Source organism: Streptomyces sp. (assembly GCF_019510245.1).
In the GTDB taxonomy this organism is placed as follows: domain Bacteria; phylum Actinomycetota; class Actinomycetes; order Streptomycetales; family Streptomycetaceae; genus Streptomyces.
Window position 1 is genome coordinate 1 of sequence record NZ_JAEKKT010000169.1, and the last position, 44,372, is coordinate 44,372.

General features: G+C 70.3%; 50 protein-coding genes and 2 pseudogenes. 28 read left to right on the forward strand and 24 right to left on the reverse strand.

Annotated features, from left to right (window positions below):
- Positions 1 to 140 (reverse strand): annotated as a pseudogene (locus JF597_RS32905) (DNA-directed RNA polymerase subunit alpha); the annotation flags it as partial.
- Between the two features lie 205 nt (positions 141 to 345).
- On the opposite strand from JF597_RS32905, the gene JF597_RS32910 reads away from it, so the two are divergent.
- A complete protein-coding gene (locus tag JF597_RS32910) occupies positions 346 to 567 on the forward strand; it encodes a hypothetical protein (protein ID WP_294003673.1) in 222 nt (73 codons plus the stop codon).
- A 591-nt stretch (positions 568 to 1,158) separates the two neighbouring features.
- Here the strand turns inward: JF597_RS32910 and JF597_RS32915 are convergent.
- The 5 genes from JF597_RS32915 to JF597_RS32935 form a co-directional block, all read right to left on the reverse strand.
- On the reverse strand, positions 1,159 to 1,767 hold the full coding sequence (locus JF597_RS32915) for an alkaline shock response membrane anchor protein AmaP (RefSeq protein WP_294003674.1): 609 nt from the start codon (positions 1,765 to 1,767) through the stop codon (positions 1,159 to 1,161).
- Between the two features lie 25 nt (positions 1,768 to 1,792).
- Entirely contained in the window at positions 1,793 to 2,491 is a 699-nt protein-coding gene (locus tag JF597_RS32920; RefSeq protein WP_294003676.1) for a DUF6286 domain-containing protein, read from the reverse strand.
- A gap of 48 nt (positions 2,492 to 2,539) precedes the next feature.
- A complete protein-coding gene (locus tag JF597_RS32925) occupies positions 2,540 to 2,956 on the reverse strand; it encodes an Asp23/Gls24 family envelope stress response protein (protein WP_294003678.1) in 417 nt (138 codons plus the stop codon).
- Positions 2,953 to 3,120 (reverse strand): hypothetical protein, encoded by a 168-nt coding sequence (locus tag JF597_RS32930; protein WP_294003680.1) that lies wholly within the window; start codon positions 3,118 to 3,120, stop codon positions 2,953 to 2,955. The genes JF597_RS32925 and JF597_RS32930 overlap by 4 nt, the downstream gene beginning before the upstream one ends.
- A 76-nt stretch (positions 3,121 to 3,196) precedes the next feature.
- Entirely contained in the window at positions 3,197 to 3,673 is a 477-nt protein-coding gene (locus JF597_RS32935; RefSeq protein ID WP_294003682.1) for an Asp23/Gls24 family envelope stress response protein, read from the reverse strand.
- Positions 3,674 to 3,836: 163 nt separating this feature from the next.
- Between JF597_RS32935 and JF597_RS32940 the strand changes: the two genes are divergently transcribed.
- The 3 genes from JF597_RS32940 to JF597_RS32950 are packed head-to-tail and all read left to right on the forward strand — an operon-like array spanning position 3,837 to position 5,451.
- Positions 3,837 to 4,412 carry an RNA polymerase sigma factor gene (locus JF597_RS32940; protein WP_294003684.1) on the forward strand — a complete coding sequence of 192 codons (576 nt, stop codon included), beginning with the start codon at positions 3,837 to 3,839 and terminating at the stop codon, positions 4,410 to 4,412.
- Positions 4,403 to 5,074: a hypothetical protein gene (locus tag JF597_RS32945; protein WP_294003686.1), complete on the forward strand. Its 672-nt coding sequence runs from the start codon at positions 4,403 to 4,405 to the stop codon at positions 5,072 to 5,074. The genes JF597_RS32940 and JF597_RS32945 overlap by 10 nt, the downstream gene beginning before the upstream one ends.
- Complete coding sequence (locus JF597_RS32950) at positions 5,074 to 5,451, forward strand: hypothetical protein (RefSeq protein ID WP_294003688.1); 378 nt, start codon at positions 5,074 to 5,076, stop codon at positions 5,449 to 5,451. The genes JF597_RS32945 and JF597_RS32950 overlap by 1 nt, the downstream gene beginning before the upstream one ends.
- A gap of 479 nt (positions 5,452 to 5,930) precedes the next feature.
- On the opposite strand, the gene JF597_RS32955 is transcribed toward JF597_RS32950, so the two are convergent.
- Entirely contained in the window at positions 5,931 to 6,275 is a 345-nt protein-coding gene (locus tag JF597_RS32955; RefSeq protein WP_294003691.1) for a helix-turn-helix domain-containing protein, read from the reverse strand.
- Between the two features lie 517 nt (positions 6,276 to 6,792).
- Between JF597_RS32955 and JF597_RS32960 the strand changes: the two genes are divergently transcribed.
- Both JF597_RS32960 and JF597_RS32965 read left to right on the forward strand, forming a co-directional pair.
- Positions 6,793 to 7,167 carry a hypothetical protein gene (locus JF597_RS32960; RefSeq protein WP_294003693.1) on the forward strand — a complete coding sequence of 125 codons (375 nt, stop codon included), beginning with the start codon at positions 6,793 to 6,795 and terminating at the stop codon, positions 7,165 to 7,167.
- 521 nt (positions 7,168 to 7,688) lie between these two features.
- Positions 7,689 to 8,408, forward strand: coding sequence for a hypothetical protein (locus tag JF597_RS32965; RefSeq protein WP_294003695.1), 720 nt, complete (start codon positions 7,689 to 7,691; stop codon positions 8,406 to 8,408).
- Here JF597_RS32965 and arsM read toward each other — a convergent pair.
- Positions 8,401 to 9,273, reverse strand: coding sequence for an arsenite methyltransferase (arsM, locus tag JF597_RS32970; RefSeq protein ID WP_294003697.1), 873 nt, complete (start codon positions 9,271 to 9,273; stop codon positions 8,401 to 8,403). The two genes, JF597_RS32965 and arsM, sit on opposite strands and share 8 nt — an antisense overlap.
- A gap of 108 nt (positions 9,274 to 9,381) precedes the next feature.
- On the opposite strand from arsM, the gene JF597_RS32975 reads away from it, so the two are divergent.
- From JF597_RS32975 to JF597_RS33000, 6 genes are all read left to right on the forward strand, one after another.
- Positions 9,382 to 9,783 (forward strand): metalloregulator ArsR/SmtB family transcription factor, encoded by a 402-nt coding sequence (locus JF597_RS32975; RefSeq protein WP_294003699.1) that lies wholly within the window; start codon positions 9,382 to 9,384, stop codon positions 9,781 to 9,783.
- Positions 9,780 to 10,526: an aquaporin gene (locus tag JF597_RS32980; protein ID WP_294003701.1), complete on the forward strand. Its 747-nt coding sequence runs from the start codon at positions 9,780 to 9,782 to the stop codon at positions 10,524 to 10,526. Before JF597_RS32975 ends, JF597_RS32980 begins: the two co-directional genes overlap by 4 nt.
- 25 nt (positions 10,527 to 10,551) lie before the next feature.
- Positions 10,552 to 10,980: an arsenate reductase ArsC gene (locus JF597_RS32985; protein ID WP_294003703.1), complete on the forward strand. Its 429-nt coding sequence runs from the start codon at positions 10,552 to 10,554 to the stop codon at positions 10,978 to 10,980.
- Between the two features lie 122 nt (positions 10,981 to 11,102).
- Positions 11,103 to 11,336, forward strand: a complete 234-nt coding sequence (locus JF597_RS32990) for a hypothetical protein (protein ID WP_294003705.1) — start codon at positions 11,103 to 11,105, stop codon at positions 11,334 to 11,336.
- A gap of 79 nt (positions 11,337 to 11,415) precedes the next feature.
- Entirely contained in the window at positions 11,416 to 12,117 is a 702-nt protein-coding gene (locus tag JF597_RS32995) for an SDR family oxidoreductase (protein WP_294003707.1), read from the forward strand.
- Positions 12,118 to 12,142: 25 nt separating this feature from the next.
- Positions 12,143 to 12,514, forward strand: coding sequence for a DUF1330 domain-containing protein (locus tag JF597_RS33000; RefSeq protein WP_294003709.1), 372 nt, complete (start codon positions 12,143 to 12,145; stop codon positions 12,512 to 12,514).
- 281 nt (positions 12,515 to 12,795) lie between these two features.
- On the opposite strand, the gene JF597_RS33005 is transcribed toward JF597_RS33000, so the two are convergent.
- Positions 12,796 to 13,365, reverse strand: a complete 570-nt coding sequence (locus JF597_RS33005) for a TetR/AcrR family transcriptional regulator (protein ID WP_294003711.1) — start codon at positions 13,363 to 13,365, stop codon at positions 12,796 to 12,798.
- A gap of 137 nt (positions 13,366 to 13,502) precedes the next feature.
- Between JF597_RS33005 and JF597_RS33010 the strand changes: the two genes are divergently transcribed.
- Positions 13,503 to 13,793 (forward strand): hypothetical protein, encoded by a 291-nt coding sequence (locus JF597_RS33010; RefSeq protein ID WP_294003713.1) that lies wholly within the window; start codon positions 13,503 to 13,505, stop codon positions 13,791 to 13,793.
- Between the two features lie 249 nt (positions 13,794 to 14,042).
- Here JF597_RS33010 and JF597_RS33015 read toward each other — a convergent pair whose 3' ends face one another.
- The gene (locus JF597_RS33015) at positions 14,043 to 14,411 is read right to left on the reverse strand and encodes a hypothetical protein (RefSeq protein WP_294003715.1); all 369 of its coding nucleotides are present in this window, start codon (positions 14,409 to 14,411) and stop codon (positions 14,043 to 14,045) included.
- A gap of 437 nt (positions 14,412 to 14,848) precedes the next feature.
- Entirely contained in the window at positions 14,849 to 15,502 is a 654-nt protein-coding gene (locus JF597_RS33025) for a TetR/AcrR family transcriptional regulator (protein ID WP_294003717.1), read from the reverse strand.
- Between the two features lie 160 nt (positions 15,503 to 15,662).
- Between JF597_RS33025 and JF597_RS33030 the strand changes: the two genes are divergently transcribed.
- Together JF597_RS33030 and JF597_RS33035 are read left to right on the forward strand one after the other, a co-directional pair.
- On the forward strand, positions 15,663 to 16,694 hold the full coding sequence (locus tag JF597_RS33030; RefSeq protein ID WP_294003719.1) for a medium chain dehydrogenase/reductase family protein: 1,032 nt from the start codon (positions 15,663 to 15,665) through the stop codon (positions 16,692 to 16,694).
- A 379-nt stretch (positions 16,695 to 17,073) separates the two neighbouring features.
- The gene (locus tag JF597_RS33035; protein ID WP_366916477.1) at positions 17,074 to 17,481 is read left to right on the forward strand and encodes an SRPBCC family protein; all 408 of its coding nucleotides are present in this window, start codon (positions 17,074 to 17,076) and stop codon (positions 17,479 to 17,481) included.
- A 90-nt stretch (positions 17,482 to 17,571) separates the two neighbouring features.
- Here the strand turns inward: JF597_RS33035 and JF597_RS33040 are convergent, their stop codons facing one another.
- From JF597_RS33040 to JF597_RS33050, 3 genes are all read right to left on the reverse strand, one after another.
- Positions 17,572 to 17,868, reverse strand: coding sequence for a DUF6417 family protein (locus tag JF597_RS33040; protein ID WP_366916474.1), 297 nt, complete (start codon positions 17,866 to 17,868; stop codon positions 17,572 to 17,574).
- Positions 17,869 to 18,054: 186 nt separating this feature from the next.
- Positions 18,055 to 18,810 (reverse strand): helix-turn-helix domain-containing protein, encoded by a 756-nt coding sequence (locus tag JF597_RS33045; RefSeq protein ID WP_294003723.1) that lies wholly within the window; start codon positions 18,808 to 18,810, stop codon positions 18,055 to 18,057.
- Positions 18,811 to 19,479: 669 nt separating this feature from the next.
- Positions 19,480 to 19,833: an HIT domain-containing protein gene (locus tag JF597_RS33050; protein WP_366916475.1), complete on the reverse strand. Its 354-nt coding sequence runs from the start codon at positions 19,831 to 19,833 to the stop codon at positions 19,480 to 19,482.
- Positions 19,834 to 21,032: 1,199 nt separating this feature from the next.
- Between JF597_RS33050 and JF597_RS33055 the strand changes: the two genes are divergently transcribed.
- Both JF597_RS33055 and JF597_RS33060 read left to right on the forward strand, forming a co-directional pair.
- Positions 21,033 to 23,687 (forward strand): RICIN domain-containing protein, encoded by a 2,655-nt coding sequence (locus JF597_RS33055; RefSeq protein WP_294003727.1) that lies wholly within the window; start codon positions 21,033 to 21,035, stop codon positions 23,685 to 23,687.
- Positions 23,688 to 23,850: 163 nt separating this feature from the next.
- A complete protein-coding gene (locus tag JF597_RS33060) occupies positions 23,851 to 23,976 on the forward strand; it encodes a hypothetical protein (protein WP_294003729.1) in 126 nt (41 codons plus the stop codon).
- 304 nt (positions 23,977 to 24,280) lie between these two features.
- Here the strand turns inward: JF597_RS33060 and JF597_RS33065 are convergent, their stop codons facing one another.
- The 4 genes from JF597_RS33065 to JF597_RS33080 all read right to left on the reverse strand — a co-directional run bounded on the left by JF597_RS33065 (position 24,281) and on the right by JF597_RS33080 (position 27,189).
- Positions 24,281 to 25,432, reverse strand: coding sequence for an ABC transporter substrate-binding protein (locus JF597_RS33065; protein ID WP_294003731.1), 1,152 nt, complete (start codon positions 25,430 to 25,432; stop codon positions 24,281 to 24,283).
- A 121-nt stretch (positions 25,433 to 25,553) separates the two neighbouring features.
- Positions 25,554 to 25,934 (reverse strand): nuclear transport factor 2 family protein, encoded by a 381-nt coding sequence (locus tag JF597_RS33070; protein WP_294003733.1) that lies wholly within the window; start codon positions 25,932 to 25,934, stop codon positions 25,554 to 25,556.
- 35 nt (positions 25,935 to 25,969) lie between these two features.
- Positions 25,970 to 26,380: a nuclear transport factor 2 family protein gene (locus tag JF597_RS33075; protein WP_294003735.1), complete on the reverse strand. Its 411-nt coding sequence runs from the start codon at positions 26,378 to 26,380 to the stop codon at positions 25,970 to 25,972.
- A 2-nt stretch (positions 26,381 to 26,382) separates the two neighbouring features.
- Positions 26,383 to 27,189 carry an MBL fold metallo-hydrolase gene (locus JF597_RS33080; protein ID WP_294003737.1) on the reverse strand — a complete coding sequence of 269 codons (807 nt, stop codon included), beginning with the start codon at positions 27,187 to 27,189 and terminating at the stop codon, positions 26,383 to 26,385.
- A 610-nt stretch (positions 27,190 to 27,799) separates the two neighbouring features.
- Between JF597_RS33080 and JF597_RS33085 the strand changes: the two genes are divergently transcribed.
- Together JF597_RS33085 and JF597_RS33090 are read left to right on the forward strand one after the other, a co-directional pair.
- Entirely contained in the window at positions 27,800 to 28,237 is a 438-nt protein-coding gene (locus JF597_RS33085) for a MarR family transcriptional regulator (protein WP_030319631.1), read from the forward strand.
- 138 nt (positions 28,238 to 28,375) lie between these two features.
- Entirely contained in the window at positions 28,376 to 28,855 is a 480-nt protein-coding gene (locus tag JF597_RS33090) for a hypothetical protein (RefSeq protein ID WP_294003741.1), read from the forward strand.
- Here JF597_RS33090 and JF597_RS33095 read toward each other — a convergent pair.
- Positions 28,852 to 29,805 carry a nuclear transport factor 2 family protein gene (locus JF597_RS33095; protein WP_294003743.1) on the reverse strand — a complete coding sequence of 318 codons (954 nt, stop codon included), beginning with the start codon at positions 29,803 to 29,805 and terminating at the stop codon, positions 28,852 to 28,854. The genes JF597_RS33090 and JF597_RS33095 overlap by 4 nt on opposite strands.
- Before the next feature lie 51 nt (positions 29,806 to 29,856).
- Positions 29,857 to 30,336 carry a hypothetical protein gene (locus JF597_RS55720; RefSeq protein ID WP_366916476.1) on the reverse strand — a complete coding sequence of 160 codons (480 nt, stop codon included), beginning with the start codon at positions 30,334 to 30,336 and terminating at the stop codon, positions 29,857 to 29,859.
- A gap of 63 nt (positions 30,337 to 30,399) precedes the next feature.
- Between JF597_RS55720 and JF597_RS33105 the strand changes: the two genes are divergently transcribed.
- The 4 genes from JF597_RS33105 to JF597_RS33120 all read left to right on the forward strand — a co-directional run bounded on the left by JF597_RS33105 (position 30,400) and on the right by JF597_RS33120 (position 34,779).
- Positions 30,400 to 30,624: a hypothetical protein gene (locus JF597_RS33105; RefSeq protein WP_294003745.1), complete on the forward strand. Its 225-nt coding sequence runs from the start codon at positions 30,400 to 30,402 to the stop codon at positions 30,622 to 30,624.
- A gap of 156 nt (positions 30,625 to 30,780) precedes the next feature.
- Positions 30,781 to 31,311 carry a SigE family RNA polymerase sigma factor gene (locus JF597_RS33110; protein WP_294003747.1) on the forward strand — a complete coding sequence of 177 codons (531 nt, stop codon included), beginning with the start codon at positions 30,781 to 30,783 and terminating at the stop codon, positions 31,309 to 31,311.
- Positions 31,308 to 32,093 carry a hypothetical protein gene (locus tag JF597_RS33115; RefSeq protein WP_294003749.1) on the forward strand — a complete coding sequence of 262 codons (786 nt, stop codon included), beginning with the start codon at positions 31,308 to 31,310 and terminating at the stop codon, positions 32,091 to 32,093. The genes JF597_RS33110 and JF597_RS33115 overlap by 4 nt, the downstream gene beginning before the upstream one ends.
- 301 nt (positions 32,094 to 32,394) lie before the next feature.
- A complete protein-coding gene (locus JF597_RS33120) occupies positions 32,395 to 34,779 on the forward strand; it encodes a non-reducing end alpha-L-arabinofuranosidase family hydrolase (protein WP_294003777.1) in 2,385 nt (794 codons plus the stop codon).
- A gap of 394 nt (positions 34,780 to 35,173) precedes the next feature.
- Here the strand turns inward: JF597_RS33120 and JF597_RS33125 are convergent, their stop codons facing one another.
- The 3 genes and pseudogenes from JF597_RS33125 to JF597_RS33135 form a co-directional block, all read right to left on the reverse strand.
- On the reverse strand, positions 35,174 to 36,871 hold the full coding sequence (locus JF597_RS33125; protein ID WP_294003751.1) for an RICIN domain-containing protein: 1,698 nt from the start codon (positions 36,869 to 36,871) through the stop codon (positions 35,174 to 35,176).
- 378 nt (positions 36,872 to 37,249) lie between these two features.
- A pseudogene (locus JF597_RS33130) lies at positions 37,250 to 37,456 on the reverse strand (SpoIIE family protein phosphatase); the annotation flags it as partial.
- A gap of 90 nt (positions 37,457 to 37,546) precedes the next feature.
- On the reverse strand, positions 37,547 to 38,452 hold the full coding sequence (locus tag JF597_RS33135) for a LysR family transcriptional regulator (protein WP_294003753.1): 906 nt from the start codon (positions 38,450 to 38,452) through the stop codon (positions 37,547 to 37,549).
- Between the two features lie 146 nt (positions 38,453 to 38,598).
- Between JF597_RS33135 and JF597_RS33140 the strand changes: the two genes are divergently transcribed.
- Together JF597_RS33140 and dctA are read left to right on the forward strand one after the other, a co-directional pair.
- Positions 38,599 to 39,717: a PrpF domain-containing protein gene (locus JF597_RS33140; protein ID WP_294003756.1), complete on the forward strand. Its 1,119-nt coding sequence runs from the start codon at positions 38,599 to 38,601 to the stop codon at positions 39,715 to 39,717.
- Positions 39,714 to 41,111 (forward strand): C4-dicarboxylate transporter DctA, encoded by a 1,398-nt coding sequence (gene dctA / locus JF597_RS33145; protein WP_294003759.1) that lies wholly within the window; start codon positions 39,714 to 39,716, stop codon positions 41,109 to 41,111. The genes JF597_RS33140 and dctA overlap by 4 nt, the downstream gene beginning before the upstream one ends.
- 616 nt (positions 41,112 to 41,727) lie before the next feature.
- Here dctA and JF597_RS33150 read toward each other — a convergent pair.
- A complete protein-coding gene (locus JF597_RS33150) occupies positions 41,728 to 42,024 on the reverse strand; it encodes a PAS domain-containing protein (RefSeq protein ID WP_294003762.1) in 297 nt (98 codons plus the stop codon).
- A gap of 297 nt (positions 42,025 to 42,321) precedes the next feature.
- On the opposite strand from JF597_RS33150, the gene JF597_RS33155 reads away from it, so the two are divergent.
- From JF597_RS33155 to JF597_RS33165, 3 genes are all read left to right on the forward strand, one after another.
- The gene (locus JF597_RS33155; protein WP_294003765.1) at positions 42,322 to 42,954 is read left to right on the forward strand and encodes an RNA polymerase sigma factor; all 633 of its coding nucleotides are present in this window, start codon (positions 42,322 to 42,324) and stop codon (positions 42,952 to 42,954) included.
- The gene (locus JF597_RS33160; RefSeq protein ID WP_294003768.1) at positions 42,951 to 44,018 is read left to right on the forward strand and encodes a CU044_5270 family protein; all 1,068 of its coding nucleotides are present in this window, start codon (positions 42,951 to 42,953) and stop codon (positions 44,016 to 44,018) included. The genes JF597_RS33155 and JF597_RS33160 overlap by 4 nt, the downstream gene beginning before the upstream one ends.
- Before the next feature lie 99 nt (positions 44,019 to 44,117).
- The coding region (locus tag JF597_RS33165) for a hypothetical protein (protein ID WP_294003771.1) at positions 44,118 to 44,372 on the forward strand (255 nt) is incomplete at its 3' end.

Genomic DNA, 44,372 nt, shown 5'->3' on the forward strand with positions numbered 1-44,372 from the left:
GGGATCGAGGAGAGGAGGGTACGGCGGAGGGAGTTGCCGAGGGTGTAGCCGAAGCCCGGCTCCAGCGGCTCGATCACGAACCGGGAGCGGAACTCGTCGACGACCTCTTCGGTCAACGAGGGACGCTGAGCGATCAGCACGAGGTATTGCCTCCAATGTCTGGCGCCCGCAATCTGACGCCGTGGTCCCCGAAGGGTACGGGGGGTGCGGCCGTCTACGAAGCCGAACCGCCCGACAGCGCCCGTCTGCCCGCCGACCGGTCGGCGGGCTCAGCTCCTGCCGAGATGGGATCCGATGATGAACGGGGCGGCCACCGGCGCAGTTCGTGGGCACATACTGGAGGCAATGACTAAGCCCGCTGCACCGAAGCGTCATCTGCCCACCAGCCCCTTCAAAGCCCCGGTCGCACCAGCTCCCCGGCATTTCGCCGTGGGCGACCAGGTCACACACGACGTCTACGGCCTCGGCCGAGTGATCGGCATCGAGGACGGAATCGCGGCACTCGTGGATTTCGGCTCGGAGCAGATGCGGATCCTGAGCCCGTACACGAAGATGACCAAGCTGTAGAACCGCTGTGCCCTGCCATGGCACGCCAGGCCCCAGCAGGGACCCGCAACGAAAGCGAGACCTCTCATCGATCCGACGTCGTTGTTCTCCGCCATGGAAGGGCAGCCCGGCTACACCACGCCGGCATCGCCACCTCCGACGACCAACCCCTTCCAGACCCCGGACTTCGGGGAAGACGAAGCATTCCTGCCTGAGGAGGCACAGGAGCCGGCCTGGCGCGTGCGTGCGGCGTAGCCGAAGGCAGCAGGGAGTCACAGCCGGCCCCGACGATCAGCCCTCTGGCCCGCACCTGGCCCGCGACAGCTGATCACCATGGACAGCAAACAGGCCCGGGTCTCTGACCTGGGCCTTCTCCATGGAGCGAGTGACGAGAATCGAACTCGCGCTCGCAGTGTGGAAAGCGACGGTGCGCATGACTTCCGCTGCGTGGATGTCGCGGCTCAGCTCGGACGGCAGGCACTGGGTGCTTCCTTGGTGCAGTAGGTGATCGTCGGGTAGTACGCGCCCGTCGCCTCCACAGGGTCGGCGCCCTTCTCGACGTCTGCAACAGGCGCCTCGGTCCCCCGGCCCGGCTGCGTCCGGGGCTCGGGTCTACAGCGCGCGGTGGGGTGGGTGACGGACGACGCGCAAGCGGGCCTCGGCGGGCATGGCCGGGGAGCCTGTGCACTGGCGCGCGGTGCGCAGCGGGCCTTGGCAGAGGGCGTCGAGGGCGGCGTCGGGTGCTCCCCGAGGGGCGAGGGTGAGGGCGATGCGGGTACGAGGGCGGGCACGTCGACCCGTGATGCGGACGTCGGCCTCCTGGACGCCGGGCAGGGCGCCGGCGTCGGTGGCGATCGCGTCGCTGAGTGCGCGGTCGCGGAGTTCGACGCCTTCCTGCGGGGGCGTACCGCCGACGGATACCCCGCCGGGGTGACGTCGGCGCAGTTGGGCCAGCAGCCACCACAGGGCCAGGACGGTGATCAGGGTGAGGCCGGCGATGACCGCGGGCCACCACCACCAGCCCTGGCTGCTCCAGCGGGCCCGGTCCGCGGAGCTGAGCAGGACGTCGTCCGGGGTGGTCAGAGGCCAGCCGGCGGGCGGCGCCAGGTCTTGGCGCCGGTAGAAGTCCAGGCCGGCGGCGCCTGTCAGCAGGCCGCCGCCGAGCAGTACCAGTCCGGTGAGGGCCAGCAGAATGCGGTTGAGTACGGATCGCGGCGTCATGGGAGGGGCTCCGGCTGGGTGTCGGTCAGACGGTGCGTTGCCGCACCCGTACGACGATTCGTGGGGGACGGGAGAGGGCGAGCCTGCCGCGTTCTTCGCTGAGGACGGTGGCGAGGTCGTCCTTCACCTGCTCCGGATCTCGGAAGCGGACGTCCACGCGGGCTTTGATGCGGTGGCGGCGCACCCGAATACGTGCTCTGCTCACGCCCGAGACCTGCATGGCGGCGTCGCGGAGCAGGACGGCGGCGCCGTCGCGGTCCAGTGAGGCCCGCAGCTGGGGCGGGGGACAGTCGCCCGGCGAGCGCAACGGCAGTCGGCGGCGTAGGCCGGGTGTGAGCGCCAGGGCGATCAGCCAGACGCCGACGGCAGCCGCCACGGCGGCTCCGGTGAGCATCCACACATCGCCCACCGGACGGGTGGCGAGTTCGTCGGCCAGCTGCTTTCGCCAAGCTGCTGCCTGGCGTCCCGCTCGTACGGCGACGACATCGATCAGCGCCGCGCCTGCCGCCGCGGCAATCACCGAGGCGACGAGCGCGGCCGGAAGGCGGCGCGCGGACCACGGGCGGTGGGTGGTGTGCCCGCGTTTGTGGCCGGCCGCCGCTGTGCCCGGCGGGAGCGTGTCGCGTCCGGGCGGTGGGGGCTCGGTCGGCTCCTCCGGCGGAACCGTGTCACGGTGCGGGGGCCGTTCGAGGCGTGGGGCGGGAGGGCCCGGGTCGGGTGTCATTCCGGTCCTCCTTCATGGGCGGCATGCCGGGCGGCCGGGCACGGCGGCTCACCGGACCCGTCCCCGGTTCGCGCCGGCGGCGGTCACCAGCCGACGGATGGTGAGGGCGACTTCTCCCACGTGCAGGCCGGTCAGCTGAGCCACCCGCTCGGCGACGTCGTGCTGAATCCGCTCGCAGGCGTGGGGGATGTCGGTGGGATAGGGCAGGTCCAGGGTCAGGTGCAGGCGCACCGAGCCGGTGTGGACGGCGGCAGAGGCGGTGGGCGCTGCCGATCCGCTCCGGTCAGGCGGCAGGGCGGCCCGCCGGGACTGAGCCGCACGTGCGGCCTGAGCTGCTATCCGGGCCACCACCTTGTCGGGAATGACGGTGGCGCCTCGCTCGGCCGGGGGCGGCAGCCCTACAACCCGCGCCGGTGGGCCGGGCCCGGCGTCGGGAGGGCCGACGGAGCCGGGTCGGGCATTCACCGCTGCCTCCGTGCCGGGAGGTCGAGGTCGCCCTGAAGGACGAGGCCGACGACCAGACCCGCCGCCCCCAGGACGAGAACCAGCAGGAATGCCCAGAAACCGCCGAAGTAACCGGCGAAGCCCAGGGCCATCCCGGCCCCGAGGCCCATAGTCGCTGCGTTCATCACTCACTCACCCATCTCGCGAGCGCCATCCGAATGACACCGTTCGCGCCAGTGCGCGGCGGCGGATCATGGTGGGTCACCTCACGCGGCCGTCCTCCGGTTCCTCCTCCTCGTCGGGGAGGTGGACGTCGTCGACGGCGATGTTCACCTCGACGACCTCCAGTCCGGTCATCCGCTCCACGGCGCTGATCACGTCGGTGCGCACGTCGCCGGCGACATCGACGATCGAGACGCCGTACTCGACGACGACGTCCAGGTCCACGGCGGCCTGGCTCTCCCCCACCTCCACCTTCACCCCTCGGGTGACGCCGCCGCCCGCGCCGGGGACACGTTCCCGCATGGCACCGATGGCGCGGGCCATCCCCGCCCCGAGGTTGTGGATGCCCGGTACCTCACGGGCGGCCATGCCCGCGATCTTGGCCACCACACTGTCCGCGATGGTGGTCTTCCCCCTTGTCCCCGCCAAAGCCCCGGCGCCGGTACGGCCCTTCAGCGCGGTCTCGCCTCCACCGGGCCGAGTGTCTCCGGCGGCGCTGGTGCTGATGTCCGTCATGACGGTCGCCTCGATCGGTCGGTCGGTCGCTCGGGCACCGGCGTGATGCCCTCGAAGAATTGGACATATCCGGCATTCGACTTCTCACGCGAAGGTAATGTGATGTGCATCACATTCATGCGGTGCGGGTACGCGCTCGTAGTGACCCGTGAGCAGGAGTGGCATGAGCGAACGGAACGGTTCTTCACTACTGGGACGCGACCTGCCGGACGGGCTGCTGGCCGTGCGGGCCGCCGAGGGGGACGAGGACTCCTTCGCTGTTCTGGTCCAGCGGCACAGCCGTCCCCTCCTCGCCCTGGCCTGCCACCTGCTCGGCAACGCACAGGATGCCGAGGAGGCCGTTCAGGACGCCTTCGTCAGTGCCTGGCGGCGACTGCCGGAATACCGTCACGGCGCGGAGTTCCGCACGTGGATCTACCGGATCACGGTCAACCGTTGTCTGAACACACGCCGCCGCCGACTGCCGCCCCTCCCACTGGACTCCGTCTCCGAACCCGCGACGGGCGACGGGCGGAGTTCACCCGCCCGAGCCGCCGAGCAGGACGCAGCCGCGGCCGCCCTGGCGTGCGCCCTCGGCGAGCTGGACGCCGAACAGCGTGTCTGCTGGATCCTGCGGGAGCTGCAGGGCCTGTCCTACAAGGAGATCGCGCACGTGACCCGTGCCAGTGAGCAGACGGTGCGCGGCAGGCTGTTCAGGGCACGCCGGTCGCTGAAGGAGGCGATGGCCCCATGGCGCTAGACGACCCGCACGCGCGGCCTGCCGAACCGCTCGGAGACGTTGAGCCTCCCGACGCGGCGGCCCCGCTCGCGCTCGCAGGTGACGAGGTACTGACCTGCGGCCGCCTGCTCAGCCAGGTCTGGGAGCAGGCACAGGACGCCGCTCCGGCTGCGGATCCGCACACCACGTCATGTCCGCAGTGCCGCGAGGCCGTCGAGGGACTGGCCACGTTGAACGCGGCGACGTGGGCGCTGCGCGCCAAGGACCCTCCCGGCCTGCAGGCGCTCGCCGACCGCGTCATGAGCATCGTCAGGGCCGAAGTCAGGCTCGGACGGTCGCTGCCGCTGGCTGACACGGAGCGGGATCTGCAGATCGCCGAGAGCGCCGCGGCGAAGGCGCTGCGGCAGGCCGCGGATACGGTCCCCGGTGCGAGAGCCGCAGCCTGCCGGATCGTATGCACAGCTGGGGGCAGCGGCGTGGAGGTGACCATGACCCTCGCCGTCGACCTGGACCGTCCGCTGCCCGAGAGGGTCGATCAGGTACGCCGATCAGTCGTCCGCGCCGCCGGACAGGCCCTGGGGTTGGCCGTGACGGCCGTCGACATCATCGTGGTCGACGTACTGGAACCGTTCTTGCCTCTCGACCCTGTGGGCTCCGGGCACAGCACAGGCAGTGGAACGTGATGGCGACCACCGGCACGCTCCCTCCCCTCGGCGTCGCGGCCGAGGCCGCCCTCGCGGTTCCCGGCGTGGCCGGCCTGCAGCCCCGCCTCGCCCACCGCCTCGCGGCAGCCGCCTTGCCCACACGGCCAGGGACAACAGCCGCACACACCCCGCCCGAGGCGGGGGTTCGCGCCGACCGGGCGCCGGACGGCTCGGGATGGCACGTCGAGGTGCGCTGCATCCTGGCTGAAGGACACAGAGCGTTGGACACCGCCCGCAGCGTCCACGACCGGGTACAGGCCGCTGTCGTCTCCCACCTCGCCGCACACGGCGCCCCGGAAGCGGTCACCGTCACGGTCACGGTGACCCGCATCGTCGCTCGGCACCCCCCGGCGTGAGCCCCACACTCAGGTCCTGGAGCCGTCGGCGCCGGGGCGCTCACGCGAGTGGTGTGCGTAGCGCTCTTCGCCCTCCGGCCCACGCCGTCCGGGCAGTCGCGCCGTCGCGCTCCGAGTGCAGCCCGTCCGAGCCGCCGGATCGCGCGGATTCTTGGCGACACGGGGCAAGGGCGCTGTCGCCCTCCTGGCCCTGCGCACGCCTCCGCGGGCAAGTACCAGCCGCCGCACAGCTGAGCCGGGCGGGACCCGGCCCGACGGCGAGAGGTGTGGGCGGCGGCCCGGCAGCGGGCTCCGCGCTCGGCGCCGCTGCCTCCGTCGGCCAGCCCAGGGGCCTTGGCGAGCGCACGGCTCCGGTGTCCGACGTCGTCGACGCGCAGAGAACAGGCATCGTCGGTGCGGCGGATCTGATGGGGGCCTCTCGCAGCGATGCGGTCGGTGCCGACTCCGAGGGCGCTCCCGATACGGCTCGCGTCGCGTGTTCAGCCGGATCCGGGACTCGTCGCCGATTCGCTGGCAGCACGGCGGTACTCGGCGTTGATGCGCTGCGCTTCCTCAAGCTGGTCCTCGAGGATGACGATGCGGCACGCGGCCTCGATCGGGGTCCCCTTGTCGACGAGTTCGCGGGCACGAGCAGCGATCCGCAGTTGGTAGCGGGAGTACCGGCGGTGGCCCCCCTCCGAGCGGAGCGGGGTGATCAGACGGGCCTCACCGAGGGCCCGGAGGAAGCCCGGGGTGGTGCCGAGCATCTCGGCGGCCCGTCCCATCGTGTACGCGGGGTAGTCGTCGTCGTCCAGACGACCATTCAGAGGATTGTCCGATGTCATGTCACCTCGCTGTGCAACGCGTCGAGGGGCCCTGGTGCCGTACGGCACCAGGGCCCCGAAGGGAATTCAACACCATCTGTCGGCCCTACTGCTGTGCCGACCTTCTGTTTCCGCTACCCGGCCCGGCAGGGCGGAGCGGGGGATCGCAGCTGCGTGACCGGGGACCACCATCCAATCCGGGGTCTTGCGGTACCCGGGCCGAGTGCCTCTCGGGCCGGGCGATCCTGATGGCGTCTGCTCCTCCGTTCCTTTCCGAACCAACCACTACCTGGTACTCAGCCACCCGCCAGTTCGTGTCTGGCAGGTCTCGTCGGACCGTGTCTACGACAGGAAGCATACCCATACCAGGAACCAAAATCTACTCTCACAGAAGCAGGTTTCCTCCTTCTGGCGGAGGGACAGTCTTGCCGCGGTCGGCCCTCACCGGTTCGCCGGGACCGATCTCCTGTCACCCGCGCAGCCACTTCACGCCCCGCGGGCGGTTCGAAGTCCGGAGCGCCGAATAAACTCTGATGTCATGTCGAACCCTGATGAGCTGCTCGTCGGCATCTCCGCCGCAGTGGAGTCCGAGCCAAGCAATCAGATGTCGCTGACCGTGGTCGTCGGCGGTGCCGTCATCACCGGCCGGCTGGCTCCCGAGGCCGTATGGCGGGAGCGGGTGGCGGAGGTCCTGAAGGACTCGGACCGTCTCGGCCCGTTCTCGGACGTCTTCGCCCGCGGCCCGCGCCGGGACGAGCCTGGTCGCGGCGAGGCGCCCACACATCTGCACTTTCATCTCGCCCGGATCCTGCAGGGAAGCGTGGGCATCCCGGAGACGGGCGGCATGTACCGAGTCGCGATCAAGGACGTCAGCGCTTGGACCGTGGGCGATCTCAGCTACTTCGACCAGTGAGCCGCCGCCCCCGCAACGGGGGCGCCGAGCCGTGCCGGGGCGACCTGGAGCAGGACGCCCACGGCGGCGGCCGGCGGTCACGGACCGAACCCGTGACGCGCTCGGACCCCACGCCCTTCATCGAGGCCGGCAGACGGGGAGAGCGGGCCGCCCCGGGGCGAGGCGGATCACCGCGAGAGGGTGAGGACGCCCGGGACCCGGCCGCGGCTCCGCACGCAGGGCGGTACAAGGAAACCCCTACGCCCTCCCCCGGCGGAGCGCAACGAACCCGCGCACCAGCAACCGCGCACGCGACGTGGACCGCCGGATACGCGCTGTCCACACCGGTCCCGACGGTGTCGGCGGCGTCCTCGCGTTCAGCGCCCAGGTGCGGGACGCCGGTGAACCTGTGAACGATGAGAGAGCCGCCCGGCTGACGAGGACCGCGGACCGCCTGACCGCGGCTGGGTCGCCGAAGCCGGACCGCACGAACGATGACACTCCCGCCACAGCCGCCTGGCACGTTCGAGCAGGAGACGGACATGAACACGTTGCTCGCACAGGTCCTCGATGCCCATGGTGGCCTCGACCGCTGGAACGCACTCACCACGGTCCGCGCCACCATCGTCAGCGGTGGCGACATGTTCCTCATCAAGGGGATGCCGCAGGACCCCACCCCTCGGGAGATGACCGTCTGGCTGCACGAGCAGCACGCCTCCGTGATGCCGTTCGGCGCTCCCGACCAGAAGACCGACTTCAGGGCCGACCGCGTCAGCATCGAAAAACTCGACGGCCGCGTCGTAGCCGAACGCGCCCAACCACGGAAGTCCTTCACCGGCCACGAGCTCGACACCCCCTGGGACCCGCTGGACCGCGCCTACTTCAACGGATACGCGCTGTGGACGTATCTCACGACGCCCTTCCTGCTGGCGATGCCCGGCTTCACCGTCACCGAAATCGAACCATGGCGAGAAGGAGACGAACTCTGGCACGGACTCCGGGCCGCCTTCCCGGCCGACATCGCCGGCCACAGCACCGAGCAGGAGTTCTACTTCGGCCCCGACCATCTGCTGCGCCGGCATGACTATCGCGTCGACATCGCAGGCGGGTTCACCGCGGCGCAGTACGTCTACGACACCGTGGAAGCGAACGGGATCCGCCTGCCCACCAGACGCCGGGCCTACCGCAGCGATGCGGGCAACCGCCCGATCCTGGACCGGACGATGGTCTCCATCGACATCAGCAACGCCCGGTTCACCTGATGTCCGGCCGGCCCTGATCTCGCGAAAGGTCGGCGGCCCGCTCGTCCGGGGTACAGCACGCGGATACACCGCAGCACGACTCGGCTGTTGCCGTGGCACCGCTCTCCCCGGCGGCGCCGGAGGGCTTGACCGCGCGGACGACGGCGGAGTGCATGCCGTCGGCGACCGGGTGCGTCGGGGTGATCTCGATGTCCGTGAAGCCTGCGGCCGCCAGGCCCTCGCGGTACTCGGCGAAGGACAGGGCGCCGGCGATGCAGCCGACGTGGTCCCCGCGCTCTGCCCGCTGTCCGGGGGTGAGGGTGTCGTCGGCGACGACGTCCGAGACGCCGATACGTCCGCCGGGCCTCAGGACACGAAAGGTCTCGGCGAAGACGGCGGGCTTGTCGACGGACAGATTGATCACGCAGTTGGAGATGACGACGTCGATGGTGTCCGCGGGCAACGGGATCGCCTCGATGGTGCCCTTGAGGAACTCGACGTTGGCCGCGCCCGCCGTGCGCGCGTTGCCGAGCGCCAGGGCGAGCATCTCCTCGGTCATGTCCAGCCCGTACGCCTTGCCTGTCGGGCCGACGCGGCGGGCGGAGAGCAGGACGTCGATGCCGCCGCCGGAGCCGAGGTCCAGGACGCGTTCGCCCACGCGGAGTTCGGCAACGGCGGTGGGGTTGCCGCAGCCGAGGGATGCGGCGACCGCTTCGGCGGGCAGGACGGCGCGCTCGTCGTCGGCGTAGAGAGCGGAGCCGAAGTTCTCGTCGACCTCGACCGGCTGCGGCCCGCAACAGCCGCGGCCGCCCTCGGTCACCTTCACGGCTGCCGCGGCATACCGCTGCCGGACTGTTTCGCGCAGTTCGGTGGACTGCTCGCTCATGGCGTCACCTCTGGGTGAGACGGGGCATGGCGATGCCCCGGAACGGCCTGTATTGACGTTCATTGATGCAACCTTGCGCCTTGGATCGAAAAACGTCAACATAGAGGCATGTCGAATCAAGAGCTTGAGGTGCTGGGCCAGGACACGGCCTGCTGCCCGGGGCTGGCCTCCTCGCCACTGGACGAGCGACAGGCGGCCAACCTGGCGAAGGTGTTCAAGGCCCTCGGTGATCCGGTCCGGCTCCGCCTGCTGTCGATGATCGCCTCGCGCGGCGACGGCGGCGAGGTCTGCGTCTGCGAGCTGACCCCGGCCTTCGACCTGTCCCAGCCGACCATCTCCCACCACCTCAAGCTCCTCCGGCAGGCCGGGCTCATCGACTGCGAGCGCCGCGGCACCTGGGTCTACTACTGGGCACTCCCGGAGGCTCTCGACCGGCTCTCCGCCTTCCTCACGACCCCGACGACAGCGAAGACCGCGACGACCGCGACGACCGCGAAGACCCCGGCGTGACGGGCGCCTCCCTGGGGCGCCGCGCCCTGGCCGAGGCCGTCGGTACCGCCGGTCTGGTCGCGGTCGTGGTCGGTTCGGGCATCCAGGCCACCGAGCTGTCGCGAGACGTCGGCGTCCAGCTGCTCGCCAACTCCCTGGCCACCGTCTTCGGGCTCGGTGTCCTCATCACGTTGCTCGGCCCCGTCTCGGGCGCCCACTTCAACCCTGTCGTCACGCTCGCGGCCTGGTTCACCGGTCGCCGGACAGGCGCCGGATTGGGCGGGCGGGACGTCGCCGTCTACGTTCCCGCCCAGATCGCGGGAGCGATTGCGGGTGCGGTCCTGGCCGACGCCATGTTCGGCAGGCCGCTGGTGCGCTGGTCGACACACGACCGCTCGGCCGGTCACCTGCTCCTGGGCGAGACCGTGGCCACCGCCGGCCTCGTCCTCCTGATCTTCGGCCTGACCCGAGCCGGCCGCGACCGCTTCGCCCCGGTGGCGGTGGCTTCGTACATCGGCTCCGCGTACTGGTTCACGTCGTCGACGTCGTTCGCGAACCCGGCCGTGACGATCGGCCGGGCCTTCACGGACACCTTCACCGGCATCGCACCCGGCTCGGTCGCTCCCTTCACGGCCGCGCAGATCGGCGGCGCGCTACTCGGCCTGGCGCTCGTGGCAGCGGTCTTCGGCCGCCCCGCTCCCGCACAGCCGGACACCCCAACGATCCACGGCGAGCCCGAACTCACCGCCCCCACCCTCCCCTGACCGGTCCCCCAGGAAGATCATCACCATGCCCAGTGCTCCCACCGCCGACCGCCCCTCCGTCCTCTTCGTCTGCGTCCACAACGCGGGCCGCTCCCAGATGGCCGCCGCCTTCCTCACCCACCTCGCCGGAGACGCGGTGGAGGTCCGCTCGGCCGGCTCCGCCCCCGCGGACACGGTCAACCCCGCCGTCGTAGCGGCGATGAGCGAGGTCGGCATCGACATCTCCGCCGAGACCCCCAAGATCCTCACCACGGAGGCCGTCCAGGCATCGGACGTGGTGATCACGATGGGCTGCGGCGACACCTGCCCCGTCTTCCCCGGAAAGACCTACCTGGACTGGCAGTTGGACGACCCGGCCGGGCAGGGCATCGACGCCGTACGCCCCATCCGCGACGAGATCGAGCACCGCATCCGCACCCTGCTCGCCGACCTCGGCGCGCAGGCCGGAGCCTGACACCCCCCCACGCGAATCGAACTCGCGCTCTCGGAAGTAGTCCACCTTTTGCGGAGCCTGCCGGTGAAGCCGCCACAGGAGCGTCCGAGAGCCTCGTCGAGGCGGTGCCGCAAGGAGGCGGCATGCGTGGACGCCATGGACCGGCCCATGCGGCCCTGCGCTTCGGCTCAGCCGGAACGGCCGCGAAATCGGCCTTCCACTTCGCGAAACGTGCAAGCAAGAACGTCCACGGCACCCCTGCCCCCTTCCGGTACTGGATCGCGGTGACGCCCCTGCGGCAGCCGGCGCACCGGCCGCCGCGCAGTCCGGCCTTCGGTGGCCCGAGCCGCCCCTCCGACGCGGCCGGGATCGGCTGACGCTTGAGCTTGCGCCTGGAAACCGATCGGTTTACCCTTCATGGGAAACCGATCGGTCTCCCATCTTCTGGAGGTAGTCATGACCGCTCTGAAGGGCGCCAACGTCTTCGTCACCGGCGGCAGCCGCGGTATCGGCAAGGCCCTGGTGGAGGAGCTGTACGCGCGCGGCGCCGGCAAGGTCTATGCCACCGCCCGCGACCCGCGCACCGTGACGCACCCCGACGCGGTGCCGGTGGCGCTGGAGGTCACCGACCCGGCCGCGGTGGCCGCGGCCGCCGCACAGGCGGGGGACGTCACCGTGCTGATCAACAACGCCGGTGCCTCGGTCAACGCGTCCTTCCTCGACTCCCCGGTCGACGACGTGCGCCGGGAGTTCGAGACCAACTTCTACGGCCCGCTCCTCGTCGCCCGGGCCTTCGTGCCGGTCATCGAGCGCAACGGCGGCGGCCATCTCCTCAACGTCCACTCGGTGCTCTCCTGGCTCGCGCTCGGCGGCTCCTACAGCGCCTCCAAGGCCGCTCTGTGGTCGCAGACCAACTCCCTGCGCCTGGAGCTGCAGCCGCGCGGCATCGCCGTCACCGGACTGCACGTCGGCTACGTCGACACCGACCTGACGACAGGCGTCGACGCCCCCAAGTCCGACCCCCGTGTCGTGGCCGCACTCGCCCTCGACGGCATCGAGGCCGACGCCCACGAGGTCCTCGCCGACGACATCTCGCGGCAGGTCAAGGCGGGCCTGGCCGGTGACCTGGCCGGACTGTACCCCCAGCTCGCCAAGTAGACCCGGCACCCGGCGGGATATATCGGTGAGCGCGAATTCACAGAAGAAGAAGTTCTACGCCCTGAACATGTTCGACGTGGTCGACTGGGAGAAATACCTCGCGTATTTCAGCCGCTTGCCCGAAGCGGCTCCGCAATACGGCGGCCGGATGGTGGCGTTCGGCCGTTTCCGGGACAACGTAGCCGGTGACCTCGCGCCACGACAGGTTCTGTTTCTCGCTGAATGGGAGTCCGAAGAGGCGTTCAACAGCTTCCGGGACGATCCGGACCTGGCCGACCTGCATCCGTTGCGGGAGAGCGGGACGGCGTCCTACATCTGGCAGACTTTCGATGGTTCCGACATGAGCGACCCCGCCGACGTTTCGCTCGACGACGTACTGGCGGTACTCAAGCCCTAGCCTCGATCGTTCGTGAGGGTCCGCCGACGGAGTCGGTGGGCCCTTTCGCTTTCCGGAGGGCGAGCCGTTCGAGGGCGGCGGTGATCTCGCGGTCCAGGGCCAGTGCTGCGGCCGGTGGCGGCGCGACCGTGCGGGACCCGCCGCTACCGGCGCGAGCGCGCTTCCCCTGCCAGTGCCGGACGACGTACCCGTGACGAGTGCCACCGGCCGACCTGCCGCCATCCGGACGCCTACGCGCAGCCGACCTCGACGTACCCCGGAACGCTCCGAACGGGGACGCGTCAGTGCACGCCTGCCGCGTCGAGCAGGGTGGCCACGGTGGGTGTGACGAGCCCGCTCAGGTTGTCGGCCTGAATTCCGGCGCGGGCGCTCGCGCCGTCGAAGACCAGGCTGAGCTGCCGGGCCAGCAGATCGGGATCGCCCGCCCCGCCCTGCTCGGCCTCGGCGCGGAAGAAGGCCGTCAGATTCGCCTTGACCTCGTGAGCCACACGGCTCGCCGGGTGACTCTGGTCCTTGAGCTCGACCTGCACCGCCAGATACCGACAGCCCCGGAACTCGGGCGCCCCTGCCTGCGATTCCACCTGCTCGAAAACGTGCAGGATCCGCTCGCGGGGCGACCGGCCGTCGTCCGCCTCGGGCAGGAGGGTTTCCGCGTAGGCGGAGGCGCGCTCCTTCAGGCTCACCGCCAGGAGCTCGTCCTTGCTCTCGAACAGCTGGTACATGGAGCGCTTCGACACCCCCGCCGCCTTGCACAGCGCCTCGACCCCGATGCTGACGCCGTCTCGGTAGGTGAGGGTGGCCGCCGCCTCCAGCAGGCGCTCCCTGGGGCTGAGTTTCACGTCGGTGCTCATACCGTGAGGTTAACCCGGAGCGGACGAAATGAAAACCGATCGGTTTCCGCGGGTTCCGGGCAGGGCCCGGCGAGTACGGGCCCGCCCTGGATGACCTGGCGTTATCGGTCGGTGGACGCGGAACGCCTCGCCGGGGGGTGCCAGCCGCCGGTGACTTCCGGCCCTCCTCCCTCGGCCCCGGCTCCGGCGGCCCGGAGAACGGCTTCACCAACCGCAACACCACCTTCATGACCTGGAACCTGCTGCACCCGGCCCGCACGTTGAAGGACCTCATGGTGCGCGCCGGCCAGTCCCCGGAGCGCGCCCAGCTGATCTACCAGCACTCGACAGCGAAGCCTCGGCGAAGGCTGGCGCAGGGGATCGACGCCGAGGTGCGGGCACAGCTACGCGAGGCCACCGCCGACCAGCGGAACGCCCACGACGCTTGATGGCGCCGCTTCCACGCGAGTACTCGCCCGGCCCATGCGCCCGCTGGGCTGTTGCAGTCTCCGCAGTGCGCCCTCAGTCCGCCTGCCGCGCCCGGTCGGTGAGAGCCGTCCGGATCGGCAGGTGAGTCTTTCCAGGGCTGCCGGGCGCTGCGGAGTTTCTCCCGTTGCCGCTCCCACGTTGCCCTTCGCTCCGGGCACCACCGGGGTCTGTCCGGCGGCTCATCGCAGGACAGACCCGGGTGGCTGCGGTCAGGGGCTGTCCTCGCCGCCCTCGGTGCCGCCGTTGGCCAGCCACTGCGCGTAGGCGATCGCTGCGAGGCGGGCCGAGACGGCGTTGTCACGTGCGGTGGCGGTCGTCGCTGCGACGGTGCCGGCAGCCGCGGCGAGGCCCGATGCCGGTGTGTACATCGCCTCGTTGAAGACCGAGCCGCTTGGGGCCGAGGCCACGGCGAACACGGGGTGTGCCGTGCTGCCGGAGAAGGACGTCGAGATGTAGTCGCCGACCATGGTGCCCTGCGTGGTGCTCGCCAGCCAGGAGTGGGTGATGGGACCGGCCAGCTGGGTCGGCGCCGTCCAGGTGCTGTCGCCGTTCGTCGACGAGACGTATCCGACGTCCAACTGGCATGTGGAGGCGGTGCAGTTGGCTACGGGGTGGTAGTAGTACGTCAGCGCCAGGTGCGCGGTGCTGCCGGAGGTTGACGGGTCGACCGCGAGACCGGGGATGAAGTGATCGCGCGGGCAGCTTTCCGCGCCCCGCGCCTACGGCGTTCCACTCGCACTGGAATTGGGCGATCCGGCCGGGCGGGAGGTCGATGCCGTGCGCCCCGTCCGCGTCGAGATCGAGAGCCGCATCCGCAGCCTGCTCACCGACCTCGGCGTGGCGCCTGACACCTGATCTCCGCCACACGAAACGTCGGTCACCGTGATGCGAGCCGACCATGCCGACTGTTTCACCCGTGTCCGCGGCTTGGATTGCCAATGCCGCTCCGGCAGTCCGCAGGATGACGGGCACACCGCACGCACAGGATCTTGTACACCGGAGGGCGGAGGCGCACCTATCGCGCCAGGTGGCGCAGTTCGTGCTCGTACAGCTCGGCCGGGTCGAGTCCCATGCCGGTGAAGTGGCCTGCCAGTTCCAGGGAGAGGATGCCGTGCAGGCGGGTCCAGAAGAGCAGGGCGCGGCGCAGGGCGGCCGGGGGTGCGGGGTGGTCGGCCGCCCACCCGCGGTGCTCTGCGAGGTGGGCCTCCAAGCGGGAGTCGTCCGGGGTGTCGGTGGGGGTGCCGCCGGGCTGGGCGGCGTCGAGGAGGGCGTCCATGATCTCGGAGGCGATCGTGGTGATGTCGTCGGGGGCGTGGTAGCCGGGGACGGGTGTGCCGTAGATGAGGAAGTAGCGCTGGGGATCGTCCAGGGCCCAGGCGCGCAGGGCGTGTCCCAGTCCTGCCAGGTCCGCGCCGGAGTCGGCGGTGGCGCGGATGGTGTCGGCGAGGCTGCGGTAGGCGTCGCGGATCAGCTCGGTGATCAGTTCGTCGCGGCTGGCGAAGTACCGGTAGAGCGCGGGGCCACTCATGCCCATCTGTTTGGCGATGGCGTTCAGAGACAGCCCCGGCGCCCCGGCGGCGGCGATCTGCTCCCAGGCATGCCGCTTGATCTCGGCACGTAGCTGGGCGCGGTAGCGCTCACGTGGGCTCTCCTTGCCCGCGATGGCCATGTGCTCATCCCTTCCTTGTCGTGTTCGCCGGCTCCCGTGGTCCGGGCATCCGAGTTAGACCCTATTACGAACGTGCTTGACTGTCACAGCGCGATCGAGTTATAACTTCTAACGAACGCGTCAGGCACTAACAATGCTGGTGGAGTCGATGGAGGTCGCCATGAACACCGAAGAAATGATCGAGGTCGTGCTGCCGGGCAAGGTCGAGCCGGAGGAACTGCAGGTGCGGCGGGGTGCCGTCCCGAGTGCCGGGCCGGGGCAGGTCGTCGTCCGCATGGAGGCGACCGGTGTCTCCTTCGCGGAGCAGCAGATGCGCCGCGGTCGCTACTACGACCAGCCGCCCTTCCCCTTCGTCCCCGGCTACGACATGGTCGGCACCGTGCTGGCGGCCGGGGACGGGGTCGGCGCCGGTCTCGTCGGTACCCGGGTGGCCGCGCTGCTGAAGGTGGGCGGCTGGGCCAGCCACGTCGTCCTCGACGCCGCCGACGTGGTGCCGGTCCCGGACGGGATCGGCGCGGCGGAGGCGGAGACCGTGGTGATCAACGGCATCACGGCCTGGCAGATGCTGCACCGCAAGGCCCGCGTCCGCGCCGGGCAGACCGTCCTGGTACATGGCGCCAACGGGGGAGTCGGCTCGGTCCTGGTCCAACTCGCCCAGGCCGCCGGGGCGAACGTGATCGGCACCGCCTCCGCGCGCCACCACGCCGCCCTGCGGGAGCGGGGGGTGAGCCCGATCGACTACCGCACCGAGGACATCCCCGCCCGCGTCCGCGAGCTCGCCCCGCGCGGCGCGGACGCCGTCTTCGACCACGTCGGCGGCCGCGGCATCGTCGACTCCTGGCGCCTGCTCGCGCCCGGCGGCACCCTCGTCTCCTACGGCAGCGCCTCCACCCGCGACGACGAGGGCTCCAAGCAGTGGCCCGTGCTCAAGCTCCTCGGCCGGATATGGCTGTGGAACGCCCTGCCCAACCGCCGCCGCGCCTACTTCTTCAACGTCTGGGCCGGCCGCGCCCTGAACCGCGGCCGTTTCCGGTCCAGGCTGCGCGCCGACCTCACCGAGGTCTTCGGAGCGCTCCGGGGCGGTGAGATCACCGCCCAGATCGCCGCCGAACTGCCCCTCACCCGGGCTGCTGAGGCGATGCGGCTGGCCGAGTCCGGCACCGTCGCCGGAAAGGTCGTCCTGCACGCCTGACGCACCACGCGGAAGCCGACACACATCCGTCCCCCGGCGGTCGCAGCGTTCACGCGCCCGCCGCGCTGTCCCTCAGTCGCGAAGGTGACGACCACAGCATGTTCCCGCTCGCCCAGGGCGTGCGCGACGCCACCCATCGCTACCCGACCACCCGCGCCCCGCCGGCACCCGGTACCCGGTACCACCTGCGCCGACTGACACCCCAGCCAACGGCACCGACTGATACCACCCACCCCCGCAGTGACACCGGCCGGCCGTCGCGCAACCCGACCACTGACCACCCCAACCCCTTCGACCCTCCGCACCTGACGCCACACCAACCGCGAGGAAGCCACCGGCCCTGTTCACCATCGACGCCACCGCCCCCGTCATCATCCGCCTGACCGCCGTGATCGACGCCCCGCTGGAGCGCGTCCGGGCCCTGCACACGGACATCGACGCCTGGGCCGACTGGAACACCGACGTCGACCAGGCCCGGCTCGACGGCCCGCTGCTGCCCGCGAACTCCTTCCACTGGAAGACCCACGGCATGGACATCACCTCCACGATCCGTGAGGTCGTCCGCGGCCGGCGCCTGGTCTGGGGCGGCCCCGCCCAGGGCATCACCGCCATCCACGTATGGACCTTCACCCCGACCACCGACGGCGTCATCGTCCACACCGAGGAATCCTGGACCGGCGACCCCGTCACCGCCGACCAGGCCACCCTGCAGACCGCCCTGGACAACTCCCTCCACAACTGGGTCAACAACCTCAAGCACCAAGCAGAAAGCCAGGTCGGCAAGTAGCCCCTCCCCGCGCTTCCGGAGCACAAGCCGCTCCGGAAGCGCCCTTGCAAGCCCTCGTCTCGCGTGCCCAGCCGGAAACACAGATCGGGCTCATGGCAGCCTGGCCAGTCGCGGGCCGCCGGTCGAGCGGTGGACGCGGTAGGCGACTCCGTACCGCCGGGCGAACCGGTTGGGCTCCGCGGCCGAACCGCCCATCGCACGCAGGTAGAAGGCTCGGGCCAATGATGTGATCTGCTCCGCGGTCAGGTACAGGACCCACAGGCTGCCGAGCTGGCGAGCAGCGCGCGGCCTGTCGGCCAGGCCCGCGGCCGGCGGCACATGCAGCCGTTCACCGAGGTGTACGTACAGGCGCAGGACCTCCACCTCCGAGCGGCGCAGCTCCGCCAACTGCTCGCCCTCCGGTGGCCCGCCGGGGTGATGCTCGGGGCGGGGCTCGCCTCGATGTAGGCCAGGCAGCCCGGTACGGCGATTGCTTGATCCACGGCCACGCAGGCCAAGGCGCGCCCTGGCTCGGAACTCGAAACCGAGCCGGGCGGGTGTCGACGGGTATCAGGGTCGGGGCGGGCTGGCGGGCTACCCGCCAGGGGAGTCCCTGCGCAGCGAGCGAGCGACCTCGGAGACGTGTCGCGCCTGGGCAGCGGTCAACCGTCGCGCCTCCCACAGCAGCGCCGCGGCATCCGCGGCCTCCGGAGGCGGAGGAGGAGGCACCTCGCGGAGGGAGACGCCCGTGAGTAGAGCTAGTTCGCGGGCGTCGATCCCCAGCAGAGCAGCGAAGTCCGTCACCAAGCGCGGGGTCAGCTCCTTGCGCCCGGAGGCGATCACGCCGTAGGTGGCCGCCGACAGGTAGGTGGGCGTCACAAACGCGAGCACCTTCGCCATACCCATCCAGTTCAGGTTGCGGTACTGGAGCATGCCGACGACCCAGGCTCCCGGACCGCCGGTGAGGGGAACCGGATGCTTCGGGGCGAAGCCGAAACGCCGTTCCTCCTGCGGAAGCGAACGGATCAACTTCAGAACTTCACAACGTCCCGTTGCGGGGAGGCGCACCGCATCTGTCACCGTGCTCGCCGCCCATTGCGCGGCCGCAGCCTCCAGCGGCGCCAGGTCCTCCGGGACCGCCCGCCCCGAGAGGATGAACAGATCGACGGCGTGGAGGCCCAGTGCAGGCGCAAGCCGCCGGAGCAGAGCCTCCGTGGGAATCTTCCCCGCGAGCACCGCCCGGACCTCGTCTGCGGTCAACCCAGCGCGTTCGGTCAACTCCTGTGCTGTGAGCCTTCTGTGGTCCAGCAACCACGCCAGCATCGCGCCGAACCCGGGGTGCTCCGTCATGCCCGCAGACTAAGCCAGCGGATCCGGGGGAGGCGGCCACGATGGGCTGTCAGGCCCTTCTGCGAGCATGCGGCCGTGACAGACACCCGTGATCAGCGTCCCGCCGAAACCACTCTCGGCTTCCTGCGCTCTGTGTTCCCGACGGAGTGGCGCGAGCCCCCGCGCGGGCAGGGAGCCGTCGCGGAGTGGGAGCAAAAGAATGGGGTGGCCCTGCCGGAGCCGTACCGGACCTTCATCGCGGAAGTCAGCAACGGGTCGAGCCTGGGCCCCGCCAGCGACGGCGGTCTCCAGCCGCTCGGCTGGCTGCCCGACACGTGGCCCGACCTCGGCCCGCGACAGCCAGGGCACCCGTTCCCTCTGGAGACAGCCTGGGTCTGGGAGGACGACGAGAGTGCCGGCCCCGAGGACCCGCGGATCAACGCCGCGTTCAACAACGGGTCCGTTGTTCTCGGATCCGAGGACGGGCAGTCGTTCTGGCTTCTGCTGACCACCGGTCCCCACCGCGGCGAGGTGTGGATGATCGCCGACGTCGGCGCCGTCCCGGCCCCGGCGACCAGGCATGGGGTTTCGAGGAGTGGGTGCGGCGTTGGCACACCGGCGACGACTGGTGGGACTGATCGCTCCGACGCGCACGGCCGTAGGCCGCAGACCGTTCGAGTCCCTGGTGCCTCACAGAGCGGTGACCATCGGCTGCCCGTTCGCACTCTCTGCCTCAACTTCTACGGTACTTGCCGGCTGACAGCGCCTCGGAGAGTCGCACGGTCGGGTCGCCGCGAACGGATGCCGCGACTGTCCGGTCGGCCAGGTGGAGATGCCATCGTCGGGCCATCGAGGAACGGCGTGGAAGTGCAGGTGGCGTACCGACTGTTCCGATCCTGGACCACTCGCGTTGAGAACATTCACCCCAGTCGCCTTCAAACCGACGCGCATGGCTCTCGCCAGACGCTGGACCAGATCGACCGTCTCGGTGAGTACCTCGGTGGGCGTGTCGAAGACGTCGGCGTGATGAGCCGTCGGCACCACCAGGGTGTGCCCTGGGCGAGAGGGTCGAGCGGGGTGAACGCACAGGCGGACGGTTCACGGGCCGCCCATTGCGCGCTGTCTTCGCGGATGAGCCGGCAGAAGGGGCACGACATACAGGCGCCGCTGCCACAAGCCGGCGACTCGAAAAGGAGGGGCGCCCCTGGCGCGCGGCGTCACAGCATCGTGAACAGAGTCACCCTCCGCCTTGGCCCTGGCAGAGGGAGCACCGCCGTACGCGCCGGATCACCGTGCCACGCATCGAACGGCAAGCGGGCTCCCGGCGAGACCAAGACAGATACGGGCGTCCGTACGGTCGTCCTCCCGGCCTTCCTGCACAAGGATCTGAGGCGGCACCTCGACTGGTACGCCCGGCGGAGCTCCAGCGCAGTTGCTGTTCGACATTCGACCGGACCAGGAGGCGGCGGACTCGGCACCTGCCCGCCGCGCCGCTCGGCGACATCCGGTACCGGTCACCTCCTCGCACCGCGGAGACGGTGAGGGCGCCTCGCCGGGCGCCCTTCCGGCATGCCGGGTCCTGTGACCGCAGGTGCCTGTGTGTCAGTGTCGACGCGTGACGCAGCCGCGCACAACGTGCGCGGGACCAGCATGATCTCCGTTCTTTGGGCACCGGCACAACGGCCCTGCCGGTGGCGCGAGCCCCGGATGACGTTCGGGTCGGAGGGAGTGGCGGGTCCGTACGCTGTGCCGTCGTTCAGCCCACGCCATATCCAGGTCTCGGCCTCGTCGTGGAATCAGTCCCGGCCCAGGCCGAGCATGGGGCGCGAGAGCTCGGCGAACTGGAGGAGTTCGGGCATGGTCCGGTGCTTGGAGTAGGCCAGGGCGACCATGCGCGGTGCGACGCCCTCCAGCGTCAGTTAGACGACGTCGTCACGGCGGTAGAAGCCGGCCATGCCGGCCGGCATGACGTAGCACCCGGACCCGAAGGCGACGGTCTGCAGGCATTCCTCGATCGTCGCCGGGAACCGTCCTCCCAGCCCGGGTCCGCCGGACGTTTCGGCACCTCCGCCAGGACATGCCCTGTCCCACCGAAGCATCCCCGACAGCGTCAGCCAGTGAAAAGTTTCCGGCTCGCGGCAACCTTTGCGGTGCCTGTGACCACAAGGAGTCGGATCCGGCCAGTCCCGATGGCCGCGACCCGCTTTTCCTCTGTGAACGGTATGCAAGGAGAGCACCTCCCCATGAAGAACCCTACGCACGGCGGGCGCCGCGGGCGTCACCGCCGTCGCTGGACTGCCACCGCTGTGCTGCTCGGCGCGCCCCTCGCCGTCGTGCCGTACCTCCTGTTCGTACAGGAGGACTCGCAGGCCGCGACGGTCGACGGCAATGCCTACTACGAGCTGGTCTCCGTGCGCAGCGGCAAGGTGCTGGACGTCAACGGCTTCTCCACCGCCGACGGCACCCGGATCCAGCAGTGGACCGACCAGCACACCGCCAACCAGCAGTGGAAGCTGAAGCCCATCGGGGACGGCTACTACGAGCTGGTGAACCGCAACAGCGGCAAAGTACTGGGCATAGCCGGCGCATCGACCGCCCAGGCGGCAGCCGCCGAGCAGCAGACCGACAGCTCCGCCACCTCCCAGGAGTGGCGGATCGGCGATGTGAGCGGTTCCGACGCCGTCACCCTCACCTCCCGCAGGAGCGGCCAGGTCCTGGACGTCTCCGGAGGCTCCACGGCCGAGGGCGCGCCGATCATCCAGTATCCGGGCCACGGCGGCACCAACCAGCAGTGGAAGCTGGTGAAGATGGCCGAGAGCCAGGCGTCCGGGACCGGCAGCGCGCAGACCACGGCCGCGGCCGGACCGTATGTGTGGAAGAACGCCCAGGTGGTGGGCGGCGGTTACGTCACCGGGCTGGTGTTCAACCAGAAGGAGAAGGGTCTGCTGTACGCCCGCACCGACATGGGCGGCGCCTACCGCTGGGACACCGCGGCCGAGCAGTGGATCCCGCTGACCGACTGGCTCGGCGAGAAGGACTGGAACCTGCTGGGCATCGACTCGCTGGCCACCGACCCCGTCGACCCGGGCCGGCTCTACCTCGCGACGGGCACCTACACCAACGACTGGGCGGGCAACGGCGCGATCCTGCGCTCCACCGACCGGGGCCGTACCTTCCAGCGGACCGACCTGCCGTTCAAGCTGGGCGGCAACGAATCCGGCCGGGGGGCGGGCGAGCGGCTCGCGATCGACCCCGCCGACCACTCCACCCTGCTGCTGGGCACCCGCAAGAACGGCCTGTGGCGCAGCACCGACTACGGCGTGACATGGAGTCAGGTCTCCTCGTTCCCCGTCAAGGACGGGGCGGGCAGTGGCGCGGGCATCTCCTTCGTGACGTACGGCCCGGCCGGCAGCAAAACGGTATACGTCGGCGTCAACGACACGTCCACACCCCTGTACCGCTCCACCGACGGCGGCAGCAGCTGGCAGGCTGTTGCCGGGCAGCCCACCGGCCAGATGCCGCAGCACGGTGTGGTCACCGCCGACGGGTCGCTGTACCTGTCCTACAGCAACAGCATCGGCCCCATGGACGCGACGGCGGGCTCGGTGTGGAAGTACACCCCGACCAGTGGCGCGTGGAGGAACATCTCCCCCTCGCAGGGCGGCTACGGGTTCTCCGGTCTGGCCGTCGACCCGCAGAAGCTGTCCACGGTGATGGTCACCACCCTCGACCGCTGGTGGCCCGAGGACGAGATCTACCGCACCACCGACGGCGGTACGACCTGGAAGGCGCTGGCGGACAAGTCGGCGCGGGACGCCTCCGGCGCGCCGTACGTCGGCGACCACACCGGGCACTGGATGACCGCGCTGGCCATCGACCCCTTCGACTCCGGGCACGCGCTGTACGGCACCGGCAACGGCATCTGGAGCAGCAAGGACGCCAATGCCTCCGACAGCGGTGGCACCAGTCACTGGGTCTCCGGGGCCCGCGGGCTGGAGGAGACCTCGCTGGCGGACGCGATCGCCCCGCCCGGCGGCGCCACCCTCATCACCTCCATGGGCGACCAAGGCGGTTTCCGGTACGGCGGCTCCCTGACCGAGGTACCCGCCGGGAGGCTGAAGAACCCGCTGATGAGCAGCAGCACCGACATCGACTTCGCCCAGTCCAACCCCTCGATGATGGTCCGCGTCGGCCGTGGCGGCGAACAGGACGGCGCCTACTCCACCGACGGCGGCAGCAGCTGGAACGGCTTCAAGGCGGAGCCGGTCAGCAGCTCCCAGATGGGCCATGTCGCACTTGCGGCGGACGGCTCCACCATCGTCTGGACCGAGGACGGTCAGGTCCCGTACCGCTCGACCGACAAGGGCTCGAGCTGGTCGAGGGTCAGCGGCCTGGGCACCGACGCCGAGGTGGTCGCCGACCGCTCCTCGGGCAACACCTTCTACTCCCTGTCCGGCGGCACCCTCTACGCCAGCACCGACGGCGGCGCGACCTTCACCGCCCGGGCCGGCAACCTGCCCTCCGGCCGGCTCAAGGCCGTCCCCGGCATCGCCGGGGACCTGTGGATCGCCGGCGGTGACAGGGGGCTGCTGCACTCCACCGACGGCGGCCGCACCTTCACCACACTCACCACGGTGAAGTCCGCCTCCGCCCTCGGCTTCGGCAAGGCCGCACCGGGCGCCGACTACCAGGCTCTGTACCTGATCGGCACCGTCAAGGACGTCACCGGAGTCTTCCGCTCCACCGACAAGGGCGCCACCTGGCTCCGCATCAACGACGACGCCCACCAGTGGGGCGCCATCGGAAGCGTCGGCGTCATCACCGGCGACCCCGACACCTTCGGGCGCGTCTACATCGGCACCAACGGACGCGGTCTGCAGTACGGCGACCCGTCCTGACCCCGATGCTCGGGCGGGGCCGCAGGCACAACAGCCTGCGGCCCCGAGTATCCGCAGCGGCGTCGTAGTGCGTCGCCCCGGACCCACCGTGAAAGTCCACGAAAGAAGACACCCCAGCCGCCGTGCGGCTGGGACAGCTCAACCCGGTCAGACACTGGGCCTCATGGCACCGCACATCACACTCGCCATGCTCGCCCCGGCCTTCCTGGCCGTCTTGCCGCGGGCGCCGACCAGGACCGGCCCGCCGGCCCACTCCACCCCAGCCGCACCAACACACCTGTCCCAGTGACCGTCCCGGAGATCCGCCACCTTCTCGCCGCCGTCTTCACCACTCCGGTCACGTCCACAGCCGGGCTGCTGCACTGGTCCGACCGGCACAGACAACACCAGGCCACAGCCCGGCGCTGTCACTACCAACGACGATCCGCGACGAACTCACCAGACAGATCATGAAACCGCACCGGAGTGCTGGGGAGGAGCGTCGGCAGGGCCGGAGTCGCTGAGTCTGTCCGTCGCCTGTAAGGCGGCCAGGAATTGCCGGGCCGCCGGCCCATCGCGCGGGGAGTCCGGGGCCGGGCGGCACCGGTCGGCGGTCAGGCTCCGGGGTGCAGGCCGAGCCAGCCCGGTGAGGGGTCGCCCTTCACCTCACCGAAGTACAGGGCGAAGGTCTGCTTCCAGCGCTCGATCGCCGCGCGGTCGGCCATGAAGCGAGGGAAGCCGTCGAGGTTGCCGTTGGGGTACTCCCAGACGGGCCTCAGCCCGGTCGGCGGGGTGACATCGGTGCGGACCGACCAGCCGTTGGTGGCGGCCTTCTGCTGCTCGACGGAGAGCCGCCAGTTCAGGTACAGCTTGGCGGCGGTGGGGTTCTTGGCCTGCTTGAGGATCGCGGCCCGCTGTCCCCAGGACATGAACGGCGCCTGCTCGGGCAGCACCCACTTGACCGGCCCGGTGGACAGCGGCGCGCCGGAGCCGCCGATGCCGATGGCCTTCTGGCCGCTGGTGACGGCCGCGCTCGGGGTGTAGCTGCCGCGGGCGAACTGAAGGTCCTGGGTGGCCAGTCGAGCGAGCCAGTCCCAGCCGTACTTCTCCACGTAGAGGGTGTAGAGGTAGAGGACCGCGTCGTCGTCGTGCGGGTAGGAGGAGGCGATCTTCCCCTTCCAGCGGGCGTCGGCCAGGTCGAGCGGACCGCTGGGGATGTCGGAGCCGACCGCGGCGGGACCGTACATGTAGCTGAAGGCACTGACCTGGACGGCGACCCACGCGCCGTGCGGGTCCTTGAAGGGAGCGTAGAGCTTGGAGAAACCGGCCGGCTTGTAGGCGAGCAGGCGGCCCTGCTCCTTCCAGCGCACGAAGTCCTGCACGGTCTGGAGCTGTACGACGTCGGGTATCAGGGTGTCGGTCGCGAACTGGTTGTCGACGCGAACGTCGTGGTACTTGCTGTAGTCGACGACCACTGTCAGGTCGATGTCCGGGAACCGGCTCTTGAAGCCGTTGCGGATTCCGTCCGCCTGGCTGGAGATGTCACCACCGGCGTAGAGCACGAGCTTGCCGCCCTCCGCGAGGGCTGCCTGGTAGAGCTCGTCAAGAGTCCGCTTCTCCTCGGCGCCGCCCGTCGCCACGCGCCCCGCAGAGGCTTGGCCGGTGGCGGCCTGAGCGGGGGTGACGGAGGCAGCGGCGACACCGAGACCGAGAGCGGCGCCCGCTCCGGTGGCAAGCAGGCGGCGTCGGCTGGGAAGGCTGGTCATGGTGGGGGAGCCTCTCTGTCCGTTCTGTTCTGTTCGGTTGTCTGTGTGGTGCGGCTGGACCACGGCGGCGCAGCAGCACGGCGCCCGGGTACGGCACGGGTGCCGTGCTGCTGCTGTGGGGTCAGAACATGGTGTTGTCGTTGGCGCTCTTCTCGGGCACCTCCTGGATCACGTCCCAGTGCTCTACGATCTTTCCGTCGGCGACGCGCCAGAAGTCCGCGACGGCCATGCCCCGGTCGCCGGGCTTGAGGTGCAGGTTGCTGTGGGTGACTACCAGGTCCCCTTCGGCGATCACGCGCTTGATGTCCAGCCGCAGGTCGGGGAACTGCCCGCGCAGCCAGTGCACATAGCCGACGAAGGCACCCGGGCCGTCCTGCGCCTCGGGGTTGTGCTGGGTGTAGCTCTCGCCGAGGTGTGCGGTGGCGGCCGCCTCGGGCTGGTAGTCGTTGAATGCCTGCTCGTAGAAGGCGGTCACGAGTGCCTTGTTGTCCTCAGCGGACATGTCTGTCTCCTGCCTCGCGGTGGGTGCGGTACGACTCAGTCGTTCATGGCCTCGCGGACGAGCGCCGTGTCGACGAACTGTTCGAAGCGGACGATGAGTCCGCCCCGTACGACGAAGTGGTGCGCGACCCGGACGTCGATCGGCTTGCCCGTAGCCTTGTTGGTCGCGGTGTAGCGGGCGAGGACGACGACGTTCTCGCCGTCGACGACGTAGGTGTCGTCGTGGGCGGTCCAGCCGTCCCACTCCTTGCCGAGCTGCTCCATGACGTTCGAGGTGACGCCCTCGGGCGTGCGATAGGTCCCGGCCAGCGGGAAGCCGGCCATCTCCGTCCACTCCACGTCGGGGGCGAGGGTGGCGCGCAGGGCGTCCAGGTCGCCGGCGGCCGAGGCCAGGTACTGGCGGCGGACGACGTCGGCGGGAGCCGTCGACGAGGCGAACTCGCTCATCGTCAGCCCCACTTCATCTCGCCCTTGGCGACCTTCGAGCCGATCTGGGCGGCGATCAGCATGCCGTTGTCCGGGAAGCGCTTGACGAGGGCGTCGTTCAGCGCGGCACCGTCGGCGGCGTTGCCCAGCTCCTCCTCGAAGGCGATCAGGTAGGCGCGGGTGGCGGTGATGGCGGAGCCGTCGGCCGCGGTGCCGGGGAGGCGGTGGCCGGGGACGACCAGTTCCGGGTCGAGGGCGGCCATCTCGTCGAGCAGGTCGATCCAGGCGGCGCGGTCGCCGGGGGTGGGGGTGTCGGCGACCCAGACGTGCTCCTGCTGGAAGAGGAGGACGCCGCCGAGCAGGGCGCGGTGCTCGGCCTGCCAGAGGTAGTGGCGGTCGGGCAGGCCGGCCGGGCCGCCCTTGAGCTCGAAGCGGTGGCCCTCCAGGGTGAGGTCGCCGGTCAGCGGCTCCAGGTCGACCAGGCGGGTGGGGAGGTTCGGGCCGAGCGCCGCCCAGGCCTTCAGCTTGCCCTCGTAGGAGTGCTTGATGTGCTCGATGACGATCGGGGTGGCGACGAACCTCGCCTCGGGGAAGGCGTCGGCGATCACCTCGGCGCCGAAGTAGAAGTCGGGGTCGCCGTGGGAGACGAAGACGGTGGTCAGCGTCTTGCCGGAGTCGAGGATCTCGGCGGCCAGGCGGTGGCCGTCGGCGCGGGTGAAGGCGGCGTCCACCAGCAGTGCTTCGTTCTCACCGGTGACAAGGGTGGCCGTCTTGTTCTTGCTGCCGGCCGGGAAGTCGAGGTCGAGGACCTTGAAGGAGAGAGTGCTCATGCGTGCTTCCTCGGGTGAAGGGTGATGGTCGGGGAAATCGCCTCGCGGCGCGGTGTACGACGCGAACCGGGTCGAGGCGGGCAGCCCGTGTCGAGCAGGGGTTCAGCCTTGGGTGCCCTGCTGGTCGATCGGGTGGAGGCTGAGGACGTGGGGTCGGACGAGTTGGCGCCATGTACATCGCCGATGTGGAGGCCGAGGCGGGCCTTGTAGCGGTCGCGGGCAGCGCGGCTTCTTCTCGAACGCGTTCTTGAGGTAGTCGTCCTGCCCGGACCTGTCACCACCGGTGAAGACGACGTGCCGGCCGCCTTCGGCCACGGCCTGCCGGTACAGCGCCCGCAACCGGGCCTCCTCGTTTGAGCCGGTCCGCTCGGCGGTGGAGGAGGTGGCGGCGTCGGCCGAAGTGGGCGCGCCGCAGACAGGCCGGACGCGAGACCGCCGTCCATGGGCGCTACGACGCCGAAGGCGGCCAGGACGCGCTTTCCCATGGGGCGGACTCCACATCTGTGGGGTGGACACGGCGAAGTATCTGCCGACGCAGACAATATCTCTGCTACAACAGATATTGCAACGGCAGATTCTTCCGCTCATGTCCTTCTGTCATCCTTGAGGAGTGAACGAGCAACTGCTGAACGACGACGACGTGACACTCTTCGGTCTCTTCGTGGAGGCCCACAGCCGTATCAAGCCCCTGGTGAACCGCGATCTCGATATACCGCACACCTGGTTCGAAGTGCTGCTGCGGCTGGGCCGCACCCCCGGCCACCAGCTCCGCATGACGGACCTGGCAGAGGCCGTGTCCTTCAGCTCGGGCGGCTTCACCCGGCTCGCCGACCGCATGGAAAAGGAGGGACTCATCCGCCGCGACCCCGATCCTGCCGACCGACGAGCCGCACTCGCCGTACTGACCGACAAGGGCGGTCAGGCGCTCGACCACGCACTGACCGCCCACGTCTCCCACCTGCGCAACCACCTAGCGGGACCACTCTCAGCCGAGGACCGCCGCCACCTCGAGCGCATCCTGCGCACGCTCCGCGACGCGAACGCGTAAGTTCCTGCCCTTGATCCGGATCACCGTCGCGGGCTTCGGACTCCACTGCGAGAAGTCGCCGACAGCCATCCGGTCCACCGCGGCGGCCCAGGACGCGCAGGTCTGACGGGTGTACTGACTGGGCTCGGTGATCTGGGGGTGTTCGGCGTCCAGCCGGCGGCCGATCTCGGCGAGCACGCTGTGGTAGCTGCTTCCCGGCGTCCTGGGCCCCCGCTGGGCCTACGCCGGCTGTCACGCCCCGGTGCTGTACGCCCAGCTCCTGCGCTGATCGAGGGCCGCGTCCAGGCCCAGAGCCTCACCGACACCCCAGACCACGAGGTCACCCGTTCCTGCGCGGGCGCCGCTCTCCCTTCCCCGCCGTGGCCCGTCGAGGTCACCGACGACGAGCGGAGCACCGTCCTGACCGCCGCGGACGGCGGGGCCCTGCGCCTGCACCGCGCCCTGGCCCCCACCGCACCCGACACCCGCCCCGAGACGGCGGCCGGCCAGGTCAGCGGCGCCTGGGAGGCGGCCGACGGCACCCGCGCCCGGGCGGTGGTCGCACCGCCCGGGCGGTGGTCGCCACCGTGCGCACCGACGGACCGGCACGGGGCCGACGGGCGGGGCCTCGGCCTCTAGAACATGCCGTTGCCGTTGGCGGAGGTCTCCGGGACGTTCTGGATGACATCCCAGTGCTCGACGATCTTGCCGTTCCGCACCCGGAACAGGTCCAGGATCGCCGTGCCCCGGTCTCCCGGATAGTTGACGTAGTCGCTGTGGATGGCCACCAGGTCGCCCTCGGCGATGATCCGCTTCGGGGTGACCGTCAGCTGCGGTGCCGAGGCGAAGTAACCGCCGAGGCCGACCTTCGCGGCGGGCACGCCGCTCTGCATCTGCGTGTTGTGCTGGAGGTAGCCGGGGTCCCAGTAGCGGTCGAGGGCGGTCAGGTCCTTGTGGACTATGAGCTCGTCGAAGGCCTTGACGACCAGTGCCTCGTTGGCCTGGGTGAGCCGGTGGTCCAGGGGCTGCGAGACCTGCGGTGAACTCAGCGTCGAGAACATGTCGTTGCCACTGGCCGTCGCGTCCGGCACGTTCTGGATCACGTCCCAGTGCTCGGCGATCTTCCCGCCCTGGAAGCGGAAGATGTCGATGACGGCCGCGCCCTTGGTGCCCGGGACCAGCACCACGTTGGAGTGGAGCATCACGAGGTCGCCCTGGGAGATGACCCGCTTGACGTTGTAGCGGGCGTCGGGGAACTGCTGGTGGATCGAGGTGGCCAGGGCCTTGAGGCCCGCCGCCCCGTCGGCCGCGGTCGGGTTGTGCTGGATGTAGTCGGGCCGTACGTAGCGGTCGACGACCGCGGTGTCACCGTGCTCGAACACCCTCTTGGTGACGGTGATGGCGACGGTCTTCTGGTAACCGAGGCGGGCGGCATCGCCGTAGCCGCCCTGGCCGTGCGCCGCGTGCCCGGCGGCCGGGCCGTGCGGGGACGCCACGGCGGGTACGGCGGTCGCGCCCAGGACCGCGGCGGCGGCGAGGAAGGCGACGACGGCCCTGCGGGCGGGGGTGGTGGGGGCAGTAGGGGGCATGGTGCGCTCCAAACGTCTCATGCGTGCCAAACCGGAAAGTAGATTGAAGCTTCAAACTCTGCATTGGCAGATAACCACCGTGGAGCAGTCCATGTCAACCGTCTTTGCCGCCCCTTGGCGCTCCTTGCCCCTCCTCGACGCTCTTGCCCGGGGCGCACTCGAAGCCGTGGGCCAGGTGGTCAACGGGTGGTTGCCGCCCGGGATCCGGACCCTCTGGTGCTGCCGGGAGTGCGGCAGGGTGAAGGTGCTGTCCTTGGCGAGGACCAGCGTGCCGGTGCCGGACACGCGAAGGGCTCCTTCACCGCTGATCACGCCGGTGTGCGTGTGGGTTCCCTGCGGGACGCGCACGACCGCGTCGCCGGTCAGGACGACGTCACGGTTCGCCAGGACGGCCGAGGTGATGTCGCCGTCTGCGGCGATCGCGCCGCCCACCGCAACCACCGGTGCGACGGCTCCCGCGACGAGAGCCGGGGAACGGTTCCCTTTCGTGCCGTGCACCGGTCGCCGGGAAAACAGCGTCGGGGGCGGCAACCTTCTCGTCCTCTGCGGCAACTGGGAGCTGGAAGGCCGAGTCGAACTACCGGATGGACGGGCATGAGGGAAACGAAGCACGCCGCGCCGCAACCGTGGCGCAGGCGCGGACTGGTCCCGGGCATTGCCTCGGGGCTGCTGGTCGTCGGTGCGCCGGCGTGCCGCCGCTCCGGGAGCGGAGCCGGTGTCAGGATCACCGACATCTACCGGGAGCGGCTGACCGTCGACGGCACCGGCGTGCAGCCGGACGCCGCGCAGCCGACCGGCGTCCGGTTCGCCCGGCATTGACCAGCCCACATGACCAGCCCACCGATCCGCCTTCACCGCCCCGCCACCGAACGCGACCGCTGTTCGAATCCAGGGCTGGGCACTGTTAGGCTGCGCTCCCCGTTGTTGAACGCGCAATCAACGCGCACATCATTGCCAGGAGAGGGCGACCGGGGGATGGTCCTCGATGACGCGTCCGCGGAGTTCCACGAATTCTTCGAACGCCACTATGCCGAGCTCGCCCGTCTGGCACACCTCCTGACCGGTGAGACCGACGCGGCGGACGACCTCGCGGCGGATGCCCTGGTCGCCCTGTGGCAGCGCTGGGACCGGTTGCGGCAGGCCGACCACCCGCTCGCCTACGCCCGCGGTGTGGTGGCCAACCTGGCGCGCGGACGGATCCGCAGCGCGGTGCGCGAGCGACGCCGGATCACACTCTTCTGGTCCCGCAGCCCCGAGAAGGTGGAGGGGCCGGACATGGCGGCCGTGCTGGACGTCCGCGCGGCGCTCGCCCGGCTGCCGTTCCGCAAGCGTGCCTGCGTGGTGCTGCGGCACGCCTTCGACCTGTCGGAGAAGGACACGGCGGCGGCGCTGGGCATCTCGGTCGGTACGGTGAAGAGCCAGACCTCGAAGGGAATGGCCGAGCTGGAAAGGATACTTGGCGCACGCGCGGGCGGGGACCTGGTGGCAGGGAGGAGGAACCGGTGAACGAGGAGATCGACCGCCGGCTGCGCGCGGCCGCCGAGGCTCACCGGCCCGACCGTGCCAGGATGCTGGCCCGGGTGCAACGCGGCATGGCCGGCCCCGCCGTCCGTCACCGCGCACGGCCGTTCGCGAGGTCCGGGATCAGGATCGCGCTCGCCGGGCTCGCCGCCACCGGCATCCTGGCGACCGGCGGCCTCGCCGTCGCCGCCATCGTCGCCACCTCGTCGCCGTCGCCCACCGTGACCACGCCTGCCACCCCGTCCCCGACCGTCAGCTCCCCGCATCCGACATCGGCCCGCCCCACCCCCGTCGCGCCGGCCCCGGCCACCACCCCGGGCAGCGTGCGCCCGACTCCGCCGGCCACCAGTCCGTCGCCGACCGCCGACGAGAGCCAGAACGGACCGTTGTGGTCGGCCGGCTCGGTGGACCCGCGCAGCACCGTCTACTGGACGCAGAGCAACCTCGTCCTCAAGACGACCCAGCCGCTCACCTCGCTCACGATCGAGATGCGGATCGTGCAGACCGGCGGGGTGAAGAACACCGGCACCTGGCAGACCCTGCCGAGTGGTGACTTCACCGTCACCATCCAGGAGGCCGGCGGCACGCTGGTCTACCGCTGGGTCCTCAAGCCGGGCCTGACCGTGCCTGCCGGGAGCCATGAGTTCGCCGCGCAGTTCAACAACGGCACCAGTGTCCGCAGTGCCGCGGGCGACGGCTACCGCGTCGACGGGCAGGGTACGGGCGGCTCCGCGTCGGTCCGGGGAGGGTTCGTCCCGACCCGGTGAACGCCGCTGTGCGGCAAGGTGACGAGCCTCCTTGCCGCACAACTCGATGGTCGAGCAGACCTCGGTGAGGCGCTCTCGGTCGCCCCGGGTGCCCAGGCGCACCGGTGCACCCGTGGGGACCGGCGGGTCGTCGGGGAAGGTGACCGCGGCCGTGAACTCTTCCCTCGATCGCGGCAACCTTTCTGTGCGTGGCGGCGACCGACAGGAAACAGGGGGCCGAGACCAAGGTCCACTTCGCCAGAAGGACAAGCCGTTGCCAGATCAGAACCCCTCTCATCGCCGCCGTCCGGCAACTCGCCGCCTGATCGCCGCCGCCGTGGTGCTCGCCGCCGTGGGTGCTGCCGTGCCGCTGGTCGCCCAGGCCGCATTGACGCCGAACGCCGGCACGCCGACCGTGCTCGCCGATGCGGCGGCCGGCAGCGGCCGCTACTTCGGCACGGCGGTGGCCGCGGGCAGGCTCGGCGACTCGACGTACTCCACCCTTCTCGACCGGGAATTCAACATGATCACCCCGGAGAACGAGATGAAGTGGGACACCGTCGAACCCTCCCGCGGCAACTTCAACTTCGGCCCGGCCGACTCGATCGTGGGCCACGCCACCGCGCACGGCCAGCGCGTGCGCGGGCACACCCTGGTCTGGCACTCACAACTGCCCGGCTGGGTCAAGTCCATCACCGACGCCAACACCCTGCGCAGTGTGATGGACAACCACATCACCCAGGAGATGACCCACTACAAGGGCAAGATCTACGCCTGGGACGTGGTCAACGAGGCGTTCGCCGACGACGGCAGCGGCCGGCACCGCGGCTCGGTCTTCCAGGACGTGCTGGGCAACGGCTTCATCGAGGAGGCGTTCCGCACCGCGCGGGCCGCCGACCCGGCGGCCAAGCTCTGCTACAACGACTACAACATCGAGAACTGGACCGACGCCAAGACCCAGGGCGTCTACGCGATGGTCAAGGACTTCAAGTCCCGCGGCGTACCCATCGACTGCGTCGGCTTCCAGAGCCACTTCGGCGCCGGCGGCCCTCCGGCCGGCTTCCAGACCACACTGTCCAAGTTCGCCGCGCTCGGCGTGGACGTCCAGATCACCGAACTCGACATCGCCCAGGCGTCCGCCACCGCGTACGCCAACACCGTGCAGGACTGCCTCAACGTCGCCCGCTGCACCGGCATCACCGTGTGGGGCATCCGCGACAGCGACTCCTGGCGCACCGGTGAGAACCCCCTGCTGTTCGACGCGGGCGGCGACAAGAAGCCCGCCTACAGCGCCGTGCTGACCGCTCTGGGCAGTACCGGCAGCGGCGGCACGCAGGCCGGGGACATCACCTCCGGCACCGTCTACACGCTCTCCGACGCGGCCACCGGACGCATTCTCGACGAGCCCGCGGGACAGAACGGCAACGGCACCCCGCTCCAGGTGTGGGACGCCGGCGGCGCCTCCAACCAGCAGTGGCGGGCCGGCCGGAACAGCGATGGCTCCTACACGCTGACCAACGTCGCCAGCGGCCGGGTACTGGACGAGCCGGGCAACCAGACGGGCAACGGGACGAGGATGGAGGTCTGGGACTCCAACGGCGGTGCCAACCAGCACTGGCGGGCCACCCGGATCAGCGACGGCTCCTACACCCTGACGAACGTCGCCAGCGGCCGGGCACTGGAGATCCCCGGCGGTCGGACCGCCAACGGCACTCCCGTCCAGATCTGGGACACCAACGGCGGTGCCAACCAGCACTGGAACTTCAAGCCGACCGCGGCCCCGAAGAGCGACACATGTGCTCTTCCGTCGACGTACCGGTGGACCTCGACGGGTGCGTTGGCGCAGCCGGCGAACGGGTGGGACGCGGTGAAGGACTTCACCACCGTGACGTACAACGGCAAGCACCTGGTCTACGCGTCGGACGTGTCGGGATCGTCGTACGGCTCGATGATGTTCAAGCCCTTCACGAACTGGGCGGACATGGCCTCGGCCGGCCAGACCGGCATGAGCCAGAAAGCGGTGGCGCCCACACTGTTCTACTTCGCGCCCAAGAACATCTGGGTGCTGGCGTCCCAGTGGGGCGCGTCGGCCTTCGTCTACCGCACCTCCAGCGACCCCACCAACCCCGACGGCTGGTCCGCGCCGCAGCCGCTGTTCACCGGCAGCATCCCCCGCACCGAATCCGCCACCGGCCCGATCGACCAGACCCTGATCGCTGACGGCCAGAACATGTACCTGTTCTTCGCCGGCGACAACGGCAAGATCTACCGGTCGAGCATGCCGATCGGGAACTTCCCGGGCAGCTTCGGCTCGTCGTACACGACGGTCATGAGCGACACGACGAAGAACCTGTTCGAGGCACCGCAGGTCTACAAGGTCCAGGGCCAGAACCAGTACCTCATGATCGTCGAGGCCAGGGGCGCGAACGAGCAGCGCTACTTCCGCTCGTTCACCGCCACCAGCCTGAACGGTCCGTGGGCCCCGCAGGCCGCCACCGAGAGCAGCCCGTTCGCGGGCAAGGCCAACAGCGGTGCCACCTGGACCAACGACATCAGCCATGGTGACCTGGTCCGCACCAACCCCGACCAGACCATGACCATCGACCCCTGCCACCTGCAGTTCCTCTACCAGGGCAAGTCCCCCACCGCGACCGGCCCCTACGACCGACTGCCGTGGCGGCCGGGCGTCCTCACCCTGCAGCGCTGACCGCTGCTCACCGCCTCGTCGAGGAACCCCAGCCGTGCGCCGGCTGGGGTTCCCGTCGTTCGGGGACCGGACGGAGGCTCGGCGAGGCTGGTCGGGCTGATGGGTGTGCTCCTGGTCCTGCGCGGCGTGGGCACCGGCGTCCCGGGCCGCATTCACCTTCCGCCGCAGCGACGCATTCCTCGACCGGCGCGGCCCGCACTCCCCCGGCCTCGCGGTCGAACTCGGCTTCCCCGCCGTCACCTGTCAGCACGATCATCCCCTTCGCCGAGGCCGCCTCGATCGGCGCCCGCACCGACGGCGGCATGACCGGCGCCGACCGGAGAAGTCCTCAGCCCGACGAAGACGACGAAATGCGCCCCCATCGAAGAGATGGGGGCGCATTCGTCGGCTTCGCCTACTTGAGTGCCGTACCGCCCGAGTTGTGGTACGCGATCGTCTTGTTGATCAGGTTTCCGCCGTCGGTTTCGACCGAGGTCTGTTCCTGCTGCCCTGGACCGAAGAACAGGCCGGCGATGTGCGCGTTCGCGACCTGGTCCATGTGTGCGAAGAACCAGTCCACCTTGTCGTCCTTGTAATGGTTGAGGGTGTTGTTCTGCGCCATGTTGCCCACGGGGATCTGCCACAGGACCACCGGCTTGCCCACGGACTCGGCCATCGTCTTGTAGAACTGCAGCGCGGCGGCGGCCTTCTGGTCGTTCCAGAAGTGGTCACTGCCGCCGTGGGCCGGCTGTGCGTACCAGCCCGCGTCGCGGTCCGACACGTCGGTGGCCAGGAAGTCGGCGTTCTTCGCCCCGAAGCTCTCGTAGGACTTGACGCAAGCCTGCGTGCTGGTCTCCCAGTCGAAGCAGGAGAGGTGCATCCCCACGGCGGTGTTCGGCGCGTACTTGTGCGCCATCGAGATCAGGCACTGGGCGAGTCCGGTGGCGCTGTTCTCCTGCGAACCGCAGTCCTTCGGGTTCGCGCTCGAGACCTGCGCGGGAACCTGGTGCGGATCGCCGAGCGACCGGACGTAGCCCCAGAAGTCGGGCTCGAGGTCGATCGCTTCCTGCGACGTGCCGATCTTCTGGAGGAAGAAACGGTAGTCGTTCAGGTAACGGGTCAGCAGGTCAACCCGGTTGATGGCCTTGACCTCGCCCGGACCGTCGCCCTCGCCCGCCGCGTCCCCGAGGTCGCGCAACGAGTACCAGGTCCAGAGCATCTTCTGCGGACGGGCGCTGCCCTTGTACGTCGCCTGGGACACCACGTCGTCCCGCCAGGTCACGTACGTGCCGGGCGCCGTGGTGCTGCCGTTCCAGCAGCCCCACCAGCCCGACCATCCGTCCTGGCATTTCGCTGCCGTGTAGTAGTCCGAGGAGGGCGCGGGCTGGCTGTGCACATAGGCGTACCGCACGTCGAACGGCGCGGCGGCCGCCGAGGCGTCGGACATCGAGCCGCCGATGAGCACCGTGCCGCTGCCCATGAAACGTGTCGCCGAGCTGCCGCCACCGGCCACGGGAGACGGCGTGGACGACGGCGTGGACGACGGGTGCGAGCTGCTCGGAGCCGGGCTGGTGGGAACGCTGCTGCTCGGCGCGGTGGGCGTACCGGAGCCGCCGACACTCCCCGCCGGGACGAGCTGCCACTGCTGATCGGCGCCGCCCCGGTCGCGGTTCTGGACGACACCGCTCCCGTCGGCCTTGGCGGCCTTGTGGACATCGACGGCCATGCCACTGAAGCGATTGACCAGACGCACGTAGCCGTCCGTCGACTTGGCCAGCTTGAACTGCTGGTTGGCCCCGTTCAGGTCCTTCCACTGCACGAGGGCGGAGCCGGCGGTCTTCGACCAGCCGAGGTCGTCCAGCACCTTGCCGGAGTTCCGGTTCTGCAGCCGGTAGTACCCGTCACCCGCGTCGATGAACCGCCACTGCTGGTTGGCGCCGCCGTGACGGCTCCACTGCACCACCGCCGCGCCGTCGTTCTTGGCGGAGGCGCGGTCGTCCAGCACCTTGCCGCTGTTGCGGTTGACCAGCACGTACCACTTCTTCAGATCCAGAGTCTTCGGCTGCGCCGAAGCCTGGCTGACCACGACAGCCGAGCCGGCCACGACCACCATGGAGAGACCCGCCCAGAGACCCCGACGCGCGAGCAACCGACGGCCACGATGCTTCGGGCGGCCACCGCGCGCGCCGCCGTCGGCACGGTGGCCGCCGACGCGGGACGCCACCGATGACGTGGGTGGGCCGGGGACATGTCTGTGCTCTCGTTCCAGGGACACGCCTGTGCTCTCTTTCAGCCGTTGCATCTGACCGGACCACTTGGCCGGACAACGCTGAGTGGTCCGAGAGGCCGAAAAGGTTGCCGCGAAGAGCCACAGAATTTTTTGGCGAGTTCACGGGCCAGGGTCACGAGAGCGACATGGTCCGTCCGGGGCTGAGGGAGCAGGTCGTGCAGGATCCGGTCGCAGGTCTCCTCCCATGGGCGGCCGGGTTCGAGCCAGGACGCTGTTTTCGGCGACGTGGAACTCGGCGGCCTCGAAGGGCGTGCCGCCCCGGCCCAGAGGCGGCCCGGCCGGCAGCTCCAGGAAGCGGACCGTGCCGTCGGGGGCGGCCGGGACCGGCGGCGGGTGGCCGGCTCCGGCCATGGCGCAGCGACCGGAGACGGGGTCGTACACCGCGTACCGGCAGGTGGCCCCGACTTCCCTGAGGGGCGGTCAGGATGGCCGTCGCGGCCACGCCCACGCGGCGGCGGTGTGCGCGACGGTTCCATGACCGGTGGGCGTGGTTCGGTGTCAGAGGGTTCGGGCCGCAGCGGCGTCGCGGAGGAGTCCGGCGAAGGTCAGGGCGGCGGGGGTGAGCGAGTGGTCGGCCATGCGAACCAGGAGGATGCGGCGGACGGGGGCCGGCGGCTGGAGGGGCAGGACGTTCACGCCGGGTCGGATGCCCTCCAGGGCCAGGGTGGGAGCAAGGGCGACGCCGATGCCGGCGGCGACCATGGCCTGGGCCTCCTGGTAGTCGTGGGCCTCGTAGGCGATGTGTGGCTCGAAGCCGACGGCGCGGCAGCCGCGCACGAGGGCTCCGGCCACCGGGTGATGCTCGGCGCGGGTGATCCAGGAGTCGTCTGCGAAGTCGGCGAGTGAGGCGGCGTCGCGGCCGGCGAGTGGATGGTGGTCGCTGACGAGAAGGGCCGGCGGGTCATCGAGGAGTGGGGTGATGACGATGTCCTCCCGGTCGATTCGGCTCCAGTCGTAGTCCCACATGAGGGACATCTCGATCTCCCGGTTCTCCAGCATCGTCCACAGCCCGGCGATGCGGGCGCTGCGGACGGTCAGCCGTACGTCGGGGTGGGCGTCCCGGAAGGCGATCACGGCCTGTGGGAGGAGCGAGGCACCGACGGTGGGGAAGGTGCCGATGCGCAGGGTGCCCGCGCGCAGGCCGACGTAGTCGGCGAGTTCGTTTTCCGCGGCCTGCAGTTCGCGTTCGATCCGTTGCCCTCGTTCGGCCAGCGCCCGTCCGGCGTCGGTGAGGGTGACGCCCCGGGCATGGCGTTCCAGCAGAGGCTGTCCTGCCTCCGCTTCCAGGCGGCTGACCTGCTGCGATACCGCTGACGGGGTGTAGTTGAGGGCGCGGGCTGTCGCGGTCACCGAGCCGCGCCGGGCGACCTCCGTGAACAACAGGATGCGCCGGACATCGAGCATGCCGCCACCTCCAGCGTTCACTTCAACTTAATAGCTATCCAGTTTTCCGAGATTGTACTTCACGCTGCCGTAACCCACCGTGGAGGACACCACGCACGGCGAGACCGTCGATGGGCTTCCCCTTCCCTGGCTGTGAGGAGTCGGTTGTGCTGCGTCTGCAGGGCGAGATGATCCGCGGAGGAACCAGCAAGTGCTGGATCTTCGACCACCGCGACATGGCTGCCACGGGCGTGGACGTCGATGCCCTCCTGCTCGCCGCCTTCAACGCCGCCGACCCCCGCCAGATCGACGGCGTGGGCGGAGCCTCCTCCACCACCTCCAAGGCCGCCGTCGTACAGGCGTCGACCGAGGCCGGTGTGGATGTCGAGTACGCCTTCGCACAGGTCGGAATCGGCGACGAGCGCGTGGAGTGGGCCAGCAACTGCGGCAACTGCGCCACCGCTGTGGCCCTGTACGCCGTCCACCACGATCTCGTGCCGATCGAGTCGGACACCACCACCGTCCGCATGCTCAACGTCAACACCGGGGCCCGCCTCACCGGCACGCTCCCCACCCCCGCGGGCGTGGCCCCGGAGGAGGGCACGGCCGTGGTGCCGGGTACCTCGGCGCCCGGCGTGCCGGTCCTGCTCGGATTTCAGGACCCGGCGGGCTCGACGACCGGCCGCGCACTGCCGACCGGCCGGGCACTGGACGAGCTGACCGGCCCGGACGGTCCCGTCGAGGCATCCCTGGTGGACGCCGGCGCTCCGGCCGCGCTGTTCGAGGCCAAGGCGTTCGGCCTCGACGGCACGGAATCCCTCACCGCGTTCGCCACCGCAGTGCCCGCGCTGACACTGCTGCGCCGCCAGGCAGCGCTGGCCATGGGCCTGGCCCGCGAGGGCGATCCGGTCAGCCACGCGGTGCCGAAGGTGGGCATCGTCGCCCGACCTGCCCCCTATCGCACCACACAGGGCATCCTCGTCAACCAGGACGAGTACGACCTGGCCGTGCGCATGGTCTCCATGCACGCCCCGCACCCGGCGATCGGCCTGACCTCCGCCGTGGCCCTGGCCACGGCCGCCGCCACCCCCGGCACCCTCGCCCACCGCGTCGCCCGGCAGACCGCCGACGGCACGCTGCGCCTGGGCACCCCCGCCGGCGTGATCACCACCCAAGCCGTCCCCGCACCGGACGGCGCCTCCCCCACGGTGCTGCTGCACCGCGCCGCCCGGCGTATCGCCCGAGCCGAACTCCTCGTTCCCGTCCTGGAAGGACGCCCCGCATGAGCCGCAACGACGCCGCCCCGGGTACCGTCACCGCACCACCGGGCCGCATCCGCCGGATGCTGTCCCACCTCTACATCCAGTGCTTGATCGCCGTCCTCCTCGGCGCCGCCGTGGGCGGGCTGTGGCCGTCCGTCGGCGCTGACCTCAAGCCGTTCGGCGACGGCTTCATCGCGCTGGTGAAGATGTTCATCGCGCCGATCATCTTCTGCACGGTCGTGCACGGCATCGCCTCCATGGGCAACGCCCGCGCGGTCGGCCGCGTGAGCCTGAAGGCTCTGGTCTACTTCGAGGTGCTGACGACCGTGGCCATGGTGATCGGCCTGGTCGTCGTCAACGTCGTCAAACCGGGCAGCGGTCTGCACATCGACCTCTCGACCCTGTCCACCAAGGGCCTGCCGCCGGAGGCGACCACGGCCCACGAGGGCTTCGCCGCCTTCCTCCTCACCATCATCCCGGCCACCCTGATCAGCGCCCTGACCGGCAACGAGATCCTGCCCGTGCTGCTGGTGTCGGTGCTGTTCGGATTCGGCCTGCACGCCAGCGGAGAGGCCGGCCTGGGCATAGCCCGGGGCGTCGAGAAGGTCTCCGCGGTCCTGTTCACGCTCATCCGCTGGATCATGCGGCTGGCCCCCATCGGCGCGTTCGGCTCGATGGCCTTCACCATCGGCAACTACGGCCTGGGCACCCTGCGCCACCTGGCCCTGCTGGTCGGCTCGTTCTGGCTGACCGCCCTCTTCTTCGTCCTGGTCGTCCTCGGGACCGTGATGCGCCTGAACGGACTGCGGCTGCTGCCCTTCCTGCGCTACATCAAGGAAGAACTGCTGATCGTCCTGGGCACCTCCTCCACCGAGCCCGTCCTGCCGCGCATGATGGCCAAGCTCCAGCACGCGGGCGCCTCGAAACCGGTCGTCGGCATCACGCTGCCCGCCGGGTACTCCTTCAACCTCGACGGCACCGCCATCTACCTGACCATGGGCTCGGTCTTCCTCGCCCAGGCCCTCGGCATCGACCTCAGCCTCACCCAGCAGCTGGCCATGCTCGCCGTCATGCTGCTCACCTCCAAGGGCGCCGCAGGCGTCACCGGCTCCGGCTTCATCGCCCTGGCCGCCACCCTCAGCGCCGTCCCGCACGTCCCGCCCGCCGCCCTGGCACTGATCTTCGGCGTCGACCGGTTCATGTCCGAAGCCCGCGCCCTGACCAGCCTGGTCGGCAACGGCGTCGCCACCCTGGCCGTCGCCCGCTGGGAGGGCGAGCTGGACGAGGACCGCGCGAAGGCCGTCCTGCGCGGAGAGATCCCCTACGCCCCCACCCCCGCTCCCTCCGCGGTGACAGCCGAGCCCGATCCGACGGAGACACCAGTACCAGCCCACGCCCCCGTCCCCGCCGCAAGCTGACGACGTCGCGGTCCTGACCGATCTCACCGCCGAGACGGATGCCATCACCGTGGGCTGCGACAAGTGCGTGTCAGTCAGCGTGCGTGAGGCACAGCGCGGGCCCTGCCCCGTCTACCAGGTCCTCGCCGGCGGTACACCCGTCATGGTCACGACTTTGAAGGTGCTCGTCGCCCGGCTGGGCGACGAGCATGGGAGCCAACTGCTGACCTTCTCCGCCGGCGGGCGCAGCAGCATCGCCAAGCAGACGGCCGTCCGCACCGGGACGGTGGTCGTCGTGGTCTCCGCCAGCCCCGGCGCAGCGGTACGTCCCGTCCCAGAGGGCTCAGCGATGGTTCTTCTCCACGCACCACAGGGTCCACCACTTCCACCACGGCGATGTCGGCGAACCCGGGGACCAGGGAGCGGACCAACTCCTGGCAGGTGGCCACCACATCCAGGGTCTGTCCCACCCGCTCCCGGACGGCATACAGGGCCTGGACTCCGCGGCGCGCCTTCTCCTGATCCGTCACGTCGTGCGCGACGACCACCGCCCCCCGTGAGTCCCGCAGGGGAAACACCGAGACGACATGGGTGTGCTGGGGATCATTCTTCGCGGCCGTCCGCATGACGTCGTCCGTCACCGACGTACCGTCCGCCATGGCCTGGCGCAGCATGTTCCCCAGTTCGCCGGGGGGGACGAAAGAGGCCATGCATCGGTGAGGGGGCGTCCCAGCATCTGCCGCGCGCTCGCGCCGGACAGGGCCTGCGCCGCCGCATTGGCCGACACGACGTGCAACTTCTCGTCCGACACGAACAGAGCCCCTGCCGTGTGGGCGGACAGCGCCTTGAGCACCACGCTCTCGACGCCGGGCGCCATCCCGTCCGCAGATGGCAGGAAGATCCCCCACGCCACCGACCCGTCGTCCCGCAGCACGGGCCGCACGCACAGGCCACCGTGGGGGGCGCCGACTGCAACATCACGCGGACAGTCATCCCTGCCCGAGGCGTCGGCTTGCGGACGCACACTCCCGGGCGCGGGAGTCCTGGCCCGCGCCCGCGCCCCGGGCGCCGCCGTGCACTTCGGCTCCCTGCGCTTCGCCCACCGCACCGCTCACTGAACGGCAACACTGGGGCTCTGCTGGTAGCCGCCGCGGGGGTCAGTGCGACTTGCGTGACGTAGCTCACTGGAACTCGTATACGCCGACCGGCAGTTCAAGAGGTGACCACAGATATGCGAACCCGGGTGCGCAACGGGGATCCGGACGCCTTCGCGGCACTCTTCGACGAGTGTGCCCGCGCGGTGTACAACCACGCCTTCCGGCTGACCGCCGACTGGTCGCTGGCCGAGGACGTCATGTCGACCACCTTCATGGAGGCGTGGCGCCGCCGTGCCTCGGTCGAAGCCGCGGGGGGCTCACTGCGGCCGTGGCTGCTGGGCATCGCCACCAACGTCGCCCGCTCCCACCACCGCAGCAACCGCCGCTACCGCAAAGCGGCAAGCGCCGCGGCCGCCGCGAACGCCGCCGGGGAACAGATCGACGACCACGCCGAGGAGACCGCCGGACGCGTGGACGACCGGCGTCGGCTCAACGCCACCCTGGCCGCCCTCAGCCTCCTCAAGCGCCCCGAGCGCGAGGTCCTGACGCTGTGCCTGTACGAGGGGATGGGGTACGCCGAAGCGGCCCGCGCCCTCGGCATCCCGGTCGGCACCGTCCGCTCCCGCCTCTCCCGCGCCCGCACCCGACTGCGAAAACTCGCCGACGCACAACTGCTCGAAGAAAAACGGGAACCCACCCGCACGAACCGGCAGATAACAGGTGATCGCGGATACGCGGTCCGGTCCGTACAGGAAGGAAACCGATGAACGCCAGCCCCTCCCACCAGCCTCACCCGGCTGAGTGGACGGAGACGCAGGGTCTGCTGCCCTCCGCAGAGCGGGATCTGCCGGCGGGCCGTCACCAGTTGCACAAGGAGCAGATGATGGCCCAGATCCACGAAGACCTCCGCACCGCCACCCACGTCGCGCCCGTGAAGCGCCCCAACCCGTTCCTGCGCCGTACGGTCCTGCTGCCCGCCATGGCCTTCACCCTGGCCGGCGCGGTCGCGGGCGGCCTCGCCCTCACCGGCGGCGGCGCGGACGACGGCAAGACCGCCCTGGCCACCGGCCCCGCCCTGACCACCCAGGTCGGCACCGCCGACGCCAAGGGTGCCCCCGAGCTCCTCGACCGCATCTCCCTGGCCGCCGCCGACACCTCCGTGCCCACCCCGCACCAGGGCCAGTACGTCTACATCGCCTCGAAGGTGGCCAGCACCTACTACCGGGAAGACGGCGACGGCTCCAAGGTGGTCAGTGACAAGCTGCACTCCCGCCAGGTCTGGAGCTCCCTCGACGGCAAGGACGGCTGGCTGATCGAGGCCGGCCAGACCGGTGACAACGGCGTCACCCTGGCGAGCAAGGTCCCGTCGGCCAGTGCCTACGACACCCTGGCCGAGCTGCCCACCGACCCCGATGCGCTGCTGCAGCGGATCTACCGTGAGTCGGACGCCCACCGGGACGCCGAAGTCCCACGCGACCAGGCCGCCTTCGTCGCCATCGGCGACCTGCTGACCGAGAGCTACCCGCCTGCCAAGGTCGGCGCCGCCCTCTACAGGGCCGCGGCCAAGATCCCCGGGGTCGTCGCGGTGGACGACGCGACCGACGCCACGGGCCGGCACGGAATCGCGATCGCCCGCGAGAACCCCGCCGACGGCGAGCGCACCGAGTGGATCTTCGACAAGAACAGCCTGCGGTTCCTCGGCGAGCGCACCGTGGTGGTCAAGAAGGTGGCGGACAGCCAGTTCAAGGTGGGCACCGTCACCTTCACCAGCGCGATCACAGACCGCAGCATCGTCGACGCCAACAAGCAGATCCCCGGGCAGGCGAGCTGAACGCGGGACGGAACAACGACCGCCGCCTCGCCGGCCGCCCTGCTGCCGGCAGGGCTGACGACGGGCGTGTCGGTGGCGGCCACGGGCTCCGGTCGCGGCGTGCGGACGGAGTCGGCGGCCACGGTCGTGGCGCCGGGCGGCTCCGCCCCCGGCGCGCGGGCGGCGGGCCCGGCCGCCCCGGCAGCCCGCTACGTCACCCTCCTCACCGGCGACCGGGTCGCCCCGGACGCCCGGGGCCGGGTGACGGGTGTACGGCAGGCACCGGGCCGTGAGCACGTCCCGGTGTCGGTGCGCGGCGTCGGCGGCGACCAATACGTCGTCCCCGCCGACGCCGTTGGGCGTAACAGCGGTACA

Bases quoted from the DNA above. Each gene is read 5' to 3' on its own strand.
- JF597_RS32920 (WP_294003676.1), bottom strand. From the start codon at position 2,491: ATGACACCCGACCCGGGCCCTCCCGCCCCACGCCTCGAACGGCCCCCG.
- JF597_RS32965 (WP_294003695.1), top strand. From the start codon at position 7,689: ATGAACACGTTGCTCGCACAGGTCCTCGATGCCCATGGTGGCCTCGAC.
- JF597_RS33065 (WP_294003731.1), bottom strand. From the start codon at position 25,432: ATGACCAGCCTTCCCAGCCGACGCCGCCTGCTTGCCACCGGAGCGGGC.
- JF597_RS33055 (WP_294003727.1), top strand. From the start codon at position 21,033: ATGAAGAACCCTACGCACGGCGGGCGCCGCGGGCGTCACCGCCGTCGC.
- JF597_RS33045 (WP_294003723.1), bottom strand. From the start codon at position 18,810: ATGACGGAGCACCCCGGGTTCGGCGCGATGCTGGCGTGGTTGCTGGAC.
- JF597_RS32950 (WP_294003688.1), top strand. From the start codon at position 5,074: ATGGCGACCACCGGCACGCTCCCTCCCCTCGGCGTCGCGGCCGAGGCC.
- JF597_RS33060 (WP_294003729.1), top strand. From the start codon at position 23,851: ATGGCACCGCACATCACACTCGCCATGCTCGCCCCGGCCTTCCTGGCC.
- dctA (WP_294003759.1), top strand. From the start codon at position 39,714: ATGAGCCGCAACGACGCCGCCCCGGGTACCGTCACCGCACCACCGGGC.
- JF597_RS33105 (WP_294003745.1), top strand. From the start codon at position 30,400: ATGAGGGAAACGAAGCACGCCGCGCCGCAACCGTGGCGCAGGCGCGGA.
- JF597_RS32910 (WP_294003673.1), top strand. From the start codon at position 346: ATGACTAAGCCCGCTGCACCGAAGCGTCATCTGCCCACCAGCCCCTTC.
- JF597_RS33135 (WP_294003753.1), bottom strand. From the start codon at position 38,452: ATGCTCGATGTCCGGCGCATCCTGTTGTTCACGGAGGTCGCCCGGCGC.
- JF597_RS33160 (WP_294003768.1), top strand. From the start codon at position 42,951: ATGAACGCCAGCCCCTCCCACCAGCCTCACCCGGCTGAGTGGACGGAG.
- JF597_RS32935 (WP_294003682.1), bottom strand. From the start codon at position 3,673: ATGACGGACATCAGCACCAGCGCCGCCGGAGACACTCGGCCCGGTGGA.
- JF597_RS33030 (WP_294003719.1), top strand. From the start codon at position 15,663: ATGAACACCGAAGAAATGATCGAGGTCGTGCTGCCGGGCAAGGTCGAG.
- JF597_RS32960 (WP_294003693.1), top strand. From the start codon at position 6,793: ATGTCGAACCCTGATGAGCTGCTCGTCGGCATCTCCGCCGCAGTGGAG.
- JF597_RS33110 (WP_294003747.1), top strand. From the start codon at position 30,781: ATGGTCCTCGATGACGCGTCCGCGGAGTTCCACGAATTCTTCGAACGC.
- JF597_RS32955 (WP_294003691.1), bottom strand. From the start codon at position 6,275: ATGACATCGGACAATCCTCTGAATGGTCGTCTGGACGACGACGACTAC.
- arsM (WP_294003697.1), bottom strand. From the start codon at position 9,273: ATGAGCGAGCAGTCCACCGAACTGCGCGAAACAGTCCGGCAGCGGTAT.
- JF597_RS33095 (WP_294003743.1), bottom strand. From the start codon at position 29,805: ATGCCCCCTACTGCCCCCACCACCCCCGCCCGCAGGGCCGTCGTCGCC.
- JF597_RS32975 (WP_294003699.1), top strand. From the start codon at position 9,382: ATGTCGAATCAAGAGCTTGAGGTGCTGGGCCAGGACACGGCCTGCTGC.
- JF597_RS32930 (WP_294003680.1), bottom strand. From the start codon at position 3,120: ATGAACGCAGCGACTATGGGCCTCGGGGCCGGGATGGCCCTGGGCTTC.
- JF597_RS33155 (WP_294003765.1), top strand. From the start codon at position 42,322: ATGCGAACCCGGGTGCGCAACGGGGATCCGGACGCCTTCGCGGCACTC.
- JF597_RS33075 (WP_294003735.1), bottom strand. From the start codon at position 26,380: ATGAGCGAGTTCGCCTCGTCGACGGCTCCCGCCGACGTCGTCCGCCGC.
- JF597_RS32990 (WP_294003705.1), top strand. From the start codon at position 11,103: ATGCGTGGACGCCATGGACCGGCCCATGCGGCCCTGCGCTTCGGCTCA.
- JF597_RS33080 (WP_294003737.1), bottom strand. From the start codon at position 27,189: ATGAGCACTCTCTCCTTCAAGGTCCTCGACCTCGACTTCCCGGCCGGC.
- JF597_RS32945 (WP_294003686.1), top strand. From the start codon at position 4,403: ATGGCGCTAGACGACCCGCACGCGCGGCCTGCCGAACCGCTCGGAGAC.
- JF597_RS33070 (WP_294003733.1), bottom strand. From the start codon at position 25,934: ATGTCCGCTGAGGACAACAAGGCACTCGTGACCGCCTTCTACGAGCAG.
- JF597_RS33005 (WP_294003711.1), bottom strand. From the start codon at position 13,365: ATGAGCACCGACGTGAAACTCAGCCCCAGGGAGCGCCTGCTGGAGGCG.
- JF597_RS32940 (WP_294003684.1), top strand. From the start codon at position 3,837: ATGAGCGAACGGAACGGTTCTTCACTACTGGGACGCGACCTGCCGGAC.
- JF597_RS33025 (WP_294003717.1), bottom strand. From the start codon at position 15,502: ATGGCCATCGCGGGCAAGGAGAGCCCACGTGAGCGCTACCGCGCCCAG.
- JF597_RS32915 (WP_294003674.1), bottom strand. From the start codon at position 1,767: ATGACGCCGCGATCCGTACTCAACCGCATTCTGCTGGCCCTCACCGGA.
- JF597_RS32995 (WP_294003707.1), top strand. From the start codon at position 11,416: ATGACCGCTCTGAAGGGCGCCAACGTCTTCGTCACCGGCGGCAGCCGC.
- JF597_RS32985 (WP_294003703.1), top strand. From the start codon at position 10,552: ATGCCCAGTGCTCCCACCGCCGACCGCCCCTCCGTCCTCTTCGTCTGC.
- JF597_RS33125 (WP_294003751.1), bottom strand. From the start codon at position 36,871: ATGGTGGTCGTGGCCGGCTCGGCTGTCGTGGTCAGCCAGGCTTCGGCG.